We start from the raw sequence: 52,307 nt of genomic DNA, 5'->3' as shown, positions 1-52,307 counted from the left end.
GATTGCTCAATAATAAAAAATAAAATTAAACGTTGACGCTTGTATTGTGTTCAGTTTTCAAAGAACTTTTTATTATCGCTGCTCTCTTGAAGCAACTTTATAATAATATCATCTAACTTTTTGAAAGTCAATAACTTTTTTATTACCTTTTTATTTCGTTGCCACATCTCAGCGGCAGATATTTAATATACCACCTTGAAAGTTTTTAAGCAAGATTTTTTAAGAAAAAATTATTCTAGAAAAGTTTTTTAAGAAAAAACGCAAAAAAACAGAGTGGAAAATCCACTCTGTTTAATAGCTTATTTATGGCGCATTTGCGGGAAGAGTAATACATCTCTTATAGAAGGAGAATTCGTTAAGAGCATAACAAGTCTGTCTACTCCGATTCCTAATCCACCTGTTGGTGGTAAACCGTATTCTAATGATTCAACAAAATCTTCGTCCATCATATGAGCTTCGTCATTACCTTGCTCTCTTTCTTTGAGCTGAGCTTCGAATCTTTGACGTTGATCAATTGGGTCGTTTAATTCTGTAAATGCGTTGGCATGTTCTCGACCTACTATGAATAGCTCGAAGCGATCTGTAAATCTAGGATCTTCTGGATTCTTCTTCGCAAGTGGAGAGATTTCCACTGGATGTCCATAGATAAATGTTGGTTGAATAAGCTTGTCTTCAATTTTTTGCTCGAAGAACTCATTCACAATGTGACCGTATTGCATATTGTCATTAATTTCAACATTATGTTCTTTTGCAAGTTGCCTTGCTTCTTCTAGGCTCATTTCCTTCCAGAAATCTACCCCTACGTATTCTTTAATTGCATCTACCATGTGGAGTCGTTTCCACTCTGGGTTGAGGTCAATCTCGTTTTCACCATAAGTGATCGTTGTAGTTCCTAGTACTTCTTGAGCAATATGGGCAACAAGGTTTTCTGTAAGATTCATGATATCTTTATAGTCAGCATATGCTTCATATAATTCAATCATGGTGAATTCAGGGTTATGGCGTGTTGAAACACCTTCATTACGGAATACCCTACCAATTTCATATACCTTTTCTAATCCACCTACGATTAGGCGCTTTAGATGTAGTTCAATCGCAATACGCATATATAATTCGATATCTAACGCATTATGATGGGTAATGAATGGGCGTGCAGATGCACCGCCAGGGATAGAATGCATCATTGGTGTTTCTACTTCTAAATAGCCGTGATCATCTAAATAACGTCTCATCGCTCTGATTATTTTACTTCTTGTAATAAAGGTTTCTTTGCTTTCCGGGCTCATGATTAAATCAAGGTAACGTTGACGATAGCGCTGTTCAACGTCTTTTAATCCATGAAATTTGTCAGGTAATGGACGTAATGCTTTTGATAAAATTTCAAAAGAAGTAGCTTTAATAGAAAGCTCTCCAACCTTTGTTTTGAAGACATTACCTGATACACCGACAATATCCCCTAGATCCGCAATATTAAAAACCTCATACTGTTCTCCAACCGCATCGACACGTACATATAATTGAATTTGACCAGTTAAGTCTTGGATATGGGTAAATCCAGCTTTTCCTTTTCCGCGCTTTGTCATAATCCGACCAGCAATCGTTACATTGATTTCTTTCTCGTCCAATTGTTCTTTTGTAAATCCATCGTATAAGTCGATAAGTTCACGTGTACTATGTGTTCTTTCAAATCTTTTACCGAATGGGTCGACCCCCATTTCACGTAATGTATGTAACTTTTCTCTTCTTACAATCAATTGGTCATTTAATTCCTCATGATTCATTTTTATCAACTCCTATTTTGTTACATAAATCTATAATAAAAAGAATACTTAAAGTTTGTCCTATTCTAATATAAACGTAAAGCAGAAAAACTGCCAGTAATTAACTGGCAGTAGGCTACTTACGGGTATTATAGTGTAGGGAACATTTGATGTCAAACAACCATCTATCTGTTTAGCTACTCCGTACACTACTCTAACCCTTTTGGAGTTAGGTCCTCAAGGGGTACTTTTAGTATTTCTGCAACCTCTTTTAAAAATGTTTTACTTGGCATTCGTGTTCCCCGCTCGACTTCCCCAACAAGGGATACAGATACCCCAAGGTCTTTTGCTAGACTTTCTTGAGTATAACCTTTCAACTTTCGAAAAGCACGAATACGTCTTCCCCACTTTTCCGCTTCCATATACGCACACCTTCTCTGTCTTGTAATTCGTCTAGTAGTAAGGATATTGGTTTCGTTACTGCAGGAATTTGTAGAAACTGGTCTATTTCAGCCAATGGCACTAGGACAAAAGCTCGCTCTGTCATTCGGGGATGGGGAACGATAAGATGCTCTGTTTCAATATTTTCATGATTATAAAGCAAAATGTCCAGGTCTAGTGTTCTTGGACCCCATCTTATGTTCCTTTCTCTTCCAGACTCAATCTCAATTTTTTGTAAAACCCGCAGTAAATCAAATGGCGATAACTCAGTATCTACTTTTATAACCATATTTAAAAATAAAGCTTGATCTTCATAGCCAATCGGATCAGTTTCATAGATTGAAGAAAAACCTATAATCATCATGTTCTGGTCTTGAATCGCTTTTAAAGCAATTCGTAAATACTCTTCCCGTTCTCCTATATTCGTTCCCAATGCGATATATGCTGTATTATTCATGATGTCGATTCCTTGTGATTTCAACAGCTACTGATTGAAGTTGTCCCGGTATTGGTGGGTCTGGCTTTATAACTTTGACTGTACAGCTTGAGACTAATGAAAATTGCATTAAAATTTCCTTGGCAATTTTTTCAACTACAGCTTCTAGTAGTTTATATGGCTGCCCCTCAACGATTTCTTTACATAGATTGTAAAGCTCGCCGTAGTGAACGGAATAATCTAGATTATCGGTTTCCCCCGCTTGTTTCACATCCACTTCCACCATTAGGTCAACAAAAAAGCGTTGACCTAATTTGGCTTCTTCCGAAAACACACCATGATAGCCGTAAAATTGCATGTGGTTTACGTAGATTTTATCCATTATTTTTTCTCACCTTTTCCAACAAGGACATCCATCATTTTAGCGAGTCTTGCATTTACCTTTACATTATGAACACGGACGATATCGCAGCCTTTTTGAATACCAAGGCAGGTAGTGGCGCCTGTTGCTTCATCACGTTCTTTCGGAGGTACGTCAAAAATTTGACCGATAAAGGACTTCCGTGATGTTCCTAAGAGGACTGGATAACCTAGTTCACAAAAGCGGTCTAGTTGGCGAATTGTTTCGATATTATCATCCAAGGTTTTAGCAAAGCCTACTCCTGGGTCTAAAATAATATTTTCATCTTTAACGCCAGCCATTTTTATAATTTCTATGCTCTCTTTTAAATCGATAATCATATCATCGATAAGGTTTTTATAGTTTTTATTATCTCTATTATGCATTAGTATAATAGGGACTTCATGGGTTGCCGCAACTTCTGCCATTTTAGGGTCAGCTTTTGCACCCCAAATATCATTGATGATATGAGCTCCCGCTTCAATCGCTTGCCTAGCCACCTCTGATTTATATGTATCGATTGATATTGGTACGTGAACTTCCTTTACCAACGCTTTAATAACCGGTACGACTCTAGAAATCTCTTCTTCATCGGAGATTCTTTCATGTCCTGGTCGTGTCGATTCACCACCGACATCAATAATATCTGCACCATCATTGACCATTTGTTTGGCATGTTGAATAGCGGCCTCGAGGTCAACATAAGAGCCACCATCAGAAAAAGAATCAGGTGTGATATTTAGAATTCCCATTATCATTGTCTTTTTAGAAAAATCTAAATGATACGGACCACATGTTATCGATGGTCTTTTAATTCTGTCTTGATCCATTTCTCAATCTCCTTTTTCTCTTTACGGTAGGCCAGTCCGATCCTATTAGGATGGAACAGTTTCATTTTTACCTCTGATATATAATTTAATTACATTCTGAATTAATTGCTTTCCTGCCGTCGTCATAATGGATTCCGGATGAAATTGAACACCCTCGATTGGGTATTCCTTATGGCGGATTGCCATGATTTCGCCAGCATCTGTTTCTGCTGATATTTCAAAGCACTCTGGAAGCGTGTCTTTTTTTACAATTAACGAATGGTAACGGGTTGCGGTGAATGGCTGCCCTAACCCTGAAAAAATGGTTTTACCATCATGCTTTATTTCAGATGTTTTCCCATGCATAAGCCTTTGGGCTTTAATGACATCCCCGCCGAATGCTTGGGCAATAGATTGATGGCCAAGACAAACGCCAAAAATAGGTATCCGTCCTGCAAAATAGGAAATTGTATTTAGACTTATCCCTGCCTCATTCGGTGTACAAGGTCCAGGTGAAATCATGATTAAATCTGGGTTTAGTTCCTCAATTTCCTGAATGGTGATCTCATCATTTCTTTTAACGATGATTTCTTCACCTAATTCACCCACATATTGTACTAAATTGAATGTAAATGAGTCATAATTATCAATCATTACGATCATTCTAGCTCACCTCATACTTAAATTTTTTCAACTCTACTTCACTCAGCTCTTTGCTATCATCTCTAGATCGTCTATTTTTATATTTTACATGATTTACTGTTACGGGTACACCTCCGAATTAAAAAAGAGTCTTATCCAATAAGGATAGACTCTTTCAATCGTTAATTATTATTGCTCATCGAATTGATAAAGAACTGTACTTAAATAACGTTCACCATTGTCTGGAACAACCGCAAGTACTTTTTTGCCTTTACCTAATTTTTTCGCAACTTGAAGTGCCGCGAAAATAGCTGCACCTGAGGAAATTCCTACAAGGAATCCTTCTTCTTGGCCGGTACGGCGTGCATATTCAATTGCTTCTTCATTTTTAACTGTTAACACTTCGTCATATACTTCAGTGTTTAACACATTTGGTACAAAGTTTGCACCTATACCTTGAATTTTGTGCGGACCCGGCTTTCCACCAGAAAGAATTGCTGAGTCAGCTGGTTCAACCGCTACAATATGGATGTCCGGATACTTCTCTTTTAATACAAGACCTGCTCCAGTGATTGTTCCACCTGTTCCAATTCCAGCAACAAACGCATCTAATTGGTCACCCATTTGCTCTACAATTTCCTTACCAGTCGTTAAACGGTGAACTTCCGGGTTTGCTGGATTGTCGAATTGTTGTGGCATGAAATAACCGTGTTCTTTAACAAGCTCCTCCGCTTTGTTAACGGCGCCTCTCATTCCTTCAGCACCTGGTGTTAAAACAAGCTCAGCACCGTAAGCACGTAGAAGGTTGCGGCGTTCCATACTCATTGTATCTGGCATAACTAGGATTGCTTTTAATCCTTTAGCTGCAGCTACCATTGCTAAACCAATACCAGTGTTTCCACTTGTCGGTTCAATAATTGTGTCACCAGGCTTTAATTCACCTTTTTTCTCTGCTGCTTCAATCATTGCTAAGGCAATTCTATCCTTTACACTGCTGCCTGGGTTGAAGAACTCAAGCTTTACGTAAACATCTGCACTATCTTCATCAACTAAGTGGTTAAGTTTTACAACTGGAGTTTGACCGATTAATTCATAGATTGAATTTGCTACTTTTGTCATGATTCCACCCTCAATCCCTACTATTTTTATTGGTTTTATCTACAATTTAGCAATTCTCATACTAAAAGTCAACGAATTTACTACTAGCAAATTGTGAATTTTTTCTAAAAATCAGTTCTTATTTTCAAAGAACCACTTGACGTCAAGCTCTTTCCAGAATGGTTCTACTGAAATCGAGCCATTCATCTGGTCTATTGCAATTTGGCGCTTGATTTGGTCTTTAACATCGTCATAAGTATAGGTTACCGCGTCAATGACTTCATGGAGGATCATGACCGCAAAGCCACCTTCAACCTCGATAGGTTCACTCCATTCATTTGGCTTTAATTTAGCAGCCACATCTAGATAGCTGTCTGGCGCATATCCATTATCCGCATTTACAAACCCGAGCTCTCCACCCCGATTTGCAGAAAACTCATCCGTTGATTTTTCCATTGCAAGCGCTGTGAAGCTAGATCCATTTTCTAATTCTTCTCGTACCTGTTCAGCTGCTTCCTTTGTTTTCACTACAATATGGGAAATGTGGTATGACTTTGGAATTTCGTATAAATGCTTATTTTCTTCATAAAAATGTTTCATTTCTTCCTCAGATATAACAGCATCCTTTGTTAAGAGCTCTTCTAATAGAATGCTTAACTCAATTTGTTCTTTCCAGTGCTCATCATCAATATTCTCGTGATCAATGTTGTTATACATTGTCTTGATTAACGTCAATTCACGGTCAACAGTATCCTCTGATAAGGCGATGCTATGCTTTTTAGCCATTTGGCGAACAACTTCCTTATCAATCATTACCTCTAAAATTTGTTTCCCATATCTGTTTTCAAGCTCATGTAACCATTGTTGTCTTGTAATGGATGTTTCTCCAATTGTGGCCACTACTTCTTCTTCCCCGCTTGCAACAACAGGCTTGGTCGCCTCAATCGTCTTTTCCTCAGACTTTTCCCCTGATTGATCAGTTACAAAGTACACAACCGACAAACAGTTGATGATAACGAGAGCAACAATAATTGACCATAATACCTTTTGATTCATTTTTCCCATCTCCCATTACCTTACTTTGCTTGGTCTTTTAATTGTATTAATTCTTCTTTTGAAAAATGATATTTTTCGTTACAAAAATGGCATTGCGCCTCTGCTTTTTCGTCTTCCTCAATCATAGCCTCGATTTCTTCTGTGCCTAAGCTAACGATGGCGCTCTCGATTCGTTCCCTTGAGCACGGACAAACAAAAGAAACCGGCATTTTTTCTAGAATTTTAAGGTTTCCTTCGCCAACAACCTCGCCCAAAATATTTTCAGGTGTAAGTCCCTTTTCAATCATTTTTGAGATCGGTTCGATTTCTTGAAGTCTTTTTTCAATTTGTGTAATAGTTTCCTCGTCAGTGCCAGGCATAAGCTGAATGAGGAATCCTCCCGCAGCTAAAATGGAGTTGTCCGGATTCACCAAAACCCCTACCCCAACAGACGACGGGGTCTGTTCAGAAGTAACAAGGTAATAAGTAAAATCCTCTCCTATTTCTCCTGACACAATTGGAACCTGACCAGAGAATTGATCCCTCATCCCGATATCCTTTACAATCGATAAAGTTCCCTCTGTTCCAACTGCTCTTCTTACATCGAGTTTTCCATGTTCATTTAAATCAAAATGGGTTTGGGGGTTCGTTACATACCCTCTTACTTCCCCTTTTGCATTTGTATCAACTAGAATAATCCCGATCGGACCGCCGCCTTCAACTTTAATCGTAAGCTTAACTTCACCCTTTAGAGTTGCTCCTAGCATCACGCCTGCTGTCATCGTTCTTCCGAGTGCTGCAGACGCAGTAGGCCATGTATAATGGCGTCTTTGAGCCTCAGCGACTGTTTCTGTTGAATTAATTGCATATGCCCGAACCTGTCCATCATAAGCTAACGCCTTGATTAAATAATCACTCATTGTATTTCTCCTTTTCGTGTCATCACATTTGATGTTATTTTATCCGCAATAACTGGCAGTAAGACCCCACTTTAAGACTTTAGGGACAACCGAAAAAGTATAAGTGGGGATCAACTGCCAGTAAAGGCCCGACTTAATGAACAAAGACTAAATGCGACACATCCTGTGTCAACGTCTTTGCGCACCACATCGTGTGGGCCTCAACTAACATTCAGCGCGGGATGAAGAAAACCCCCACTGAATGATGAAGATTCACTTTATTTATTTTGTTTCCGTATTACGTTGATAAATAAGCTGCAGCCCTTTTATTGTTAAAAATGGATCAACTACATCAATCGCAGTTGATTCAGCTGCAATTAGTGCAGCTAGTCCACCTGTAGCAATGACCTTTGGATTTTCCGTGGCTTGGTTTTTGATGCGAGCGACGATACCCTCAACCTGACCAACATAGCCAAATAATATACCCGCCTGCATAGCACTTACTGTATTTCGCCCAATTATCCCTTCTGGACGAGCTATTTCAATTCTTGGCAGCTTTGCAGCTCTAGAATACAAAGCCTCGGTTGAAATTGCAATTCCAGGTGCAATCGCCCCACCCATGTATTGCTTTTTCTCATTTATGTAGCAGAATGTAGTGGCTGTACCAAAATCAACAATGATAAGTGGACTTCCATATAGATGGATTCCCGCGACAGCATTGACAATTCGGTCTGCACCCACTTCTTTTGGATTGTCATATTTAATGTTTAACCCTGTCTTAATGCCTGGTCCCACCACTAAAGGCTTAATTCCAAAATATTTTACACACATTCGTTCAAGTGCAAACATAATCGGTGGAACAACGGAGGACATAATAATACCATTTATATCCTTAAAGGTTAATCCTTCATGTGCTAATAGTGATTTTATGACGAGCCCATATTCATCCTCTGTTTTATTTCGGCTGGTTTCGATTCTCCAATGATGTTTTAAGTCATCATTTTCATATACCCCTAAAACCATATTTGTATTCCCTACATCAAAAACAAAAATCATGTGGTACCCCCTACCCTGACCCCTAATCAAATGCGCCTTGGCGTATTTGCGCCCAGATTTTTTAGGCCCACACGAGGTGGGTCACAAAGACGTTGCCACAGGAAGTGGCGTTCTTAGTCTTTGATCTTACGCTCGAAAAACTTCCTCTAAAAAATCTGTGGCATCCGCCGGAGGCAAAAACTTTAATTAACAGGGGTTAAAAGCCTTGTTAATTAAAGTTTCGCTTAATGGAAACATCATACCACACCTCGTTTTTATTATTCCACAATTAAAGAGCTTAAACGACACAAAAAAAGGTGTCTACGTTAGGTTGTAGACACCTTTTGCTGTTACTCTTCTTTATCCTTATTTTCGCCTTCCGTTACTTCCTCTTCTTTTTTAGAGTTAATCGTAACTTTTACATCATCTTTTGGTTTAACTTCATCCTCAGAAGCTACTGGACGGTCAGGTAGTTTACCTTCTTCGAACAAACTCTTAATTTGACCAGCATCTAAAGTTTCAACCTCAAGCAATGTTTCTGCGATAAGTTTAAGTTTATCTTGATTATCTGTAAGAATTTTTCTTGCTTTCTCATAGCTTTCTTTAATAAAGCGCTGAATCTCAAGATCAATTTCGTGTGCGATTGCATCACTGTAGTTTTGCTCATTGTGGATGTCACGTCCTAAGAACACTTGACCTCCCGATGCTTGACCGAATTGAAGTGGACCTAATTTTTCACTCATTCCATATTCGGTAACCATTTTACGAGCAATACCTGTAGCACGTTGGAAGTCATTGTGAGCACCAGTACTTACTTCTCCAAATGTAATTTCTTCGGCTACACGACCACCTAAGAGACCCGTGATTTTATCCAATAATTCAGGTTTTGTCATGAAGTAACGGTCTTCCTTAGGAAGCATTACGGCATAACCACCCGCTTGACCACGTGGGACAATTGTAACCTTGTGAACCATATCTGCTTCATCAAGCACCATTCCAATAACGGTATGTCCCGCTTCGTGGAAGGCCACGATATTACGTTCTTTTTTCGAAATGACACGATTCTTTTTAGCTGGACCTGCAATAACGCGGTCTGATGCTTCATCAAGATCAAGCATATCAATTTTCTTTTTATTTCGACGAGCTGCAACGAGTGCTGCTTCATTCAATAAGTTTTCTAGGTCTGCACCTGAGAATCCTGGTGTTCTTGCAGCGATCGCTTTTAAATCAACTGATTCATCAAAAGGCTTGTTACGGGAGTGAACACGTAATACTGCCTCTCTTCCTTTTACATCTGGACGGTCAACTGTAATCTGACGGTCGAAACGTCCTGGACGTAGAAGGGCTGGGTCTAGAATGTCTGGGCGGTTTGTTGCAGCAATGATGATGATTCCTTCATTTGCTCCAAATCCATCCATCTCAACAAGCAATTGGTTTAAGGTTTGTTCGCGCTCATCATGGCCGCCTCCAAGACCCGCACCACGTTGACGTCCAACTGCATCAATTTCATCTATAAAAATGATACATGGCGCATTTTTCTTTGCATTTTCAAATAGGTCACGTACACGTGAAGCACCAACCCCAACGAACATTTCAACGAAATCAGAACCACTGATGGAGAAGAATGGAACTCCAGCTTCACCAGCAGCTGCACGGGCAAGCAATGTTTTACCTGTACCAGGAGGTCCAACAAGGAGGATCCCTTTTGGAATTCTTGCACCTAGTTCAGCAAATTTTCGTGGATCCTTTAAGAAATCAACCACTTCAATAAGCTCTTGCTTTTCTTCGTCCGCACCTGCAACATCTTTAAATCTAACCTTTTTCTTTTCTTCGCTATACAACTTTGCCTTACTCTTACCAAAGTTCATAACCCTACTACCGCCACCTTGAGCTTGGTTAAGTAGGAAGAAGAATAAAATAAAGATAATAACAAATGGAATAATGGACGTAAAGAAGGTTACCCAGCCACTTGTTTCCTTTGCTTTAAGTATATCTACCTCTGCAATCTTTGCAGCCTCTGTAATCCGATCAACTTCATTTTGACTACCTATGATGTTAGTGACAAAGAATGTATCCTTATCATAGCTCTTTAACTGGCCTCTAACCTCATAGACACCTCTTTCTGGTTGGATCGTAATATTTTTTACATCTCCAGCTTCGAGATGTTGAACAAACTTGCCATATTTCATCACTTCAGGTTGGCCACCTGCTCCTTGGAAGAAGCTAACCACACCTATAATGACTAAAAATATGAGTAAATAGAATATGACGTTTCTAAAAATCCGATTCATCCCTTACCTCCTCCCGCGGTGAACAAACTATACTAAATAGTATCATAGATAATAATTGCTATTCAAATGATATACGTGTTTTCAATCAAAAGGTTTCAAAAAAGTCCAAGTTTTCCAGTAGGAAAAAAACTATTCTGAGTACACCTCAGGTTTTAACACGCCGATATACGGTAAATTGCGATATTTTTCGGCATAATCTAGACCGTAACCAACGACAAACTCATCAGGAACAATAAACCCAACATAGTCTGCGTTTATATCTGCTTTTCTTCCTGTTGGCTTATCCAAAAGTGTCACAATTTTAATGGACTTTGCTTTACGATAACGGAATAATTCAACGATGTAGCTTAATGTGAGACCACTATCGATAATATCCTCAATGACGAGAATATCTCTTCCTTCTACAGATGCATCTAAGTCCTTGATGATTTTTACTTCACCAGAAGAAACTGTTGAGTTTCCGTAGCTTGACACATCCATAAAGTCCATTTCTAAGTATGTATCTACCCTTTTTAACAGATCACCCATGAAAGGCATAGCCCCTTTTAAAATTCCAATGGCTAAAGGAAATTTATCCTTATAATCCTCTGTTAAAGTATTACCTAATTCCTTGATTTTTTGCTGAAGTTCTTCCTCACTAAATAAAACCTTCTCAATATCCTGCTTCATTCTTTTTAAAGCCCCCTAAAACTTTCGTGTATTGTAGTACGACATAGTGTGATTTTGTTTTACAAGTTGCCTCATATGATGACTTTTTTAATCCTGGAAGCCACAAAACCCTTCCTTGTTCATCCTCGACAATCGGCCAAAGGTCACGTCGCGCGCGGGATATTTTTTCATCAATGAAAATATCCTTCACTTTTTTAGAACCATTCATTCCTTTTAGTCTCATTTTATCTCCAGTTTTTCTCGTTCGGACATAAATAGGCAATTGGACGATGTCTGGGTCAATGACGAAACAATCATTTCCGACCAAGCTGTCAGGATAGTTCTTCCACACTTGACTCTTTATTTCACTACCATCTTCAAGTTTATAAAGCCCAGGTGTATCAATTTGAAATCGATAGGGGCTTAACTGTTCCTTACAGTCCGAATAAGTATATGTACAACTCGCATAAGATTTCACAATTCGTAAACCAGCAGGAAAATGCAATTCTCCAGATGGATGATTACTCGCCAAGAAGGTTAACAAATTGTCAATATGTACGGCAGAAAGAGAAGGAGGAAGTTCTTTGTAGAGATAGTTTAATATTAGTTGAATCCCTCTCCTTTGTAAAGATTTTGGCATCGCAAGAAAGGAAGGAATTTCAATCTCTATTTCGTTATCCTCATTCCTTTTCATTACTTTATTCATTTTTTCAATTGTTAATTCATCTAAAACTTCATTATCCTCTGTTATGTACTGATTAAATTGCAAAAAATGTTCATGAACAGCTGGATTTTCTTGTTTTAAAAATGGAAGAACATGATGTCTAAATCTGTTCCTTGTATAATCGTCTAGATCATTTGATGGGTCATGTCTTGGCGATAGCTTCCATTCCTTGCAATATTCTTCAATATCTACCCTTGTTACGGCTAAAAACGGGCGAATAATCGACCCACGTGAAAATGGTCGTTTCACCTGCATTCCGGCATAGCCAACTCCCTTACTACCTCGGACTAAACGCATTAAAATTGTTTCTATTTGATCGTCCCCATGATGCCCAAGTGCTAAATAATCCGCAGAATGTTTTCGCATGACTTCATTAAAAAAATCATATCTCACTTCCCTCGCGGCTACCTGGGAAGTTAAACCATGTTTCTTTTTATAGGATGTCACATCCATTTGAATTGATTCAAAAGGAATTTGGTACGTCTCACAAAATCCTTTTACATAGAGTAAATCCTCCTCTGACTCTTTCCCACGGAACATATGGTCAACATGGGCAGCAATCAAAGATGAGTCCTTCTGATAATGGAATAAATAATGCAGTAATGCAAGGGAGTCAGGACCACCGGATACCCCTACTATTATCGTTGAGCCCTTTTGAATTAATTTATTTTTTTCAATAAACCTGCTTACTTTTTCGAACATTGTCGGACCAATCCTTTATAGTATCATCAAATGCGCCTTGGCGTATTTGCCCCGATTTTTAGGCCCACAGGATGTGGGTCATAAAGACGTTGCCACAGGAAGTGGCGTTTTTAGTCTTTAATCTTACTGATCGAGAGATTTCTTTTGAAAAATCGTGGCATCTGCCGAAGGCATTAACTTTATCGTATCATTTTATAAGTTACTTTTACAGAATTTGTCCATATAGATAGAGCAAATATCCGAGTGATACAAATAGCAGTAATAACACTGTCTCAAGAACCCCGCCTTTTTGTTTTTTCGGTTTAGCTTGTCGATTTGCTCGTGATACATTAGGTCTGGCTTGGGAATGACTAGTTGCCTTTGTCTTGGCATGTGACTTCCTAGTTGTTCGTGTTTTTTGTACAGGTGCCTGATCATTTTTAACTTGGCTTAACTTTATAACCAAATCTTTACGCATTTCAGCTGCACGCTGATATTTCCCATCAATCGCAGATAAAAGCACGGTATCAAATCTTCTTAGGGAATTTGTATTTGCGATAGTAGATTTTAATTGTTTCACCGGTTGGTCTGTTCGTGTAAAACGGTTTTGATAGGCTGTATTGATGATAATCATCGCAACCGCAAATAGATCATAGGAGGCCTCCGCTTTTCTTGATCCTGCCCCCCAATAGCCCCGATCAAAGAATTCGGTAAACTCTTTTATCGCCCTTCCTTGTACAGTTGTTCCACCGACATCAATACAGCGGATTTTTGGTGGATTCCCTGCAACAAGTAGATTGTCAGGTTTTAAGTCACCAAAAACCCATCCTTCCTGATGAAGCCTATCCAAATCAGAAAGCAATTGCAAGCATAAGATACCTGTCCACTCTCTTCCCCTTTTTTCAATAAAAGACAAAAAGCTTTCTCCACGAATATATTCCATGACGTAAAAGGAGATTGGACTTGAAAATCCAGGTCTAATCCAATCATCAACATCTATAAAAGAAGGCCCAAGGGCAGAGCCTTGGACCTTAGAAAAGTGTTTTAGCACATTTACTTCCGACGTAATGGTCACGCCATTTTCACTAATTTTTAAAGCCACAGGGCCATCAATGCTTTCAGCTAAGTAGACAATACCATTAGCACCTTGTCCTAAAGGTCTTACAATGCGATATGTTTTTTTATGCCATTTTCCAGTAATGACAGTACCAGGGGAAACCTTACATACCTGACTCTTCGTAGTATTGTTCATCATCACGAGACAACAAACTCCTTAATGATCTTTTTTTCTTGAAGTAGGTAAGTGCTTCACGGATAGCCGGTCCTGTCGGTGTGATTCCGCCGGTTGTAAGCTTTGGAAAAATACTGGACAAGGATTCTAGTCTTGGCGTCCAATCTAATACTCTTTCTACTTCAACCCTTTTCCCTGGAAATACGAAAACAGAAAATTGATTGTCTCCCATTCTCGCATTTAAGCTTATTGATAGGTCAAGCAAGGCTTCTTTGACTGTTGGCAATTTATGCTTCATACTCGCACTCGTATCCACTAGAACAAGAACCTCTAAATCAACCATTTCACCAAGTTCATCGACAACCTCCATGACTTCTCCGCGTTTTTCTGGAGGAAGGTCTTCCATTGATGTCTTGCCACCCAGGATTTGCTGGAGCTCCTTATTGACAACCCCCTGAAGAGTTTGAGTCATCGCTTGTCTTGTCACCATTTGAACAGTTTGTGAGAGTTGAGTAGAATAGACAATTTGGCTTACACCTCCACCAGCAGTAGCCATCCCTTCTATTTCCTGCATTCCTTGTTCATCAATCGTATCCTGCTCCACTACACCAATGACATTAATGGTAACTCCTTGCTCTCTAGCAAGAGCCGCCATTGCAATCGGATCTTCCCCTTGGTTTGAACAACCGTCCGTAATTAATAGAATTTGCTTCAATGTGCCCTTTTGCACGTTTCATCCCCTCCAACTGATTAAAATTAGTATAAGGATGGACGAAATATATGATTTTTAAACCTCCTTAGATGTGTTAGATGGCTTTACTTTTCGTTTTGTTGTACCCATACGCAGGAATCGCTGCCCATTTTGGTGTATTATGTTTGAGTTTAGTCACTACAACAGTCATATCATCTTCAATTTGACCAGATCTTGTTCGGATTACCTCCTCCATAATGAGATCCGCAATCTCTTGAGGGTCTTTCGTTTGAATTTCCTTTATCTTACGTTTCATCCACAAATCATAGTTTTCAACATGCTTAGGACCTTCGAAAATTCCATCACTCATCATGATTAACAAGTCCCCAGCCTTCAATTGCTCATCTACTACCTCCACTTCAAAGTCCTCAATGATTCCCATTGGTAGATTACTTGCCTGTATTTTACTAATCTTATCTCCTCTCTTTATATAACTTGGCGTAGAGCCGATTTTTAAAAACTTCGCACTCGCATCCTGTAGGTCAATAACTGCTAAATCGAGAGTAGAGAAAATCTCATCTGTTGTTCGTAGCGAGAGAATGGAGTTAACAGATTTAATCGCCACCTTCTCCTCAATACCTGATTGAAGAATTTTCTTTAATAACTCCAATGTTTCATTGCTTTCGTAATGGGCTCGTTCACCATTCCCCATTCCGTCACTGATGGCAACCGCATGCTTTCCAGCGCCTAACTCAATTGTTGAAAAGCTGTCCCCTGATACTAATCCGCCACCCTTAGCAGCATGAGCAACACCTGTCTCAATGACATATGCTTTTGCCGAACCAAGTGTCACGTGACAATACCCATTTGGAAGGCTTGAGCATTCTTCATTTTTGACGAGAATTGTTTCCTCCAAAATATCGGATAGCATTGGCGCAATTAATTTTTCACACTCCCCACTTCCATTGCAATATGGAATACTTAATTCAATATCAACATTTCCTTGTTCCACACTGTAAATTTCAACATGCCCAATTTGAATTCCAAACGACTGCAATGCATCTAAGATTTCCTCTTCTAACAAATAATGATTTTCACCTTCCCTTTGAATTTCATTTGCAAAATCACTCATTACCTGAGAGACACCTAATAATTGATCAGCTACTAGTTTTCTACTCTCCTTTACTTGTTTTTTTAGTTTTTGATTTGCCTGATAATATGTCAACTCCTGTTCAATAGCATCGATCACTTTTTTCGATCGTACACAATGCTTGTCCCAGTCCCTCGTAAGCTTGTGATTGTATTGAATTGAATTTGTATCACAACCATGCATAATATCTTTCATATAGTCATATGTTTTATTAAAGTTCTTGGACCAGCACGCCTCCTTTTTAAAACACGATTGACAGGTCTTTTCCGTTACATTGCTTAAAAATAGATCGAGTTCACGGTCTTTGTCCTCTTCATCAACGGGATACCCGTATTCTGAAAAACTATTGGACAAAGCTTCAAACACAGTTGAAAACTGTGAAACGCGATTTGCAGTCACATCACGAATTTTACGTAGATATTGCTGTTGCTCTGCGTGATGCTCAGGTGTTCCTGGAATATTTTTTGCCACTTTGCCTATTAAGCTCTTAGGCGTTAGTAAAAATAACAGAATCGCCACACCGGATTCATATAATGTAGGAATAATTTGACTAGCCCCTTCACCGTAAAGCCCAATTAAAAGGGTTCCTACAATGAGTCCAATTGCAACACCTGCCTTTTTGCCTTCTTTTAAAAGACCACCTAATAAACCAGAAAAAGCGAGAAGACTCATTTGGTACAAGCTCGTGACATTTGCTAAACTTAAAATAAGTCCGGATACAACCCCTACAGTTGAGCCAATCGTTGCCCCGGCAACAAACGCAAACAAGAGGACAACATATCGCGATAGTATATTGGAAATGGACATTTCATAGACGAGCCATCCCATTGTACCTGTTAACACAGAGGCAATTAAGATGATCAAACAAATAACCTCTTCTGTTTTAAAGGTTTGTCTTCTTCGTCTTTCTGTTAACAATGGTACACTCTGCAAAAAAATGAAGGTTAATATAAAGGCTAGCCCAGAGCCGACACCAATCATTACGCCATCATGAATGGTAATTGTTCCTTGTGTAACATAAAGAATTCCTACTTTTGCAATGGCTGATGCGATTAACACCAGAATTGGTAAAGCTTTGAGCAAATCTACTTTAAATCTTTGAAGAACCTTATAGATTACAAGAAAAAGGGCAATTGATAGGAATGTAAAAATAGTGACATCGGCTGAAAGGGTAAATGATCCGGCGATAACAGCTGCCATCGCGAGTCCCGCTTTTCCCTTTTTCATCATAAAGACTGCCGCAAAAAACGGTAATGCGAAGGGGGTTAATTCATTCAGGATGAGGGCCCGTCCTAATAAAAAACCTACGACTCCTAGTAAAAGCCCTTTCAGTAGAAATAGATTTTCAAGTTTGGCTTGTAAACGATGAAACCATCTGGACACTGTGTCTTGTGTTTTTTCAATGCTTACCTCTGTAATTGGCCCGCTCAGACTTCGCTCTATTCTTTCCATTTATAAACACTCCCCGTATTTAATAGTTGTTTGTAATTATACAGTTGAAGGAATTCGTATTTTGTCAAAACAACAGAAGCGAAAAGGAAAATCATTCGACTGCTTGTCCAGTATTCCAACAAAATAAATGTCATATGGCGAATTTTAGGAGTGTAATTTGGTAGGTTTGTAAAAAAGTTCATAGATTTTTTGCATGTATTGTGCGAATTTTTGTATTATTTACCTTCAATACAAAAGATATTGACGAACGAATAGACACAAGGTATTATATAACTTGTGCTTACTTACTAGAGTTTGAGAAAGAGATTGTCGAACACTATTAAATGGCTCAAAAAGTATCTCCATTTATTTATGGCGGTGTAGCTCAGCTGGCTAGAGCGTACGGTTCATACCCGTGAGGTCGGGGGTTCGATCCCCTCCGCCGCTACCATAAAATTTTAGGCCCGTTGGTCAAGCGGTTAAGACACCGCCCTTTCACGGCGGTAACACGGGTTCGAATCCCGTACGGGTCATACAAAAAGCTAGTGTACAACACTAGCTTTTTTCTTTTGCCTAAATAATGAACACACAAAAAAGCACCCGATTGGGTGCTTTATCTATATATATTTAAGCTACGGCAGCAGGTTATCCTCTTCTCGCTCCACGCCCACCACGTTTTGATTCAGTGCTGCGCTTTAAGGAAGTTAGACGATCTTCACTGTCCTTCAGAAAGCGACTCATTTTTTGTTCAAAGCTTTCAGTTTTGTTGTGATTACGTTGGTCGTTCCTGTTATTTCGTGGACCATTGTGTCGCGGACGTTGTGGTTGTTGTGTTTCTTTTGCTTTTTTAATGGATAAACCAATTTTTCCATCTTTCTCAACATTAATAACCTTGACCTCTACTTGGTCGCCAACCTTTAAATGCTCATTAATATCTTTAACATAATTGTCGGCAACCTCACTTATATGGACAAGTCCAGTTGAGCCTTCTGGCAGCTCCACAAACGCTCCAAAATTCGTAATTCCTGTTACCTTCCCTTGAACCTTGCTGCCTACTTCGATTGACATAAAAAAAATGCTCCTCCTTAAATTTGAAAAAAATCAATTTATTATATTATACATAATTTAAAATTCAAGTGTCAATAAGACTAAGACCCATCACCAACTTTAAAAATAATTTCTCCTTCCTTAGATAGAAAATAATCCCTGCGAATTATTTTTTCAATATACTCATCACTGTTGAGTTTTACCACTTCCTCTTCAAGAAGAACCTGTTCATCTTTTAGGGTGGTGAGCTGCTCTTGTAATTGTTCCTTTTTAGCTGCTTTTTCATCCATCGTCTTGTGTTGTGATACAACCATTGAAATAAGCCCATAAGAAATGATTGCCGCCAAGACAAAAAAGGCAATCAATCTTCTCATCAAGCCTTTTCGTTTCACCTGATGGGCTTGTTCCTGTTGTTTATATTTTTCCATATAGGTTGATTGTAGCTGTGTAACATTTTTCTTTCGAACTGCACTCATTGTAAAGAATGCCTCCTATTGTTTCCTTATCTTCTTCCACCATTTTATCAATATAGGTTTGATATTCTCTACTTTTTTTAAAAGTCCTGCACACTTTTGAAAAATCTTTTCTACATATTTCGTAAAGGTGGTTGGCAACAGCCTCCAGATTATGATTCCAATCCACTTTATAGGAGCAAAACATATTTTAATGATCACCCAACAGATCTTGAGAAGGATTCTCCCAAATACGAGGAGAACATTGAATATCCCCAACAGAATCACAATAATGAGCTGATAAAGCATTTTTATGGGTCGAACGATGAGAAAGTCACCGGTTCGAAGTAAAAATTTGTATAAACGTATGATGGCTTGAATGATATGTTCCAGTGTTCTCATATAAATAGTTTTGATGAGGCTTTGGTATGCGGCAAATCCACATAAAATCGCGATAAATACGTAAAATCGCAGTTCTCCCTCATTGACCAACAATAGTGTATAAAAGAACAACAGGCCTTGTACCACCCAAAAAAGAATGTCATTGATAAAAACGAAAAAATGCTTTCGTCTTGAGCGCTTTAAAAAGCGTTGGTACGTGTCAAGAGAAGCACCTAGCCAACCTCCCATGCAAATCATTGCGAGTAATGTGTAAAACTGGGTGGTCAGGGTCATCTAAATAACTTGCTAAAGAACCCTTTAGCCTTCTCCGTGGAATGTTCGTCCAAATAGCTAATATCATAGACTCTTCCCTTAATTGAGACAATGCCTTTTTCCACATCTAAATTTTTCATTTGCAGGTTTTGGCCACGAATTGCTAGGAACCCCATAACAGTTTCAAGTAAAAATTCCTCATTATCAAAGCTTTCTACCTGTTTTACCCCTGTTATGTCAAGAAGCTTACGACTTCTCATGATCACATCATGCTCTTGTACGGTTCCTTTATTGGATGGTGTTCCATCATAGTATTGGTTCATCTTTTATCCCCCACATTCATACTTAAGTAGTCTCAAGCAACTACTTGTTTAATAGTAAAATGTATGAGTTTATGGTGGGATTTAGAACAAGCCTTACGCAAGATTATCGAATGTCACGCTTCTACTTTTTCCTCTTTCACTACGGAGTAAAGCTTGTTTGCATCTTCCTTTTTTGTAGTTTCTTGAAGATCCTCAATTTTCACAGTTATAATTTTCTGGCCAAAACGAATGGTTAACTCATCCCCGATTTTCACATTGCTGCTTGCTTTTGCAGCTAAGCCGTTAATCAAGATTCTCCCTTGATCAGCAACCTCTTTTGCTAGTGTGCGTCTTTTAATTAAACGTGAAACCTTCAAAAATTTATCCAATCGCATGTTCTTCACCTCTTTCTATAACCCGGCTTGTTTCGCTTTTTCCCAGATGGCATCGAGCTGTTCTAGGGTTTGATCCTCAAACGTTACCCCTTGGTTTCTGAGTTCTTCTTCTATAAATTGAAAACGTCTTGCGAACTTTTGATTCGTCATCGCAAGTGCTTCTTCTGGGTCAAATTTATAAAATCTTGCTATATTGGCTAAAGCAAAAAGGATATCTCCAAACTCTTGAATAGCCTCTCCTCTTTGTTTCCCGGCAACCGCTTCCTTGTATTCCTGTATTTCTTCAAAAACCTTTTCCCACATAGGTTCGACAGCATCCCAGTCAAATCCTACTTTTGCTGCCTTTTTTTGATATTGAACAGCCTTCATTAAACCTGGAAGACCTTTTGTGACATCATCTAAAATTGACTTTTCTTCCTGAGCGCTGCCTTTTTCCAATCGTTTGATTTGCTCCCAATTGGTCACGACTTCCTCTGCAGTATCTGCTGAAATATCACCAAATACATGCGGGTGTCTCCGAATCATTTTTTCGGAAATTTCGCGAATAACATCATCAATGGTAAACATGCCCTCTTCCTCGCCAATTTGGGCGTGAAGGAGAATTTGAAGAAGCACATCCCCTAGCTCCTCTGTTAAATGTTCATCATCTTCACTGTCGATTGCATCAAGCACCTCATAGGATTCCTCTAGCAAATATTTTTTTAACGACTCATGGGTTTGTTTTTGATCCCACGGACATCCACCAGGGCCTCTTAATGCACCGATAATTCTTCTAAAGGTGCGAAAATCATGGTAAAGCAGCTCTTCCTCTTTCACAGGCGGGACATATACGCTTGTTAGATTGTTTACCTCAACTCCACGATCCAATTCATACAGAGGAACTTTCGTCACTTTTTCTTCCTTACTTCCCGCTGCTGTTACGATATACACTTCGTAATCATCAGGTAATTGCTCCATTAGCGTTAATTTTACATTGGATGCAATATATTGGTCATACACCTGACAAATGATGATATGCTGTGATAGCTGAAGTTCATCTTTTTCAAGGGATAAGGCGTCAAGGAATTGAAACCCTTCAATTGGGTCAATCTTCAAAGATGCTAATAACGGGTCAATAAAGCTCTGACCACCCTCAATTTGAACCTGAAGATTTTCATCCGCAAGTAAAAGTTGAGTTGTCTTTTCTGCTACCATTGGATGCCCCGGTACTGCATAGACTATATCCTTTGTTTTCGCTTCATTTTTTAAAACAGCTACGATTTCATCATAAACCGCTTCAAATTGGTCATGCTTTTCGTAAATCTCGTCAAAGGATTGATAGGTAATTCCTTCGGCTTCTAATTCCTTTATCACTGGATGTTCCTTCGTTCGAAGAAACAAATGCTCAGTTGCTAAAAGTTTACGATATATACCAAGTGGGAGCTGTGATAAATCTCCCGCTCCTAATCCTATAATGGTTATCATACGTTCTTACCTCCCTTAAGTAACCTAATTAAAAAGGTTCCTTTTGATCCAATTGGGATTTCCGAGAGCTCTTCTTCTGAAAATACATTCCCTCTCAGAATAAAAAATAGATAGATGACCCCTCCAATAAAAACAGAGGATAACGCTTCAAAACTTGCGAATGTACGACTTTCACTTGCTATCGGAAAAAGATAGTGCAAGCTCCATGAATAACAAAAAATAACGAGCATCATTACGACTGTTGCAAAAAGGATATGGTAAAAAAATGTCCAGTTGCTCAGCACCTTTGGCAGCTTCCTTTTCAAGATAGATATATGTATAACAGTTATTACCCCAAAGGCTACAAGAGTTGCAACAGCTGCTCCAATGGTTTCGTATCTTGGTACAAGCAGAAGATTAAAAATCCATTTTAAAAACATTCCACTAATAACGACAATGGCAGGTATAAATGGATGACCTAACCCTTGTAAAATCGCAGTAATGGATTGTGACAATGTCGTAAATAAAATCGAAAAGCCGATGATCATTAAAACATTTGTTCCAAGGTCGTTTCGAAATAGCATAATATTTGTTGGTTCTAAGACACAAGCAAGACCTACTGCTGCTCCAAGTCCCACAACAATACTTAACCGGAATGTTAAATCGACCTTTTTTTGAATAAAGGCCATATCGTTCCTTGCCTTGGCACTTGCGATGAGTGGAACAAGCGATAATGCCAAGGATGTGGCAACTACTGTTCCAAGCTGAAGCAAAGGCTGGCCTCTGTCGTAAATTCCCTTTACCTGTTTCGCGGCTTCCTCATCCATTCCACCCGAAACTAACAAGGAGTACACAGTGAAGGAATCAACCAATTGAAATAGAATTAATAATAAAGCACTAATACAGATTGTCATTCCTTGAGTCAAAAGAATTTTGACAATCTCCAGTGTCTTTATCGATGCTTTTTGAAATATTCGTTTTTGATTGGTCCTTTTCCTTTTCAATAAATAAAACAGCAGAACCGAAATCGCCGCAAGCCCACCAGTAATCGAACCGAATATTGCTCCCGCTCCAGCCTCATATGCGCCATAGCCATATTCCAATAAAATAAATGACATGAGTAAAATGGTAATGACGCGAATTGATTGTTCCGTTACTTGGGAAACAGCGGTTGGAATCATATTTTTATGACCTTGAAAATAACCACGGAAAACAGAAATAAACGGTAAGAGTAAAAAGGAAAAAGAGATTACCTTTATAAGTGTTGAAAGCTCTTTGTCACCCATCCAGCCAGCAACCATTTCCGCTCCCCAGTATAAAAAGCTAAAAAGAACAATTCCCATTCCGAGTAAGGTCATTAAGGTGATATAGAGTATTTTTATGACAGAAGCTTCGTCACGTTGTTCCAATTTCTCTGCAAGAAGCTTTGAAATAATCACTGGAAATCCATATGTAGAAAACACGAGGACAATTCCGTAAATCGGATATGCCTGTTGATATATGTAAAATCCGATATCCCCCGCAATGTTTTGGTATGGAATCCGGTATCCTGCACTAAGTATCTTGGTGATCAAACCGGCAAGAGTAAGGGCAAATGCACCTTCCCAAATTCGTTTTGACCGCTCTGCGGATTGGACGTCCATCGCCCATCTCCTTCCAATCTGATTTCCTGTGTATTATAACATATTACATGTGCAAGCTAGGAAAATTCCTCCCTAACGGAAGAAAAGGTAGCTAAATAGCTACCTTTTCCATCTATTGTGCTTTTATATTACTGTTCCATCTGTCGGGCTAAGAATCCAGCTGCTGTTTCAACTGCTTTTTGTTCTACTTCTCCAAGCGTCTTTTCTTTTGATAAAATCACAACTGCACCAATTGGATCTCCATTTGCTATTATCGGACCGATTGTATATGATGAGATTGTTTCATCGGCACCCTCTACGATGGATACTTGGCGTTCTTCTGTTTCTAAAATAGAGGACCTGTCCTCCATCGCTTTTTCGATTAGTTCACTTATATTTTTATTTAAGTATTCTTTTTTGGAGCCTCCTGCAACCGCAATAAATTGATCACGGTCACAAATAAGTACTTGATGCCCTAGACTATCAAAAAGGGCCTCTGCATATTCCTTTGCAAAATCGCTAAGTTCACTAATCGGAGAATATTTCTTTAAAATAACCTCTCCATCACGGTCAACAAAAATCTCTAATGGGTCTCCCTCTCTAATACGTAACGTTCTGCGGATTTCTTTTGGGATTACTACTCGACCTAAATCATCAATTCGACGAACAATACCAGTTGCCTTCATTCATGATGCCTCACTTTCATCTGATGATTAAAGAATAGTGGTGATTAATGTACATTTTGTCTAGATTTGAATAAATCACCATTTGCTGTTGAGTTTAGTATCTTACACCAACAGAGTTCTATTCACGATGATTGTGATTTTTCGTAGCAGGAAAAATTAACCATACATCCGAACTATAGGTCACTATGACTTTGGTTCTATTCGTCCGAATTATTAAGCATTACTGCTCGAGGTCAATGAACCTTTATTAAACCGCATTTACATTTTCCTTTTTCACATTTTGCAACCCTTTTACTATTTCATGGATAATACCTAACCATTGGTTTACATCTAATCCCTTTGTTTGGATGACTATTTTTAATTTACTGCCTTCCATTCCGAGACCGACCATTCGACCAATTGTATTTCCTAATTTAAATATCATCCCGCCATCAATTTGGCTACTTGCCTCTTCAGATAAAAGAATCGTGATTTCCTGTTTAACCTGTTTTATAGAGATCACCTGCTCGGCTAATGAAAAGACCTTAATTTTGGCAATCTTGAATAGATCATCTACCTCTTTTGGGTATTCACCAAAGCGATCAATCATTTCCTCTTGGAGTTCCTCAACATCCTCCATTGTTGCAATACCTCTAAAACGCTTATACATATCAATTTTTTGGCGGCCATCTGAAATGTAGGCGTCTGGAATATACGCATCCACTTCTACATCAATTTCCACATTAGCCTGTTTTACAGTCGGTGTATCACCCATTCGTTCCTCAATAGCCTCTTTTAGCATTTGTGAGTATAGGTCAAATCCGACAGAATCAATAAATCCATGCTGCTGCGCTCCTAAAATATTACCTGCACCGCGAATAGATAAATCACGCATTGCGATTTTAAAGCCTGATCCGAGCTCTGTAAATTCCTTGATAGCTTGAAGTCGTTTTTCGGCGACTTCATTCAATACCTTATCCTTCCGATGCGTAAAATAGGCGTATGCAATTCGATTTGAACGCCCTACACGGCCCCTGAGCTGATAAAGCTGTGAAAGACCCATTCGGTCAGCATCCTGCACAATCAATGTATTCACGTTCGGAATATCAACACCTGTTTCAATAATGGTTGTTGTCACGAGGACATCGAATTGACCATCCAGGAAATTTAAAATCACCGATTCAAGTTCATTCTCCGTCATTTTTCCGTGAGCATAAGCAATCCTAGCATCAGGAACAAGCATGGAAATTTCTTCTGCTTTACGCTCTATATCCTCAACCCGGTTATATAAAAAGTACACTTGGCCGTCCCTTGCCATCTCCCGTTCAATCGCTTCTCTGATCAATTCACCATTGTACTCAACCACATAGGTTTGCACAGGGAACCGATTTTCAGGTGGTGTTTCAATTACAGATAGGTCGCGAACACCGAGCATGGACATATGAAGTGTCCTTGGGATTGGTGTAGCCGTCAATGTAAGAACATCAATATTTGCTTTTAATTGTTTGATTTTTTCCTTATGTGTAACACCAAAACGTTGTTCTTCATCAATAATTAACAGACCTAGATCCTTATACGTAATATCCTTAGACAAGATGCGATGTGTTCCAACAACAATATCAATCGTTCCCGCCTTTAGCCCTTTTATAACCTCTGTTTGCTGTTTCTTTGAACGGAAACGACTTAATTGTCCAATTGAAATAGGAAAGTCCTGAAACCTTTCACGGATTGTTTCATAATGCTGTTGTGCCAATATCGTGGTTGGAACTAGAATAGCTACCTGCTTTCCGTCCATGATTGCTTTGAAGGCTGCACGAATTGCAACCTCTGTCTTTCCATAGCCCACATCACCACAAAGTAGACGATCCATTGGACGCTCCCGTTCCATATCCTTTTTAATTTCATTTATAGATCTTAACTGATCCACTGTTTCCTGATACTGAAAGGATGCCTCAAATTCCCGTTGCATTTCTCCATCTGGAGAGAAAGCAAATCCCTTACTTGCTTCACGCTCTGCATAAAGCTTTATTAAATCATCCGCAATATCCTGTACTGATGATTCAACCTTCTTCTTAACACGCTTCCAGTCGGTACCACCTAATTTGTAAATCTTCGGTTCCTTGCCTTCAGAAGCAACATATTTTTGCACCTGCTCAATTTGTTCTACCGGTACATAAAGCTTGTCATCACCCTGATAACGAATATGCAAATAGTCCTTATGGACGCCATTGATTTCTAATGTTTCAATTCCTAAATACTTCCCAATCCCATGGTTAACGTGTACAACGTGGTCACCGACATGTAATTCGGAATAGCTTTTAATCCGTTCAGCATTTGAAAGCTTTTGCTTTCTTTTTGTCTTTTGCATTTTTTTCTTGAAAAGCTCTTCCTCAGTGATGACCGCTAATCTCTGTAATGGCAATTCAAACCCATCCTGAAGATCCCCAAGCATAATTTGGGCTTTTCCTAGCAAAATATCTCCATCACTCTTATTAGTTGATGCGTTGATCTCATAGTCAGACAAAACCTGTTCAAGCTTTTTCACCCGCTCCTTGTTTGAACCGAGGAAAATCACAGAATAATTCCCTTTCTGCCACCGTTCAAGTTCTGTTTTTAGAACATGCATCTGGCCGTGGAAGTTTTGCATCTGTTTACAGGACATATTTAAAATGTTCTGCGGACTTGTATGAGGTACATGCCTTAGAAAAAGAGATAAATAAACCAACGGATTGGTTGAATGTTGAAGTAGCTTTGTGAAAGAGTGTGACAAGGTCATATTATGGATAATCTCACCTTGTGATAAAAGACTTGTCACCCATTCAGCCTCTTCCTTATCAAGACTATCTGCCATATCCTGGATTCTACTAATTTCATCTAAAATAACAAGCCCATTTTTAGGTACATAGTCTAGTAAACTAGCAGGCTGGTCGTAGATAAGGGATAGATACTTAAACATTTGCTGTAAAACTTGCCCATTTTTTAATTGTTCAAGCTCGTAAGAAATATTTTCTATTAACAGTTCCTTTGCTTTTTCATCCTTAACCTTCTTTAAACTTTTGGCCAGTCCTTCCTCTAATGCATGAGCGCCTTTCTCTAAATGTATTGGCGTTAGTAGAATTTCAGTTGCTGGTCCAAGCGTGACTGAGTTGATTTTTCCTTGTGAACGTTGGTCCTCAAGTGAGAATGTGCGGATTGAATCCACTTCCGTATCAAATAACTCAATCCGCACTGGATTTTCCTCAGTTAGCGGATAGATATCGAGAATCCCACCTCTTACACTGTATTCACCCGGTGCTGATACCATTGACACCCGTTCATACCCCATCGCAACCAGCTTTTCTAATGTGTCTGCAACCTCAATATCAAGTCCGACCTTAAATGTCAGCTGACTTTCTTTCCATAACTTTTTAGGCGGAAGTAACCTTTTTAATCCTGCAATCGGAGCTATAATGACTCCTTTGGATTGGTGGCTCCAATAATTCAGTGCCTCGATTCTTTGCCCTTTAAGCTCAGGGCTTGCGATACCTATTTCTGATGCAATTAATTCATTGACTGGATAGAGAAAAACCTCATCTTCCCCTAAAAGCCCGTTTAAATCCTCATAAATTTTTTGGGCCTGGAACAAATTATGAGTAACAACCAGGATAGGTCGTTTTGTCTGTCTATATAGCGCTGCCGTTAACACGGTGCGAGCAGATCCGGATAAACCAGCAATTAACTGTTCCCGCAAACCTCCATCTATTCCGTTTATAATCGATTTTAACTCATCATTTTTTCCAACATACTGCTGTAGTCCCTTAAGCAACTCGGTTACCCCCTCTCTAAGTTCGTAGTCTTACCTTTGATTTCAGTCGAACTTAGGAATCTCAAGTCTTTATCTTACTGTAAATAGAAAAACGCTTTGGTGTGTAGGCCAAAGCTTTTTCCTTTATTTTATTGAATAAATGATTCATATTGATGTAAATCAGGATTGCGTTGTAATGCTTCCTGACAATCCTCACATATTGTTTTTACATGAATGTCGCCATTTGATTGGTATGAAATCATCTCTTGTCGCTCTTGGTCTGTTAATTGATGGAACCCGAGACTTTCACTATGTAGGGACAAGTTATCAATGCTACCAACCTTCACGCCACAATGTCGACAATGGTAGTGTAGTGACATAAGAATCCTCCTTAATAAAATGCGCCTTGGCGTATTTGCGCCCGATTTTTTTCGAGCATGCTCGAAAAGATTCCTTTGAAAAATCGTGGCATCCGCCGGAGGCTCTAGCTTCATTCAGTTGGGGTTAAACCCCGACTGAATGAAGCTAGATTACGCTCAAAAGTTTTCACTTTCTAGTATAAACCGTGAAGTGATTCTTTATTCACAACTACTTACCCAATGATACTACACTACTGCGCATTATATTCATTCATTACTTGTAAAAATGGTGTTGAGACCCACTTTTCTGCAGCCTCTGCTGACTGTTGGATCGCATTGTTGATATCCTGTGACTCTTCTGCGTGAAAACGTCCTAGAACATAATCAGCTATCTTCATCCCATTTGTTGGACGATTGATTCCGATTCGAATGCGCTTAAACTCTTGAGTGCCTAAATGATTGATAATGGACTTCATTCCATTATGACCACCAGCACTTCCTTTTCCACGGAGCCTGATTTTTCCAACAGGAAGGTCAAGCTCATCATAGATAACAAGTATATCATCTACTAGAATATCATAATAATCCATAAGTGGCCTGATACTTTCTCCCGATAAATTCATATATGTAAGGGGCTTTAAAAGTAGAACCTTCTCCCCATTTACTAATCCTTGTCCAAACACACCGTTGAATTTTGCCTTGTCCAGAGAGATATTTAGTTTGTTTGATAACTCATCAATAACCTTAAAGCCGACATTATGCCTTGTTTCCTCATACTGCCTACCTGGATTTCCTAACCCAACAATTAGCTTCATGTTATTTCCCCCATTTATTTATATAGCGCGCCTGTGGCAAAAGGACGTAACCGTTATTGGTTACGTCCAACCTTTTAGTCCTTTTAAGTTGCTTTACTGAGACTCGCTAGTTTCTCTACCTTCGAGATTTTCTGGTTCACCTGGTTCTTGCTCTTCCCCTGTGCTAATCTCTTCTTCCTGTCTTGGAGCTAGAACAGATGCCACAACCTGTGAAAGTTCCTGATTAATGGTATATTTGCCTTTTGTATCTATATCCTCAAGCTTAATAACATCCCCAACCTCAACCTGTGACACATCAACATCAATGGATTGTGGAATGTCTGTTGGAAGGGCAGAAATCGATACCTGATGAATCGACTGCTGAAGCACTCCACCATCTTTCACACCCGCTGCATCCCCAACTAAATTGATATTCACATCAACCGTAACCTCTGTTGACATGTTTACAATTTGGAAATCTGCATGTATGATTTCACTTTTAATTGGGTCTGTTTGAATGTCATGAAGCATGACGGAGTGCTGGTTGTTGTTAATTGAAAGCTTGATAATTCCATTTCTTCCGGTAGTACGAATCGTTTTTAAAAATTCCGCACTACTTACATAAATCGGTTGACTTTGATTTTGGCCATTTAAAACAGCTGGAAAGTTTCCCGCTTGTCTAATTTTTGTTAGTGTTGAACGTTTATCTTTTACTCGTTCTGTCGCTTCTAAAACTGCAGACATGTTATACACCATCCTTGGAAGATTTAGTCATATTACTAAATTTCCCCTAAAGATGGCGAAGTAAACCTTCTTTTTGAAAAGAAAAAAGCTTTATTAATCGAAAAGCGTACTGACAGATTGTTGCTCGTGGACACGGATGATTGCTTCACCTATTAATGGAGCTACAGAAAGCTCTTTAATTTTTTCAATCTTTTTCTCTTCAGGCAAACGAATCGTATTGGTGACAACCAATTCTTTAATTTTTGAATTTTGGATTCGTTCAATTGCTGGTCCTGAAAGAACCGGATGTGTACAGCATGCATAAACTTCTGAAGCACCGTTTTCGACTAATGCATTCGCAGCTAATGTAATTGTTCCTGCTGTATCAATAATATCATCGATTAAAATTGCGGTTTTTCCTTCGATATTACCAACAATGTTCATTACTTCAGCCACATTCGGTCTAGGTCGACGTTTATCGATAATTGCAATTGGGGCCTTTAGACGGTCCGCCATTTTACGAGCACGTGTAACCCCACCATGGTCAGGAGAAACAATGACAATGTCCTCAAGATTTTTACTTTTAAAATAATCTGATAGGATTGGTACACCCATTAGATGGTCAATTAAGATATCGAAAAAGCCTTGGATCTGTGGAGCATGAAGGTCTAATGTAATTACGCGGTCCGCCCCTGCTGTTTCTAACAGATTAGCGATAAGCTTAGCTGTAATTGGCTCACGCGCACGTGCTTTACGGTCCTGTCTTGCATATCCATAATATGGCATGACGATATTAATTGTTTTTGCAGATGCACGTCTTAATGCATCAATCATGATCAATACTTCCATGATATGCTCATTTACAGGTGCACTCGTTGATTGAATGACAAATACATCACATCCACGAATACTTTCTTCAATATTAATTTGAACTTCTCCATCACTAAATCGTGTAACAGAGCATTTTCCGAGCTCAACGCCAATCGACTTAGCAATCTCCTCAGCCAAAGGTGCATTCGAATTCAATGAAAATACCTTTAAGCTTGAGTCACGGTATTCTTTAGACATGATCTAACCCGACCTCCATTAGGAATTTTTCTTTTGATTTAGATGTTCTACATAATTCTCTTTATTGACTTGGCGTGCTCTTGCAATGGATAAAGCTTTGCTTGGGACGTCACTTGTAATGGTTGACCCAGCTGCTACATATGCTCCCTTACCGACCGTTACTGGAGCCACAAGGTTAGAATTACAACCAATAAATGCATTATCCTCGATTTTCGTTAAAAATTTATTCTTTCCGTCATAGTTAACAGTAATTGAGCCACATCCGATATTAACATTTGTACCGACCTCTGCATCCCCAATATAGCTTAAATGAGATGCTTTACTTCCTTCACCGAATACAGCCTTTTTCAATTCAACAAAGTTTCCTACCTTTACTTTATCACTAATTTGTGATGCAGGACGGATATGTGCAAACGGTCCAACCGCTACATCATTTCCAATACTACTGTCATGTGCAACTGAATGGCGGATTACCGTTCTATTACCAATTTTACAATTCTTAATTTCTGTATTTGGACCAATCTCACATTCGGTTCCAATTTCAACATCCCCAATGATCATCGTTCCAGGATGTAACACAGTATCTGAACCAATTTTGGCATCAGCTGAAATGTACGTATTGTCAGGATCAATGATTGTAACACCATTCACCATATGATATTTATTAATTCTTTGTTTCATTAGTTTTTCAGCCTGTGATAATGCATAACGATCATTGACTCCAAGCGTTTCATCAAAAGAAGCCGTTTGGAATGCGGATACGATTTCACCCTTTTTCTTAAGGATTTCAATTACATCAGGAAGGTAGTACTCCCCTTGTACATTATCATTTGATACATTCGAAAGTGCTTCAAATAAGGCTTCGTTATCGAAACAATATGTTCCGGTGTTAATTTCCGTAATTGTACGTTCTTCTTCAGTTGCATCTTTGTGTTCAACAATGCGCTCAACATGTCCTTCTGCATTTCGGACAATTCTTCCATAGCCTGTAGGCTCTACTGCCACAGCTGTTAAAATTGTTGCCTTTGCGTTAGCTTCCTCATGTTGTTGAAGGAGGGCCTCCATTGTTTCTGTAGTGATAAGAGGAGTATCACCACAAACAACTAAAGTTACTCCCTTTTCGTTTGCTAAGTGGTTTGCTGCCTGCATAACGGCATGTGCAGTACCTAATTGCTCTTCTTGAAGTGCATATTCACTTTTATCTCCAATTTGTGCTTTTACTTTTTCCGCTCCATGCCCAACGATTGTCACAAGCTTTTGTAAGGATAGTGGTGAAATCTGATCTACTACGTGCTCAACCATTGGTTTTCCACATACAGGGTGTAGAACCTTGTAAAGCTTTGATTTCATGCGTGTTCCTTGCCCTGCGGCCAAAATTACGCCATATCTGTTTGTCATGTTCAGGCCTCCAATTAACCTAATCAAATTCGCCTCGTCGAATTTGCGCCCAGATTTTTTAGGCCCACACGAGGTGGGGCACAAAGACGTTGCCACAGGATGTGGCGTTTTTAGTCTTTAATCTTAAGCTCGAAAACTTTTCTTTGAAAATCTGTGGCATCCGCCGGAGGCTTTAACTTTTTTCGTTTTAGGTTTAAACATCGATTGAATGAAGTTAAACCTTTTTAACCTTTTTATCCATTTCGAATATATCTTAAAAAATGACCATTTTCAAGAAAACTAAGCGAAAGTACATTATTTTTTGGTTGGAAAATTTTATATGAGGAAAATGTGGGCTATTTTAGGGATAAGAAAAAGAGCCTATCAGGATGTAGGCTCTTCGATGCTATATACGTTTATTTTAAGATGCTCCTGCTTCTTCAAACTCAACCTCAACTTCACCTAAACGATGATACTCAGCTAGTACTGCATCTTGGATCTTTCCACGCGTACTTGAGTTAATTGGATGAGCGATATCACGAAACTCTCCATCAGGAGTACGTTTGCTCGGCATAGCAACAAATAAACCGTTGTTGCCATCAATCACACGAATGTCATGAACAACAAATTCATGGTCTAACGTAATCGATGCAATCGCTCTCATTCTACCTTCAGTATTAACGCGGCGTAATCTAACGTCTGTCACTTCCATTCTGTTCACCACCTTTTTTACTATATAAAAACTTAGTTATTCATATTCAACGGAAAATCAGAATCTCCTGCTAAATATTAAATAATTTTTTAAAAAGATTCATACTTTTTTGTGAATGAACAGAATATTTGTGAAAAACGCCTTATTTTACAAGTGCGATAACTTCGATTTCTACTAAAACATCCTTAGGTAGTCTTGCTACTTCAACTGTTGAACGAGCTGGTTTATGTCCAGCAAAGAATTCTCCGTAAACTTCGTTTAGTTCTGCGAAGTCATCCATGTTTTTTATAAATACAGTTGCTTTTACGACTGTTTCTAATGACGCACCTGCTTCGGCTAAGATTGCTTGAAGATTTTTAAAAACTTGAGTGGTTTGTTCTTTAATTCCACCGCTTACTAATTCGCCAGCCTGTGTTAATGGAATTTGACCTGAGCTAAAAAACATATTATTTACAATAATCCCTTGTGAATATGGTCCAATTGCTGCAGGAGCTTGATTTGTTTGAACTTGTTTCATTCTTCTTCCCCCATCTCATCTTCAATTTCAACTCGTTGCAGGTAAGATTCATAATTACCTACCGTTACCTTTATTTGCTTTTCCTTCACATCAACATCTGTTAACTTAACTAAGGAGATGTATTCATCGACAAGTCTCTCTTCGATTCCCTCCGACTCAACAAGAACACCGATTCCTTTTAAATTCGCATTGAATTCTTCAAGAATACTGACCATTCCTTTAACGGTGCCGCCAGCCTTCATAAAGTCATCGATAATTAAAACATTAGAACCTTCCTTCAGACTCCTTTTTGCCAATACCATTGTCTGGATTCGCTTTGTCGATCCAGAAACATAATTAATACTTACTGTAGAGCCTTCGGTTACTCGATTGCCATGCCTTACAATCACTACAGGCACATCTAGGTAAGAAGCAACTGCATATGCAAGTGGAATTCCCTTTGTTGCTACAGTCATGACAACATCAATCTCGTGATTGGAATAAATTGAGGCAAAGATTTTACCAATTTTATTCACAATTCTCGGGTCTCCCAGTATATCTGTTAAATATAAATATCCACCTGGAAGAAGCCGATCTGGATTTGCTATAACCTCACAAAGCTCCTCGACAACCTCACTTGCTTCTTTTTCTCCGACCATCGGAATAAATTTCACACCACCGGCCGCTCCCGCCACTGTAATTAATGTACCAATTCCTTGTTGTTCAAAGGTCTGCTTAATAATCGTTAAATCTTCACTAATTGAGGACTTAGCAGAATCATACTTTTCAGCAAAATAAGTAAGAGATACAAGGTGCTGTGGGTGTAAAAGCAAGTGATTTGTCATGTCAACAAGTCTACTACTCCGTCTAAATTTCATGGCTGCCTCCAAAAAAACCGAATGTTTTATTGATAATATACCATTAATGTACGTTATCCTTCAACTTTATTTCGTTCACCGAGCAGTCGTACCGCATAAACCTGGTCGCAAAAACCACGCAATCCATTATAAATTCGTTGCATCCTTGATTCTCTTTGAACAAGACCAAAAACAGTTGGACCACTGCCACTCATTAAAACCGCATCTGCTCCAAAACGTTTCATTTGATCTTTAATATGAGCTACTTCTGGATGAAGCTTTAAGGTTACGTCCTCTAAAACATTTCCGACGCGATTGCAAATTCCATTAAAGTCCTTTGTTTCGATTGCCTGAATCATCCCATCCACATCTGGATGATTAATTTGATCAATGGAAAGATTCCGATACACTTCTGCTGTTGAAACTCCAATTGTTGGCTTTGCTAAAATGATCCAGCAATGTGGAGGTGCAGGTAACTCCGAAATGATTTCTCCTCTACCTGTAGCTAGAGCCGTTCCTCCATATACACAAAAAGATACATCTGAGCCAATTTCCGCACCAATTGATGCTAGCTCGTCCAAACTCAGTCCTAGACCCCAAAACTTGTTTAACCCACGTAACGTTGCAGCTGCATCACTGCTTCCGCCCGCTAGTCCTGCAGCCACTGGGATTGATTTTGTAATCGAAATGACTACGCCTTTTTTCACACCGTATCGTTTCTTTAATAAATTTGCGGCTTGGTATGCCAAGTTGCGGCTGTCATCTGGTACAAAGCGATTATGAGAAATGACCTTAATTTCGTCTCCCTCATAATCAGATAATTCAAGCCTGTCCGATAGATCAATGGTTGTCATAATCATCCGCACCTCATGATAACCATCCTGGCGTTTATGTAAAACATCAAGCGCCAAATTGATCTTTGCTGGGGCCTTAACTAATAATTTCATGAAAACACCTGCTTTAAACGTAAATTCAATATTGACATTGTACCATAAAGTAAACGACGGAAAACAGTGCTGTCACAGAGTCTCCACTGTTTTTTATGTAAATTGCCCATTGAGACCTTATACCTAGAAAACTTTAATATAAAGAAAGCCGAAGCAAATAGGCTTCGGCGTCGTAGTTCTAAGAATTTGTTTTACTGGTTTTGTCCTTTATTGGCAAGCTGTTGTTGTCCAATTTCAATTGCACGTTTTACCATATTTCCAGCATCACGTGATCGAATCGCACCCCAACCTTCTTTTTTAACGGTATCGTAAAAACCGAGTTCCTTTGCTAATTCCTCTTTAAAAGCTTCTGACATGATACCACGACGTCTTCCCAATAACTACAACCCCTTTCTTCATCTACGACATTCATAGGGTTAGTTATAGTAACAAATAATATCCTATTTCATCTTTTTTAAACAAAAAACGTAGTACTTTATTTAGAAAAGCGCAAGGCGCCCGCTTATCGGCTTATGACCTCGAGCCGATGGCGCCTGGAGCTAGACAATAAAAAAGTACTACGTTTTTTTGAAAAAATAAAAAAGCAGTAAACATTGATGTCTACTGCCCACTTATCGCTACGTTCCCGGATGTCTCATCAAAGAAGGTTAATTGAACGGTTTCTGTAAGGATATCAGCATAGCTGTATGAAACTCGCTCAAAGGAATTTTCATCCTGGTCTAGTTCAATTACAAATACAGAGGGGTACGTTTCAGCGAGCACTCCTGAGCGCTCAATTGTCTTTCTACGACCACCATTTGCCTTTAATGTAAGTCGCTTACCTAAATTCGTATCTAGAGACCGTTTAATATCAAGCAAAGTTTTTGCCATTTCACTCCACCTCACTATTAATTAGTATACCAAAAATACCACCAAACGTCAAATAAAACTAAAATTATAACAATGATACAAAATACTTGTCAATGAATTTTTTCCTACAAATTTCTCAACACACAACCCATAGTATGTTCAAAAGCAGAGCCAATATGTATTTAAATCAAGATTTCTTTTCACCGACAAAATTTTTACCCTATCGTATATGTAATAAAATACCAAGGGATCTCTAGCGATACGCAGTTAGAGATCCCCATTTCCCTCTTCATCAACCAATCTTTGATAAGGCATACCGGTTCGTAATACACCCCTTGTTTCAATCCCACCAAGACCTTTTTCCCCTGTTAATGTATTGCGGAGAACATCCCAAACATTAATTCGTTCATCAAATGGCGTAAAACTAATTTTCGCCACGATATATACAGGATCTAGGGCATGTATATTGACTCTAGACGGTGAACTTGCATAATTTGCCCCTGCACGTATCAACGATTCGAAATGTGACTGACAGGCGCCCGCAAAGATAACAAGCTGATCTAAATGCGGAAATTTTTTTCGAGCTTGTCGAACTGTTTGCGCAAAATGACGGGAATGTCGGTACGCTTTTAATTCCGTAACCTTTCCCTTTGATTTTGAATATGCATCATGACCGGTTATAACTAGAATATCAGGTCTATATTTATCAAGTAATTCATCAATCCTTTCAGGCATTTCCTTTTCGTGACAGTGAAACCCATATACCGGAATCCCAATTTTTTCATATAACATCAAGCATTTTTTTAAATAGGTTGGGTCACCATCAATATGCAGAACCCTTCCTGGAATTTGAAAAAACTCTGTGTCATTTGAATATCCACCTGTAGCATGATATTCATTTTTTTGTCTAACTAACTGATAATCTTGTCGAAATAGTCGATAGGAATGATCCACTTTTTCGCGATCTGCTCGTAGCCTTTTCTGCCTTTCATCCTCGCCAACTAGGACTAAGTCATGATACGGGGCATCAGCAATCAACCTTACATCCTCACCATATAAATTAACAGTTTGGTTATGTGTTATCTCTGTTACTTTGAACAATAAGTCAAACTGATGTGATTTACGTGCAACAATATCGCCAACCTTTATATCCATCCTCACCCACTCCAACTTTCGAGGTTATTTCGCTACCCGAGATGCCTTCTTGTTAGCCTATGCAGCACAACCTTAAGTGGTGAGAGGAAAGATAACCTGCACTCACATAAAAAAGACCTACTGCTCAGTAGGTCCCAGATTTAAAGCTTTATATAATTCATCACTTAAACGTCCAAATTCTTCAATCGATAATGTTTCACCGCGACGTCTTGGATCAATATTAGAGGCGGCTAAACAGCCTTCAATTGCCTCTTTATTCGCCTTTCCATTTGGCAGGTTTGAGGTCAAATTATTTAAAATCGTCTTTCTCCTTTGTCCGAAAGAAGCACGAACGACATCAAAAAAGAAGGACTCATTTTCTACCTTAACAGCCGGTTCCTTTCTTTTTAGCAAACGAATTACTGCTGAATCCACATTTGGCTGGGGAACAAATACAGTTTTAGGAACGATCATGACTGTTTCAGCAGTTGTGTAATATTGAATAGCAATTGACAAGGACCCATAGTCTTTTGTACCAGGAGAAGCAGAAATCCGGTCTGCTACCTCCTTTTGAAGCATGACAACAATTCCTCTTAATGGGAGATTTTCTGTTAGCAATTTCATAATAATTGGTGTTGTAACATAATAAGGCAGATTGGCGACTACCATGATATCATCGATTCCCTGCATTTTTTCAATTATGACAGATTGGACATCTGCCTTTAAAACATCCTCATGGATTATTTCTACATTGGGATATGGAGATAAGGTATCTGCTAAAATCGGCAAAAGTCGCCCATCGATTTCAAATGCAACAACCTTTTTTGCGCGCTTTGCAAGCTGCTCGGTTAATGCACCGATACCTGGCCCAATTTCAATCGCAGCTGTTTCTTCTGTAACTGCCGCATGGTCAACGATGCGATGTAATATATTCGTATCAATTAAAAAGTTTTGTCCTAAGCTTTTCTTAAAAGAAAAACCATGCTTTTCTAAAATGGCTCTCGTTCTTATAGGTGTGGCTATATCTTTAATCACGTTGCCTTTCCCCCTGTAGCACTTTTTCAACGGCCTGGTCAAATGCCCCTTTAGTTATTTGGAACATCTGTAGACGCTTATAAAGCTGTTTTCCGTTAGTATAACCAATTTTTAAAAGAACGCCTAGCTTTTCCCTTCGTTCCTTCGCCTTGCTTCCTCCAATCAATCCTGCGTCCACTAAGGCGTCAAATTCAATTTCCGAGTGGAAATCCTCCTGTTCCTGTTTTACGTCCGCTAAGGCCTTTCGAATCGCCTCTGGAGTGGCATGCTCAACGCCCACCTTTTTGCCTGACTTTGCAAGTGCCTCATTTTTAGGTAAAAACGCATGCTTACACCCTGGAACGGCCTTTGCTACGATTTTACGGATTCGTTCACCTGGGTAGTCCGGGTCTGTAAAAACAATAACCCCTCTCACTTCATAAGCATGTTTGATTCGTTCTAATACTTCTTGGTTAACGGCTGACCCGTTTGTTTCGATTGTATCGGCATCGACAGCCCGCTTAATTGCGACAGTGTCATCTTTGCCTTCCACAACAATTATTTCTTTTATTTTCATTTTTATTGAAACCTTTCTGGATTTATTTCGTCTAACAATATAGATACAAATATTACATAATTATAACAAAAAAGACATAGACATAAAAAAACAGAGGAAATCTTCCTCTGTTTGCGCAAGTTAATTTAAGATTTGGATTTTGACCTGTCGTTGCCCCCAACGGAATGCCTGTGATTTCTCTGAGAAAAAGACATCAATCTTATGACCCTTAATATCTGTGCCCTTATCAGCCGCGATTGCATAGCCATACCCTTCTACATACACTTTTGTACCTAAAGGAATGATGCTTGGGTCAACCGCAATCACCTTAACATTTGGATTTGCGCGAAGGTTAATCCCTGTAGCAGTTGTTCCTGAACACCCGCTACAATATGCAGTATAAGCTGTAGAAGATACATAGAATTCCTTTGCTACATTACCAGTACCACGGGATACCTGTTGCACGATTTCACGTGTACCAATTGCAACAACCTTATCCTTGCTATCAGCTAGGGTTTCTGTTTTGATTAGATCTCTTGATACTTCTTTTCCATTCTCAAGAACAACTTCATAGTGCTTTGCAACTTTCCCTTCCTGACCAGGAGTTACAACTTTTTCTTTGCCTTTATCAATACTGTTGTCCTTTTTACGAACAACCGCAAAGGCCACTGATTCTTCCACTACATCGGTGACTTTTTCTACTCGTACAACATTAACGACACTATTTGCTGTAATCTCTTCTTCCATTCCTGGCTCTACGCGATCCAATTCATTTAGTGCAACATTTTGACCTTTTAAAAAGTCAGCGACAGTAGTCGAAGTGGACCAAACTTGACTCTCAGTACCGCCGTCATTTAGCGTAAGTTGAAATGCCTTTTCAACTTGTACTTTCATATCTTTTGCTAACTTTGTATCTAAACTTGGATTGACTTTATCGTGCTCCGAAATCTCTACATCTGCATCTTTGAAAAGATCTCCCACGGTTTTGACTGTTGTCCAAACCTTTTGTGGTTCATTATCGACTACAAGTTCAACTGGAATGGCCTCTTGCCACGTCACTTTCATATTGTCCTTAATTGTCGTATCCATAGATGGTGAAAGCTCGTCATGTTTTGAGACATCAATCTCTAGATCCTGTAGAACTTCAGCAACCGTGTTTGCGTGCGTCCTTATAACTTGCTCATTTCCATTTAATGATAGTGTAACTGTATCCTTACTGGTTTCATACGCAGCATATCCTGTACCTGCACCTGCTAAGACTATAAAACTACTTATCGAGACTATTAATCTCTTTTTGTGCTTCGACTCGGAAAACAGTTTTTTCATGTTTTTAAGCAAATGAAAAACGCCTCCTTCTCTCAGTGGATTATATAAAGTATCAATAAATCTGTCAACCCCACCCCTTTTTTACGTCACCGTTGTAAAATATTATGCAAGAAGAGTTTTTAAAAGGGAAGAATTAGTTGTCGACAAAGATATATATGAGACGAAGGAGACATGTAGAACTTCTTCTAATCAACTTATTGTTGGACAAGCTACCCTACTTTTTGACAAAAATTGCTATCATTTTATGCCGAAAAATCGCTTCGCATTGTCGGAAGTTTTTTCGGCAATTTCCTCAAACGATACCCCTTTTAGCTCTGCAATTTGCTCTGCTACATATTTCACATAACTTGGTTCATTTCGTTTTCCCCGAAATGGATGTGGAGTTAAATAGGGACAATCCGTTTCTATTAAGAGCCGATCAAGTGGAATTTCCGCTGCTACTTCTTTTGGTTTTTTTGCGTTTTTAAAGGTAACAGGACCACCAAACGATATGTAAAAATTCATATCCATGCATTGTTTGGCAACTTCAATACTTCCAGTAAAGCAGTGCATAATTCCTCCTACTTCACTTGCATTCTCCTCTTGTAGAATGTCGATAATATCAGCCGTAGCCTCACGGTTATGAATAATAATAGGTAGTTTTACCTTCTTAGCAAGAGCAATTTGCTTTCTGAAGACTTCCTTTTGAATATCCTTTGGGGACTTATCCCAGTAGTAATCAAGCCCCATTTCTCCTAATGCCACAACCTTTGGGTGGGCACTGAGCTCTTCAATCCAAGCTAGGTCTTCATCCGTCATATCAATTGCATCAACTGGATGCCAGCCGACAGTTGCATAGATAAACTCGTATTGATCTGCTAATTCAATCGCTCTCGTGATCGTTTCACGGTCAAAACCAACGACAACAATTCTTTCTACACCTTCACTCAGTGCTCTTTCGATGACTTCATCTAAATCGTCTTGATACTGAATCGCATTTAAGTGTGCATGTGTATCAATTAACATCATAAAGACTCCTTTATTACTGAATTTTCGTATGTAAAAAGGACAGATGGCTCTGTCCTTTTTCGTGTCTAGCTCCAGGCGCCATCGGCTCGAGGTCATAAGCCAATCGCTTCGGAAGGTAAAATGCACCTTCTGTCAGCTCTCGTCTTATGCTTGTCGCCGATAAGCGGGCGCCTTACGCTTTTCTTGTTATTTAACTTTAGCTCCATTTGGTAGGCTTTGGTCAATCGTTGCGACCGATAGTTTGCCATCAACAGATCCTGCTAAAATCATTCCTTGTGATAGCTCACCGCGAAGTTTTACAGGTTTAAGGTTCGTTACACAAATCACCTTTTTGCCTACTAGTTCTTCAGGAGTGTAATACTGAGCAATACCAGATACTACCTGGCGCTTTTCAAAGCCCAAATCTAGTTGAAGCTTTAATAGCTTATCGGCCTTTTTTACCGGCTCTACTTGAAGCACTTGCGCGACACGAAGTTCAACCTTCATGAAATCATCGATAGTGATCTCGTCAGCTTGCTCAACTTCCTTTACATGCTCTTCTTTTTTCGTACTGCCCTGCATTTTTTCCTTAATATATTCAACTTCCTCGGCAATTTCTAAACGAGGGAAAATTGGCTCACCCTTTGTCACCTGAATTCCTTCTTGTTTGATTCCAAATTCAGTTAGGCTATCCCAGGTTTTCAATGCATCATCTTTTATTCCAAGCTGTGCAAAGATTTCACCCGGAGTTTTAATTAAAAATGGTTCAAGCATAATCGCTGCAAAACGTAGAGATTCCGCTAAGTGACTCATAATCGAGCCTAATTCATCTTTTTTCGCTTCATCTTTTGCAACAACCCATGGCTGAGTTTCATCAATATATTTATTTGTACGACTAATAAACTGCCAAAGGGCTGCTAGTGCAACAGAAAACTCCATTTTCTCCATTGCTTCTTCGTATTTTGCAACAGTTTCCACTGCGAAATTTGCTAACTGAGTATCATATTCTGATTGATTTCCGAGATACATCGGAATTGTACCATCAAAATATCGTCCGATCATTGCAACTGTTCGATTTAATAGGTTTCCAAGGTCATTTGCTAAATCAAAATTGATTCTTTCAACGAATCCTTCTGGAGTAAATACACCATCAGCACCAAATGGAACCTCACGTAATAAGTAGTAACGTAGAGAATCGAGTCCGTAACGGTCAATTAATGTAACTGGATCAACGACATTTCCCTTTGATTTTGACATTTTTCCATCCTTCATTAGCAACCAGCCATGAGCAAATACCTTTTTCGGTAATGGTAGGTCTAATGCCATCAGCATAATTGGCCAATAGATTGTATGGAAACGAACAATTTCCTTTCCAACTAAATGGACATCAGCAGGCCAATATTTTTGATATTTAGCATCATCTTCTGTACCGTAACCTAAAGCCGTAATGTAGTTTGATAGCGCATCAATCCATACGTAAATCACATGCTTTGGATCACCCGGTACTTTCACTCCCCAATCAAAGGTTGTTCTTGACACAGCCAAATCCTCTAGTCCAGGTTTAATGAAGTTATTAATCATTTCATTTTTGCGGGACTCGGGTTGGATGAATTCAGGATTTTCCTTATAGTACTTTAGCAGACGATCTACATATTTACTCATTTTGAAGAAATAAGATTCTTCCTTCACTTTTTCAACTGGTCGCCCACAGTCTGGGCAATTTCCATTGACTAATTGTCTTTCGGTAAAGAAGGATTCACAAGGTGTACAGTACCAACCTTCATATTGATCAAGATAGATATCACCTTGTTTTACAAGTTGGTCAAAAATCTTTTCGACAACTTCTTTATGGCGATCCTCTGTTGTTCGGATAAAATCATCATAGGAGATCTCAAGTTTCTTCCAAAGATCTTGAATTCCTGAAACAATCTCATCAACATATTCTTGTGGCGAAACACCTTTTTCTGCTGCAGAACGTTGAATTTTTTGACCATGCTCGTCGGTTCCTGTTAAAAACATTACATCATATCCACGTAATCTTTTATATCGAGCCATAGCATCCGCTGCTACAGTTGTATAAGCGTGTCCTATATGTAATTTCCCACTTGGATAATAAATGGGTGTCGTTAAATAAAATGTTTTATTCTCTTGAGCCATCGGTAGACCTCCTCATAAAATAAGCTCGAATAAGCAAGACAATCCTATTTCATCTATTCCTATTATATCTCTAAAATATACCTAAAGCGCGAAGGGAATGTCAATTTAAAGAGATTTCTATGTATATGTAAATAAAAAAGTTATGATACAATTCGACCAAGACAGAAAACCACTCTATTTTTCGACAAAATTCAGCTGGCAAATGTAGAATTTTGTCGAATTTATTTTACATATTTCCCTCTATTATGGTACAGTCTTTTTCAAAAAATAGTAGTTTCATAATGTAAAAGGCCTCATAAAACCCTTCTGTTATAAGACACCGCGTGCCATTTTTATACATATTTTAAAAGAATTGTAGTTAAAAATGATTGACGTTAAATGGAAATCTTGATATTATTATCTAGAAATCAATTTGTCGAAAATTGACGATATAGAGAGATAAATATACAAAAATTGAGAGGAGAAAAAACAAATGAAATCTACAGGTATTGTTCGTAAAGTTGATGAGTTAGGTCGTGTTGTTATTCCTATCGAGCTTCGTCGTACATTAGACATCGCTGAAAAAGATGCTCTAGAAATTTATGTTGACGATGACAAAATTATTTTAAAGAAATACAAGCCAAATATGACTTGCCAAATTACTGGTGAAATTTCTGATGATAATTTCACACTTGCTAATGGTAAGATCGTTCTTAGCCGTGAAGGTGCTGAACAAATTCTTAAAGAACTTCAAGACAACCTTACAGGTGTAAAATAATAGATGATAAAGAAAGCTTCTCTCCCCGAGAAGCTTTTTGTATTTTGATAGGACGGGACCTACGCCAAGGCGTATTTGATTTCACTTGTTACAATCCGTGATATTCTTGGTAAACTTCTCTTTTTTGCTGGTTTCGGTCTTTTGCTACTTGTTTTATTGCTTCTTTTGTTGTCATTGACTCAGTTTCAACATAATGGTTGACATGCTGTTCAATTGATAGGTTTTCCCACCAAGCCTCCGAAAGCTCGTTCTCGCTAAATAAGGCTCCCTCCACAACAAGACAGAACTCACCACGAACCGTATCCTCCTCTGTCCATGCCAGGACTTCATCCATATCCCCACGAATAAACTCTTCAAACTTCTTTGTTAATTCTCTAGAAACCGTGATTTTGCGATTTCCTAATACCTCTCTCATGATCTTCAGTGTTTCTTTTAAGCGATGAGGTGCTTCATAAAAAAGAATTGTTGCTTGAATATGTACCAAACCTTCCAACTGCTTTCGTTTCTCCTTCTTATTTCGGTCTAGAAAACCATAAAAATAAAAAGGTTGTGTACTGAGCCCAGAGGCAATCAGAGATGTTAATGCAGCATTTGCACCCGGTAATGGAACGACATACATTTGTTCTTGAACCGCTTCGACAACTAATTCATAGCCCGGGTCGGAAATCGTTGGCATGCCCGCATCACTTACAAGTGCCACATCTTTTCCTTCTCGTAGTAAAGCTAGAATTTTATCCCCGCTCACTTTTTTATTATGTTCATGGTAGCTTATGACAGGTGTTTCAATCTCAAAATAATTACAAAGCTTTTTTGTTTGCCTTGTATCCTCTGCCGCTATAAAAGCAGATTCCTTCATGATCTTAATCGCACGGAAAGTCATATCCTCCAAATTCCCAATTGGAGTTGGAACGAGATATAAAGTTCCATATTCATAATTTGGTTGAAAGCTTTTTTGCTGCCACATACCGCTCCTCACTTTCCATTGCCAGCAACCGTTCCTTCTCAGGCCGCTTTAATCGTTTAAATCTATATTCTGCACGCATCGCTTCTTCTTTCGTTTCAAACTCCTGGGTAAATAATAACGAAATTGGGCCTCTTCCTCTTGTATATTTGGCTCCTTTTCCTTCATTATGCTTTTTCATCCTTTGGTCAACATCGGTTGTATAACCTGCATAATAGGTTCCATCCTTGCACTCCACCACATAAAAATAGTGCTTATTCATCTCCATAGAGAATGGTCCTTATCTCTTTTGTATACTCATTATGTTCATCGTATACATATAGTGGAGGTAAAATTTTTAAATCAGCATTTCCCTGTTTGATTCCTTCAACTAAAATGGTATTTGCCTCTTTGCCAAATCTAGGATGTACAAATTGCAAACGCTTCGGCTCAATTCGGTATTGTCTCATCAAGGTAAGGATATCCATCAATCGACCTGGGCGATGAACGAATGCAACCTTTCCACCTTGCCTTACCAATTGACTGCTCACACGGACAACATCCTCTAATGTACAAAAAATTTCATGGCGAGCAATCGCAAGATGTTCATTATGATTCATTTCATCTGCTTTTGGCGTTGGAAAATACGGTGGATTACAGGTCACAACATCATATTTTCCATGTCCCAATCTTTCGGGCATGTCCTTAATATCCCCGTGAATGACCGAAAGCTGATTTGAAAGTTTATTATATTCAATGCTGCGTTTTGCCATATCAAAAATACGGTCTTGAATTTCAACGCCTGTAATCTCTGCCTTTGACCTTTTGCTTAACAATAATGGAATGACCCCATTACCTGTACACAAATCTATGATTTTTCCTTTTTGGATCGGTACATACACAAATTTTGCTAAAAGCACCGTATCCAATGAAAAGGCAAAGACAGAAGGGCTTTGGATGATTCTTAAGTTCTCTGCTAATAAATGATCTAATCGTTCATCATCATGTAATTGAACCATTGCATTATGTTTCCTTCCCTACAGTAATCTATTTCTTATTATAAAGCTTTTCCTTGGAAATGAAAAAGTCCTCTCCAGTTGGAAAGGACCTATTTCTTATTTAAAAAGGAGAGACAAAATAAGCAGTCGCCATCAGAACGGACACTTCCATAATGAACATTACAAATATGAAAGCCCTCCTGATATAGTCTAGCTAAATTATCATATCCTTCACCGATATCAACTAGCCTTGCTTCTTGTAAAGCCTTATCGTTTTTTTCTTCTTTTTTCTTTGAAATGGATTGATCAAGTCGGCGACGTAAAAGGTCATTCTCCATTTTCAGATTGTGATTCTCTTCAAGTAATTGCCCAAGATGTTCTTTCAATTCTCCTAGTTGTGTATACAGATTACCGATTTGAGTCTCCATACTACTAACAGATTCAAAAATATCTTTTTTGTCCACGCATTCCACCTCGTCATTCTGTGGCTTGAATCGAAATCGCTCCCTCTTTCAGTAGTTCCTCCCACGTATATTCGACAACTCGTTCACGGCCAATTAATTCTAATTGTAGTACTCGTTCTAAAATATTGAGTCCAACAACCTTCCCAGTTCCACTCGTTGTTTCTATCACATCGCCGAGGTCTGGAAGCTGTTCTTTAGCACTTTCATACTCGTCATTCTCATATTTTAAACAGCACATTAACCGACCACATAAACCTGATATTTTAGTAGGGTTTAATGAAAGGTTTTGATCCTTTGCCATCTTAATTGAAACCGGCTCAAAGTCACCTAAGAAGGTTGAGCAACAAAGCATTCTTCCACATGGACCAATTCCGCCAAGCATCTTGGCTTCATCACGTACCCCGATTTGTCTTAATTCAATTCTCGTACGGAAGATTGCCGCTAAATCCTTCACTAATTCACGGAAATCAACACGTCCATCTGCTGTAAAATAGAAGATTACTTTATTTCTATCAAACGTATATTCTACATCAACAAGCTTCATATCAAGACTGTGTTCCACTACTTTTTCCTGACATACATCATATGCCTGGGTAGCCGCTGCTTTATTTTCTTCTACAATTAATTTATCCTTTGAATCCGCAATGCGGATGACCTTTTTCAATGGAAGTACGATGTCATTTTCATCGACTTGCTTTTTATTTATGACAACCTTGCCAAATTCAATTCCTCTAACCGTTTCGACAATGACATATTCGCCATCAGGAATTGTAAAACCATTTGGATCAAAGTAATAGATTTTTCCCGCTTTTTTAAAGCGTACACCAACTACATCATACAAGCTTATATCCCTCCTGTAACTTTATTACCAATTGCTCCATTAATAAATGTGGGTTCATGTTGGTGTATAGACGACGTTTCGCCTCTAATACCGCTGATATTTGATCACTTACACGTCTAGTTGACGTCTTAAGCGCATGTTGTTTAAAGCTAGTAATCTGGTCATGAAAAATAAGCTTTTCTTCATCACCAAGCTGTATATATAATAAATCTTTAAAAATAAGCAATAATATATCTAAACCAAAGCTAAGCTGCTCTTTCTCTTTAAAATGAGGCAACCATTGGTCCTGCAGAAAAAAGAAAGCATGAGTTGGCCTTGTATGGATTACTTCATATAATTGTAACACTATTGAACGGGACTGTCCAAACCAAGCATCCCCGCTTAATTCGCGGGCTTCTTCTAAATTATTGGTTGTATGAGCAACAAGTGAAGCAATCGTAGGAGATATTCCCTCGTCGATAAGTCGCTCAGAAATGACCTTTGGAGCAAGTGGCTGGAACGACAAAACCTGACATCTGGATAAAATTGTATTTAAGATCCGATGGATTTGTTCAGTTAATAAAATCGCCACTGTTTGACTTGTCGGCTCTTCTAGGAATTTCAATAAACTGTTTGCAGCATTTGTTGTCATTTTATCAGCATGATTAATCAAATACACTTTACGATTTGATTCTACACCTGTTTTTGAAAACTCTTCTTGTAATGCTTGAATTTGCCACTTTTTAATGGATTGGCCATCCGGCTCAATGACATGAACATCAGGATGATTTCCTGATGAAATCCTGCGACAATTTGTACATTCATTACACGGTTTATACCCATTCGGATGCTGACAGAAAAGACTTTTTGCTAAAAGAAAACCTACTTCCTTTTTACCAGTCCCTCGGCTTCCCTCAAATAAGTAAGCATGGGCTACTCTGTTCTTCTTAAGACTATTTTCAACCATTTTTAGGACAAGTGGTTGATATTCCTGAAGTTGTTCCCATGTTTTTTCCACCATTTATCACTCTTTCAAATCACGTATATAAGTTGATTAATAATCCTTTTATTAACCCAACTTTTCCTAGTACATCAATTGATCCTTTTTCTTGGTTAACCATTTGTTCAGTTAAATCCAATAGCTCCTTGTCGATTTGCTCAACAAGCTTATGTGTTCTCCCTTGTCCATTAAAGTTCCAGCTATGGGACTCTTTAACATCCATCCCATACTCGACAGCCTCATGGATAAAGCGTTTAACAAGGGATTTATAAGAAGCTAAATCCTGAAAAGTTTGAGAGCGAGAGAGACGTTCCCCCGCCATATCTATTTGAGAAAGCAGCTTCGTCAATTGTTCCATTTGAAGCTTATTTCCTTCTTGATGAACCATTTTGCTAAAGCCCAAATTTCCCGAAATTTTATTGGATGTATTTGGCTGATTTTTATCTATATTGACACGAAAATCCTGGTTTATTTTCATGAACGTAAAAACACCTCTACAATCAAATACGCCTTGACGTATTTGCGCCCGATTTTTTTCGAGCATGATCATTCATTGGGGATTACCCCCAATGAATAAAGTTAAAATTGGTGAAACTCATCAATCGGTAATACAAATACTGTAGCCCCACCTACTTCTACCTTTACTGGGAATGGAACAAAGGAATCTGCATTTCCACCCATTGGTGAAACAGGGGCAATCATTTGCTCCCGATGTTTGCAATTATCCCTGATGATATCCATTAATTTATTGACACGGATGTCCTCAGTTCCTACAAGGAACGTCGTATTGCCTGATTTTAGAAATCCACCTGTTGTAGCAAGCTTTGTTGCTCTAAAATTATGTTCAACTAATGCCTGTGACAAACGGTTACTGTCCTTATCCTGCACAACTGCAACAACTAGCTTCATCGTTTTGCCTCCCTTTATTTTATCACTTTTACGTGTTCCTTCATATTACGAAATTTGGTAACTATATGTGCGAATGTCCATAGTTGTCTTTATTCTATACCAAGTATAGCCAGAACGAAAAGAAAAACCTCAAAAATCATCAGACTTTTGAGGTAATTCACATGATTAGCCTTTATTCAAATGTTTTTCAATGATTTCAAGTGCTTCTTTCGTCACTTGTTCGAGTGGATTTTCGGCATTAATGGTGTGAAATCTGTCTTTAAAGCGATCTGCAACCATTACATATCCTTTATGCACCTTTTGATGAAAGGAGAGCTGCTCCAGGTCAAGGCGGTTGACTTCTCTTTCATCGTTCTTCTTAATTCTTGTTAACCCTTTTTCAGGCTGGATATCAAAGAAAAGCGTTAATGAAGGCATAAGTCCATTAATCGCAAATTCATTAATGGATAAAACCTCATCTATCCCTAGTTCACGCGCATAGCCCTGATATGCCAAAGAGCTATCAACAAATCGGTCACACAAGACAATTTTTCCCTCTTCTAATGCCGGAATGACCTTCTCGACTAAATGCTGACGGCGAGAAGCTGCATATAAAAGTGCCTCAGTGCGCCCATCCATTTTCGTATTGTTCTTATCTAAAATGACAGAACGAATTTGTTCTGCTATATCAATTCCACCTGGTTCTCTTGTGGAAATGACATCATATCCTTTTTTTGAAAGCTCATCTTGAAGAATTCCTAATACGGTTGTTTTGCCCGCACCCTCAGGACCTTCAAATGTAATAAAATAACCTGCCACTTTTTGTTCAAGCCCCTTACATGTCTAATATCTTTATATTTTTTCCCTTCACATCCCCGCCTTGGAAATGTGCCCCTGTCTCCAAATACGCGGTAAGAATTTCAACGTGTCGTTCCGTTACACGTTCTCCTTCCATAAGGACAGGAATTCCAGGGGGATACGGTATAATCATTTCTCCGGAAATGTTTCCAATCGAATCTTTAAAGGAAACAACCTTTTTATTGTACCCTTTTATTTCATTAAAGCAAAGAGCAAGGGTGGAAACCCTCTTTCCGTCCTCATGTAAATCAACAAATTTACGTTTAATCGACGTATATTCCTTAATAGAGCGACTTATTTTATTATAAATTTCATCAGCATCAAATGTATCAGATAATGGCAACACAAAAAGCACATTATTTGGGTCAGACATTTCTGTAAAAAGACCTTCTTTTTCAAAGCAGCTTTGTAGCTCATATCCATTTAGCTCACATTGCGATTGGATAGTAAGTTTTAATAGGTCTGTTTGGACGTCTTGATTTTTTGACTTCACGACTTTTATTTGTGGTATTGCTTCAAGCTTTTGAATTAAAGCGGTAATTTTTTCAATGATTTGGTTCGTACCTGTTCCCTTCACAGCAGCAAGATAATGCCTTGCAAGATCCAGTGAAGCCATAATCGGATAGGATGGACTACTCGATTGCAAAATCTGAAGATACGACTCAACCTCTTCTTTTTTAATGAGATTACTATTTACATGTAATAAAGAGCCCATTGTCATCGCTGGGAGAGTCTTATGCGCAGAATGCACCACAATATCTGCACCTAAAGAAACAGCAGAAGAAGGGAAGCCCTCTAGCATAAAATGGGCTCCATGCGCTTCATCGATTAAAACTGCCGCTTTCTTCTTATGAACATACGCAATAATATGAGCTAATTCATTTTGATTCACCATTCCATAATAATTAGGGCTTGTTAAAATAACAGCCTTTATATTTTGGTATGTATCAAATGCCTCTTTTACCGTTTTAAAGGAAACATAGGAGGGAACCTGCGCTTCACTATCATACGTAGGATGAAGAAAAATAGGCTGAGCCCCCGCCATCTTTAACCCATTTAAAATTGATTTATGAGAATTTCGTTGCACAAGAACAGTATCATTTTCAGAACACGCTGCAAGGATCATTGCTAAGTTTCCCACAGTCGAACCATTCACTAAAAAGTAGCTCTTTTCGACTCCATATAAATCTGCCACTAATTGTTCTGCTTCTAAAATCGCCCCTTCAGGATGGTGGAGATCATCGAGTCCAGTCAATTCTGTTGCATCGATTTCTAATATGTTATGAAAATAGGGATACCCCTTACTTGGGAATACTTGTCCATATTTATGTCCTGGTACATGCATCGATTGAGGTCTCCTCAGCGCATGTTGGGCCAGCGCATCAAACAAAGGTGTTTTTTCTTGATTCATAGTTATGTATAACCTTCCTTATGTATTTACCTTATTATAAAACAAAAAAAGGGACCTATACTACTAGGCCCGAAAACAACTTGAGATTGCACCTAACGCGAAAGCAATGCCAAGCGGTTTGAAACTATGAATATATCTCTGGTGTTGAAACCTTTTTAAGACGATCTAAATAAAATTGATACTTTGGATCATTTGTTTCCGTACGGATGATATCTTGCTCACAATCCAAACAAATGAATCTTGTATAAAGGTGTATGCCTCTCTTTTTCTCCTGCTCACATATAATACACGTTTCCCCATATTGGTTTCTATTTGCGAGTGAACTCACTGCCTCCACCTCCATACACATATTTTGCCCGGATTCATTGAAATGTATACACAATTGTAAAAATAACAAACAGTTGTAATTTAACTTATTTATTAATCTATGAAGTTCAGGAGCTAGTTTGTGTATGTCTTAGTATAAAAAGCTTTTAAATATTTTTATGATTGGACTAATATTGCAGTTGTTTTAAAATGCTATTTTACATTAAGAGTGATTCTTGCGGTTTACGTACCCCTTTTCCTCGTATTAAAATCAAAAGTGGCACGATTCACTTGCTTGCGTTCCCATTCTTCACGCCTTGATCACTAAACGGTAACGAATGAGGACTTTGCGTTACTCTTTCCATTAATTTAACTGCAAAAGAGGCACGAATCAGAGCTTTGCATTCCTCTTTTTCCCAGCCCAACCTCAAATCTGGAACAAACAAAAACACTTACCTATAAAAATACAAACAAAAAAGACCAACCATATCGGTTGATCTTCTGTTTGCCTAGCGACGTCCTACTCTCACAGGGACAAAGTCCCAACTACCAGCGTCAGATTTCTGCGTCAGCTGCGCTCTCTCCAATCCTCATGTACACAGTACATTCCGGTTGTCGCTCCCTTGCTTCCTTGAACTCTTCGCTCCTCAAAACCCAACCCTTTATTATTATCATTTTAACTCAGTTTGTAGACCTTTGTTTATACAAAACCTCCCGGTTTTGAATCAAAAAAAAGACCAACC

At 38.7% G+C, this 52,307-nt stretch carries 54 protein-coding genes and 2 tRNA genes; 3 read left to right on the top strand and 53 right to left on the bottom strand.

Features of this window, described 5'->3' with window-relative positions; genetic code table 11:
* Positions 1-299 precede the first annotated feature (299 nt).
* From lysS to spoIIE, 16 genes are all read right to left on the bottom strand, one after another.
* Positions 300-1,781, bottom strand: a complete 1,482-nt coding sequence (gene lysS / locus V7112_RS03975) for a lysine--tRNA ligase (RefSeq protein ID WP_335415773.1) — start codon at positions 1,779-1,781, stop codon at positions 300-302.
* Between the two features lie 188 nt (positions 1,782-1,969).
* Positions 1,970-2,182: a helix-turn-helix domain-containing protein gene (locus tag V7112_RS03970; protein ID WP_335415770.1), complete on the bottom strand. Its 213-nt coding sequence runs from the start codon at positions 2,180-2,182 to the stop codon at positions 1,970-1,972.
* Entirely contained in the window at positions 2,134-2,658 is a 525-nt protein-coding gene (gene folK, locus V7112_RS03965; RefSeq protein ID WP_335415767.1) for a 2-amino-4-hydroxy-6-hydroxymethyldihydropteridine diphosphokinase, read from the bottom strand. The genes V7112_RS03970 and folK overlap by 49 nt, the downstream gene beginning before the upstream one ends.
* Entirely contained in the window at positions 2,651-3,019 is a 369-nt protein-coding gene (gene folB / locus V7112_RS03960; protein WP_335415762.1) for a dihydroneopterin aldolase, read from the bottom strand. The genes folK and folB overlap by 8 nt, the downstream gene beginning before the upstream one ends.
* Positions 3,019-3,867 (bottom strand): dihydropteroate synthase, encoded by an 849-nt coding sequence (gene folP, locus V7112_RS03955; RefSeq protein WP_335415760.1) that lies wholly within the window; start codon positions 3,865-3,867, stop codon positions 3,019-3,021. The genes folB and folP overlap by 1 nt, the downstream gene beginning before the upstream one ends.
* A gap of 45 nt (positions 3,868-3,912) precedes the next feature.
* Positions 3,913-4,509 (bottom strand): aminodeoxychorismate/anthranilate synthase component II, encoded by a 597-nt coding sequence (gene pabA / locus V7112_RS03950; protein ID WP_335415758.1) that lies wholly within the window; start codon positions 4,507-4,509, stop codon positions 3,913-3,915.
* Positions 4,510-4,677: 168 nt separating this feature from the next.
* Positions 4,678-5,607: a cysteine synthase A gene (gene cysK, locus V7112_RS03945; protein WP_335415756.1), complete on the bottom strand. Its 930-nt coding sequence runs from the start codon at positions 5,605-5,607 to the stop codon at positions 4,678-4,680.
* Between the two features lie 111 nt (positions 5,608-5,718).
* Complete coding sequence (locus tag V7112_RS03940) at positions 5,719-6,642, bottom strand: peptidyl-prolyl cis-trans isomerase (RefSeq protein WP_335415752.1); 924 nt, start codon at positions 6,640-6,642, stop codon at positions 5,719-5,721.
* Between the two features lie 20 nt (positions 6,643-6,662).
* The gene (gene hslO, locus V7112_RS03935) at positions 6,663-7,541 is read right to left on the bottom strand and encodes an Hsp33 family molecular chaperone HslO (protein ID WP_335415749.1); all 879 of its coding nucleotides are present in this window, start codon (positions 7,539-7,541) and stop codon (positions 6,663-6,665) included.
* A 261-nt stretch (positions 7,542-7,802) separates the two neighbouring features.
* Entirely contained in the window at positions 7,803-8,576 is a 774-nt protein-coding gene (locus V7112_RS03930) for a type III pantothenate kinase (RefSeq protein WP_335415747.1), read from the bottom strand.
* Between the two features lie 329 nt (positions 8,577-8,905).
* Complete coding sequence (gene ftsH / locus V7112_RS03925; protein ID WP_335415744.1) at positions 8,906-10,846, bottom strand: ATP-dependent zinc metalloprotease FtsH; 1,941 nt, start codon at positions 10,844-10,846, stop codon at positions 8,906-8,908.
* Between the two features lie 129 nt (positions 10,847-10,975).
* Complete coding sequence (hpt, locus tag V7112_RS03920; protein ID WP_335415741.1) at positions 10,976-11,515, bottom strand: hypoxanthine phosphoribosyltransferase; 540 nt, start codon at positions 11,513-11,515, stop codon at positions 10,976-10,978.
* Complete coding sequence (gene tilS / locus V7112_RS03915; RefSeq protein WP_335415738.1) at positions 11,499-12,920, bottom strand: tRNA lysidine(34) synthetase TilS; 1,422 nt, start codon at positions 12,918-12,920, stop codon at positions 11,499-11,501. The genes hpt and tilS overlap by 17 nt, the downstream gene beginning before the upstream one ends.
* Before the next feature lie 205 nt (positions 12,921-13,125).
* Entirely contained in the window at positions 13,126-14,154 is a 1,029-nt protein-coding gene (locus V7112_RS03910; RefSeq protein WP_335415735.1) for a protein kinase domain-containing protein, read from the bottom strand.
* Positions 14,120-14,860, bottom strand: a complete 741-nt coding sequence (locus tag V7112_RS03905) for a vWA domain-containing protein (RefSeq protein ID WP_335415732.1) — start codon at positions 14,858-14,860, stop codon at positions 14,120-14,122. Before V7112_RS03905 ends, V7112_RS03910 begins: the two co-directional genes overlap by 35 nt.
* A gap of 76 nt (positions 14,861-14,936) precedes the next feature.
* Positions 14,937-17,423, bottom strand: a complete 2,487-nt coding sequence (gene spoIIE / locus V7112_RS03900) for a stage II sporulation protein E (RefSeq protein ID WP_335415729.1) — start codon at positions 17,421-17,423, stop codon at positions 14,937-14,939.
* A 353-nt stretch (positions 17,424-17,776) separates the two neighbouring features.
* On the opposite strand from spoIIE, the gene V7112_RS03895 reads away from it, so the two are divergent.
* Both V7112_RS03895 and V7112_RS03890 read left to right on the top strand, forming a co-directional pair.
* Positions 17,777-17,853, top strand: a tRNA-Met gene (locus V7112_RS03895).
* 10 nt (positions 17,854-17,863) lie between these two features.
* Positions 17,864-17,935 (top strand) — tRNA-Glu (locus V7112_RS03890).
* 112 nt (positions 17,936-18,047) lie between these two features.
* Here V7112_RS03890 and V7112_RS03885 read toward each other — a convergent pair.
* The 26 genes from V7112_RS03885 to metG form a co-directional block, all read right to left on the bottom strand.
* A complete protein-coding gene (locus tag V7112_RS03885; RefSeq protein ID WP_335415725.1) occupies positions 18,048-18,470 on the bottom strand; it encodes a S1 domain-containing RNA-binding protein in 423 nt (140 codons plus the stop codon).
* A gap of 80 nt (positions 18,471-18,550) precedes the next feature.
* On the bottom strand, positions 18,551-18,925 hold the full coding sequence (locus V7112_RS03880; protein WP_335415722.1) for an FtsB family cell division protein: 375 nt from the start codon (positions 18,923-18,925) through the stop codon (positions 18,551-18,553).
* A 15-nt stretch (positions 18,926-18,940) separates the two neighbouring features.
* Positions 18,941-19,576, bottom strand: a complete 636-nt coding sequence (gene yabQ / locus V7112_RS03875) for a spore cortex biosynthesis protein YabQ (RefSeq protein ID WP_335415719.1) — start codon at positions 19,574-19,576, stop codon at positions 18,941-18,943.
* Positions 19,573-19,878 (bottom strand): sporulation protein YabP, encoded by a 306-nt coding sequence (gene yabP, locus V7112_RS03870; protein WP_335415716.1) that lies wholly within the window; start codon positions 19,876-19,878, stop codon positions 19,573-19,575. Before yabP ends, yabQ begins: the two co-directional genes overlap by 4 nt.
* A gap of 113 nt (positions 19,879-19,991) precedes the next feature.
* Positions 19,992-20,252, bottom strand: a complete 261-nt coding sequence (locus V7112_RS03865; RefSeq protein WP_335415713.1) for an RNA-binding S4 domain-containing protein — start codon at positions 20,250-20,252, stop codon at positions 19,992-19,994.
* 15 nt (positions 20,253-20,267) lie between these two features.
* Positions 20,268-21,716, bottom strand: coding sequence for a nucleoside triphosphate pyrophosphohydrolase (gene mazG / locus V7112_RS03860; protein ID WP_335415710.1), 1,449 nt, complete (start codon positions 21,714-21,716; stop codon positions 20,268-20,270).
* Entirely contained in the window at positions 21,713-23,338 is a 1,626-nt protein-coding gene (locus V7112_RS03855) for a putative polysaccharide biosynthesis protein (protein WP_335415707.1), read from the bottom strand. The genes mazG and V7112_RS03855 overlap by 4 nt, the downstream gene beginning before the upstream one ends.
* Before the next feature lie 128 nt (positions 23,339-23,466).
* Positions 23,467-24,003: a stage V sporulation protein T gene (spoVT, locus tag V7112_RS03850; protein WP_335415703.1), complete on the bottom strand. Its 537-nt coding sequence runs from the start codon at positions 24,001-24,003 to the stop codon at positions 23,467-23,469.
* Between the two features lie 247 nt (positions 24,004-24,250).
* A complete protein-coding gene (gene mfd, locus V7112_RS03845) occupies positions 24,251-27,787 on the bottom strand; it encodes a transcription-repair coupling factor (RefSeq protein ID WP_335415701.1) in 3,537 nt (1,178 codons plus the stop codon).
* A 128-nt stretch (positions 27,788-27,915) separates the two neighbouring features.
* Positions 27,916-28,146 (bottom strand): anti-sigma-F factor Fin family protein, encoded by a 231-nt coding sequence (locus V7112_RS03840; RefSeq protein ID WP_335415698.1) that lies wholly within the window; start codon positions 28,144-28,146, stop codon positions 27,916-27,918.
* 230 nt (positions 28,147-28,376) lie between these two features.
* The gene (gene pth / locus V7112_RS03835) at positions 28,377-28,940 is read right to left on the bottom strand and encodes an aminoacyl-tRNA hydrolase (protein ID WP_335415695.1); all 564 of its coding nucleotides are present in this window, start codon (positions 28,938-28,940) and stop codon (positions 28,377-28,379) included.
* 93 nt (positions 28,941-29,033) lie between these two features.
* Positions 29,034-29,663: a 50S ribosomal protein L25/general stress protein Ctc gene (locus tag V7112_RS03830; protein ID WP_335415692.1), complete on the bottom strand. Its 630-nt coding sequence runs from the start codon at positions 29,661-29,663 to the stop codon at positions 29,034-29,036.
* Between the two features lie 93 nt (positions 29,664-29,756).
* Positions 29,757-30,710, bottom strand: coding sequence for a ribose-phosphate diphosphokinase (locus tag V7112_RS03825; RefSeq protein WP_335415689.1), 954 nt, complete (start codon positions 30,708-30,710; stop codon positions 29,757-29,759).
* 18 nt (positions 30,711-30,728) lie between these two features.
* Positions 30,729-32,108, bottom strand: a complete 1,380-nt coding sequence (gene glmU / locus V7112_RS03820) for a bifunctional UDP-N-acetylglucosamine diphosphorylase/glucosamine-1-phosphate N-acetyltransferase GlmU (protein ID WP_335415686.1) — start codon at positions 32,106-32,108, stop codon at positions 30,729-30,731.
* Between the two features lie 400 nt (positions 32,109-32,508).
* Positions 32,509-32,799: a septation regulator SpoVG gene (spoVG, locus tag V7112_RS03815; RefSeq protein ID WP_010285377.1), complete on the bottom strand. Its 291-nt coding sequence runs from the start codon at positions 32,797-32,799 to the stop codon at positions 32,509-32,511.
* A 142-nt stretch (positions 32,800-32,941) separates the two neighbouring features.
* Entirely contained in the window at positions 32,942-33,316 is a 375-nt protein-coding gene (locus V7112_RS03810) for a RidA family protein (RefSeq protein WP_335415684.1), read from the bottom strand.
* Positions 33,313-34,173, bottom strand: coding sequence for a pur operon repressor (purR, locus tag V7112_RS03805; RefSeq protein ID WP_335415681.1), 861 nt, complete (start codon positions 34,171-34,173; stop codon positions 33,313-33,315). Before purR ends, V7112_RS03810 begins: the two co-directional genes overlap by 4 nt.
* 53 nt (positions 34,174-34,226) lie before the next feature.
* Positions 34,227-35,099, bottom strand: coding sequence for a 4-(cytidine 5'-diphospho)-2-C-methyl-D-erythritol kinase (gene ispE / locus V7112_RS03800; protein WP_335415678.1), 873 nt, complete (start codon positions 35,097-35,099; stop codon positions 34,227-34,229).
* Positions 35,100-35,290: 191 nt separating this feature from the next.
* On the bottom strand, positions 35,291-35,476 hold the full coding sequence (locus V7112_RS03795; RefSeq protein WP_335415675.1) for a small, acid-soluble spore protein, alpha/beta type: 186 nt from the start codon (positions 35,474-35,476) through the stop codon (positions 35,291-35,293).
* Positions 35,477-35,699: 223 nt separating this feature from the next.
* The gene (gene veg / locus V7112_RS03790; RefSeq protein ID WP_116354422.1) at positions 35,700-35,969 is read right to left on the bottom strand and encodes a biofilm formation stimulator Veg; all 270 of its coding nucleotides are present in this window, start codon (positions 35,967-35,969) and stop codon (positions 35,700-35,702) included.
* Positions 35,970-36,215: 246 nt separating this feature from the next.
* Positions 36,216-37,103 (bottom strand): sporulation peptidase YabG, encoded by an 888-nt coding sequence (gene yabG / locus V7112_RS03785; protein WP_335415674.1) that lies wholly within the window; start codon positions 37,101-37,103, stop codon positions 36,216-36,218.
* Positions 37,104-37,220: 117 nt separating this feature from the next.
* Entirely contained in the window at positions 37,221-38,117 is an 897-nt protein-coding gene (gene rsmA, locus V7112_RS03780; protein ID WP_335415670.1) for a 16S rRNA (adenine(1518)-N(6)/adenine(1519)-N(6))-dimethyltransferase RsmA, read from the bottom strand.
* Positions 38,110-38,673: a ribonuclease M5 gene (gene rnmV, locus V7112_RS03775; protein WP_335415667.1), complete on the bottom strand. Its 564-nt coding sequence runs from the start codon at positions 38,671-38,673 to the stop codon at positions 38,110-38,112. The genes rsmA and rnmV overlap by 8 nt, the downstream gene beginning before the upstream one ends.
* Before the next feature lie 120 nt (positions 38,674-38,793).
* Complete coding sequence (locus V7112_RS03770) at positions 38,794-39,990, bottom strand: ubiquitin-like domain-containing protein (RefSeq protein ID WP_335415664.1); 1,197 nt, start codon at positions 39,988-39,990, stop codon at positions 38,794-38,796.
* A gap of 225 nt (positions 39,991-40,215) precedes the next feature.
* Positions 40,216-40,983: a TatD family hydrolase gene (locus tag V7112_RS03765; protein WP_335415661.1), complete on the bottom strand. Its 768-nt coding sequence runs from the start codon at positions 40,981-40,983 to the stop codon at positions 40,216-40,218.
* Positions 40,984-41,172: 189 nt separating this feature from the next.
* On the bottom strand, positions 41,173-43,122 hold the full coding sequence (metG, locus tag V7112_RS03760; protein ID WP_335415657.1) for a methionine--tRNA ligase: 1,950 nt from the start codon (positions 43,120-43,122) through the stop codon (positions 41,173-41,175).
* 472 nt (positions 43,123-43,594) lie between these two features.
* On the opposite strand from metG, the gene V7112_RS03755 reads away from it, so the two are divergent.
* The gene (locus V7112_RS03755; protein WP_335415654.1) at positions 43,595-43,879 is read left to right on the top strand and encodes an AbrB/MazE/SpoVT family DNA-binding domain-containing protein; all 285 of its coding nucleotides are present in this window, start codon (positions 43,595-43,597) and stop codon (positions 43,877-43,879) included.
* 88 nt (positions 43,880-43,967) lie between these two features.
* Here the strand turns inward: V7112_RS03755 and rsmI are convergent, their stop codons facing one another.
* The 11 genes from rsmI to V7112_RS03700 all read right to left on the bottom strand — a co-directional run bounded on the left by rsmI (position 43,968) and on the right by V7112_RS03700 (position 51,586).
* The gene (rsmI, locus tag V7112_RS03750) at positions 43,968-44,843 is read right to left on the bottom strand and encodes a 16S rRNA (cytidine(1402)-2'-O)-methyltransferase (RefSeq protein WP_335415651.1); all 876 of its coding nucleotides are present in this window, start codon (positions 44,841-44,843) and stop codon (positions 43,968-43,970) included.
* A complete protein-coding gene (locus tag V7112_RS03745; RefSeq protein ID WP_335415648.1) occupies positions 44,809-45,108 on the bottom strand; it encodes a GIY-YIG nuclease family protein in 300 nt (99 codons plus the stop codon). Before V7112_RS03745 ends, rsmI begins: the two co-directional genes overlap by 35 nt.
* The gene (locus tag V7112_RS03740; RefSeq protein WP_335415645.1) at positions 45,095-45,838 is read right to left on the bottom strand and encodes a tRNA1(Val) (adenine(37)-N6)-methyltransferase; all 744 of its coding nucleotides are present in this window, start codon (positions 45,836-45,838) and stop codon (positions 45,095-45,097) included. Before V7112_RS03740 ends, V7112_RS03745 begins: the two co-directional genes overlap by 14 nt.
* Positions 45,839-45,927: 89 nt before the next feature.
* A complete protein-coding gene (gene yabA, locus V7112_RS03735; RefSeq protein ID WP_335395201.1) occupies positions 45,928-46,281 on the bottom strand; it encodes a DNA replication initiation control protein YabA in 354 nt (117 codons plus the stop codon).
* A gap of 13 nt (positions 46,282-46,294) precedes the next feature.
* A complete protein-coding gene (locus V7112_RS03730; protein ID WP_335415643.1) occupies positions 46,295-47,122 on the bottom strand; it encodes a PSP1 domain-containing protein in 828 nt (275 codons plus the stop codon).
* Positions 47,115-48,119: a DNA polymerase III subunit delta' gene (gene holB / locus V7112_RS03725; RefSeq protein WP_335415639.1), complete on the bottom strand. Its 1,005-nt coding sequence runs from the start codon at positions 48,117-48,119 to the stop codon at positions 47,115-47,117. Before holB ends, V7112_RS03730 begins: the two co-directional genes overlap by 8 nt.
* A 19-nt stretch (positions 48,120-48,138) precedes the next feature.
* Positions 48,139-48,579, bottom strand: coding sequence for a YaaR family protein (locus V7112_RS03720; RefSeq protein ID WP_335415636.1), 441 nt, complete (start codon positions 48,577-48,579; stop codon positions 48,139-48,141).
* Between the two features lie 101 nt (positions 48,580-48,680).
* A complete protein-coding gene (locus tag V7112_RS03715; protein ID WP_335366009.1) occupies positions 48,681-49,010 on the bottom strand; it encodes a cyclic-di-AMP receptor in 330 nt (109 codons plus the stop codon).
* Positions 49,011-49,175: 165 nt separating this feature from the next.
* Positions 49,176-49,808 (bottom strand): dTMP kinase, encoded by a 633-nt coding sequence (gene tmk / locus V7112_RS03710; protein WP_335415633.1) that lies wholly within the window; start codon positions 49,806-49,808, stop codon positions 49,176-49,178.
* 16 nt (positions 49,809-49,824) lie between these two features.
* Positions 49,825-51,258 carry an aminotransferase class I/II-fold pyridoxal phosphate-dependent enzyme gene (locus V7112_RS03705; RefSeq protein ID WP_335415630.1) on the bottom strand — a complete coding sequence of 478 codons (1,434 nt, stop codon included), beginning with the start codon at positions 51,256-51,258 and terminating at the stop codon, positions 49,825-49,827.
* 124 nt (positions 51,259-51,382) lie between these two features.
* Positions 51,383-51,586, bottom strand: coding sequence for a sigma factor G inhibitor Gin (locus V7112_RS03700; RefSeq protein WP_335415628.1), 204 nt, complete (start codon positions 51,584-51,586; stop codon positions 51,383-51,385).
* Between the last annotated feature and the right edge of the window lie 721 nt (positions 51,587-52,307).

The sequence above is a fragment of the Bacillus sp. JJ1566 genome, from assembly GCF_036962685.1.
Classification (GTDB): Bacteria; Bacillota; Bacilli; order Bacillales; family Bacillaceae_L; genus Ferdinandcohnia.
The sequence above is the reverse complement of the archived record's forward strand: the minus strand, read 5'-3'. Positions and strand labels throughout refer to the sequence as shown.

Coding starts and splice junctions, on each gene's coding strand:
- veg (WP_116354422.1), bottom strand. CDS start 35,969: ATGGCAAAAACTTTGCTTGATATTAAACGGTCTCTAGATACGAATTTA.
- yabQ (WP_335415719.1), bottom strand. CDS start 19,576: ATGACCCTGACCACCCAGTTTTACACATTACTCGCAATGATTTGCATG.
- V7112_RS03705 (WP_335415630.1), bottom strand. CDS start 51,258: ATGAATCAAGAAAAAACACCTTTGTTTGATGCGCTGGCCCAACATGCG.
- V7112_RS03880 (WP_335415722.1), bottom strand. CDS start 18,925: ATGAGTGCAGTTCGAAAGAAAAATGTTACACAGCTACAATCAACCTAT.
- yabG (WP_335415674.1), bottom strand. CDS start 37,103: ATGGATATAAAGGTTGGCGATATTGTTGCACGTAAATCACATCAGTTT.
- V7112_RS03855 (WP_335415707.1), bottom strand. CDS start 23,338: ATGGACGTCCAATCCGCAGAGCGGTCAAAACGAATTTGGGAAGGTGCA.
- ispE (WP_335415678.1), bottom strand. CDS start 35,099: ATGAAATTATTAGTTAAGGCCCCAGCAAAGATCAATTTGGCGCTTGAT.
- folK (WP_335415767.1), bottom strand. CDS start 2,658: ATGAATAATACAGCATATATCGCATTGGGAACGAATATAGGAGAACGG.
- V7112_RS03810 (WP_335415684.1), bottom strand. CDS start 33,316: ATGAAACAAGTTCAAACAAATCAAGCTCCTGCAGCAATTGGACCATAT.
- V7112_RS03720 (WP_335415636.1), bottom strand. CDS start 48,579: ATGAAAATAAACCAGGATTTTCGTGTCAATATAGATAAAAATCAGCCA.
- V7112_RS03940 (WP_335415752.1), bottom strand. CDS start 6,642: ATGAATCAAAAGGTATTATGGTCAATTATTGTTGCTCTCGTTATCATC.
- V7112_RS03910 (WP_335415735.1), bottom strand. CDS start 14,154: ATGATGAACAATACTACGAAGAGTCAGGTATGTAAGGTTTCCCCTGGT.
- folB (WP_335415762.1), bottom strand. CDS start 3,019: ATGGATAAAATCTACGTAAACCACATGCAATTTTACGGCTATCATGGT.
- cysK (WP_335415756.1), bottom strand. CDS start 5,607: ATGACAAAAGTAGCAAATTCAATCTATGAATTAATCGGTCAAACTCCA.
- pabA (WP_335415758.1), bottom strand. CDS start 4,509: ATGATCGTAATGATTGATAATTATGACTCATTTACATTCAATTTAGTA.
- hslO (WP_335415749.1), bottom strand. CDS start 7,541: ATGAGTGATTATTTAATCAAGGCGTTAGCTTATGATGGACAGGTTCGG.
- V7112_RS03740 (WP_335415645.1), bottom strand. CDS start 45,838: ATGGTTCAATTACATGATGATGAACGATTAGATCATTTATTAGCAGAG.
- spoIIE (WP_335415729.1), bottom strand. CDS start 17,423: ATGGAAAGAATAGAGCGAAGTCTGAGCGGGCCAATTACAGAGGTAAGC.
- hpt (WP_335415741.1), bottom strand. CDS start 11,515: ATGAAGCAGGATATTGAGAAGGTTTTATTTAGTGAGGAAGAACTTCAG.
- tilS (WP_335415738.1), bottom strand. CDS start 12,920: ATGTTCGAAAAAGTAAGCAGGTTTATTGAAAAAAATAAATTAATTCAA.
- rsmI (WP_335415651.1), bottom strand. CDS start 44,843: ATGTGGCAGCAAAAAAGCTTTCAACCAAATTATGAATATGGAACTTTA.
- V7112_RS03970 (WP_335415770.1), bottom strand. CDS start 2,182: ATGGAAGCGGAAAAGTGGGGAAGACGTATTCGTGCTTTTCGAAAGTTG.
- pth (WP_335415695.1), bottom strand. CDS start 28,940: ATGAAGCTAATTGTTGGGTTAGGAAATCCAGGTAGGCAGTATGAGGAA.
- rnmV (WP_335415667.1), bottom strand. CDS start 38,673: ATGAAAATAAAAGAAATAATTGTTGTGGAAGGCAAAGATGACACTGTC.
- metG (WP_335415657.1), bottom strand. CDS start 43,122: ATGGCTCAAGAGAATAAAACATTTTATTTAACGACACCCATTTATTAT.
- V7112_RS03830 (WP_335415692.1), bottom strand. CDS start 29,663: ATGTCTGCAGTTTTAGAAGCGACAGAACGAGTAAAAGATAAACGTTCA.
- V7112_RS03715 (WP_335366009.1), bottom strand. CDS start 49,010: ATGAAGCTAGTTGTTGCAGTTGTGCAGGATAAGGACAGTAACCGTTTG.
- glmU (WP_335415686.1), bottom strand. CDS start 32,108: ATGACAAACAGATATGGCGTAATTTTGGCCGCAGGGCAAGGAACACGC.
- V7112_RS03840 (WP_335415698.1), bottom strand. CDS start 28,146: ATGTCACTACACTACCATTGTCGACATTGTGGCGTGAAGGTTGGTAGC.
- V7112_RS03865 (WP_335415713.1), bottom strand. CDS start 20,252: ATGCGATTGGATAAATTTTTGAAGGTTTCACGTTTAATTAAAAGACGC.
- V7112_RS03825 (WP_335415689.1), bottom strand. CDS start 30,710: ATGTCTAAAGAATACCGTGACTCAAGCTTAAAGGTATTTTCATTGAAT.
- V7112_RS03930 (WP_335415747.1), bottom strand. CDS start 8,576: ATGATTTTTGTTTTTGATGTAGGGAATACAAATATGGTTTTAGGGGTA.
- spoVG (WP_010285377.1), bottom strand. CDS start 32,799: ATGGAAGTGACAGACGTTAGATTACGCCGCGTTAATACTGAAGGTAGA.
- V7112_RS03765 (WP_335415661.1), bottom strand. CDS start 40,983: ATGTTAATTGATACACATGCACACTTAAATGCGATTCAGTATCAAGAC.
- spoVT (WP_335415703.1), bottom strand. CDS start 24,003: ATGAAGGCAACTGGTATTGTTCGTCGAATTGATGATTTAGGTCGAGTA.
- folP (WP_335415760.1), bottom strand. CDS start 3,867: ATGGATCAAGACAGAATTAAAAGACCATCGATAACATGTGGTCCGTAT.
- V7112_RS03745 (WP_335415648.1), bottom strand. CDS start 45,108: ATGGAGATGAATAAGCACTATTTTTATGTGGTGGAGTGCAAGGATGGA.
- lysS (WP_335415773.1), bottom strand. CDS start 1,781: ATGAATCATGAGGAATTAAATGACCAATTGATTGTAAGAAGAGAAAAG.
- ftsH (WP_335415744.1), bottom strand. CDS start 10,846: ATGAATCGGATTTTTAGAAACGTCATATTCTATTTACTCATATTTTTA.
- V7112_RS03755 (WP_335415654.1), top strand. CDS start 43,595: ATGAAATCTACAGGTATTGTTCGTAAAGTTGATGAGTTAGGTCGTGTT.
- V7112_RS03885 (WP_335415725.1), bottom strand. CDS start 18,470: ATGTCAATCGAAGTAGGCAGCAAGGTTCAAGGGAAGGTAACAGGAATT.
- yabP (WP_335415716.1), bottom strand. CDS start 19,878: ATGAACCAATACTATGATGGAACACCATCCAATAAAGGAACCGTACAA.
- purR (WP_335415681.1), bottom strand. CDS start 34,173: ATGAAATTTAGACGGAGTAGTAGACTTGTTGACATGACAAATCACTTG.
- mazG (WP_335415710.1), bottom strand. CDS start 21,716: ATGATAACCATTATAGGATTAGGAGCGGGAGATTTATCACAGCTCCCA.